Origin of the sequence: Pseudomonas taiwanensis (genome assembly GCF_013393345.1) — a bacterium.
Taxonomy (GTDB): Bacteria; Pseudomonadota; Gammaproteobacteria; order Pseudomonadales; family Pseudomonadaceae; genus Metapseudomonas; species Metapseudomonas resinovorans_C.
Map to the genome: position 1 here is coordinate 57,106 of NZ_QJRF01000067.1, position 55,343 is coordinate 112,448.

The following is a 55,343-nucleotide window of genomic DNA, read 5'->3' on the forward strand; positions in this document are numbered from 1 at the left end:
CGCTGTTGAGCGAGGCCATCGAGCGGCGCGGGGTACGCCAGGTCGTGGAGATTGCCTGCGGTCTGTCGCCCCGGGGACGGCGCTTCTGTTCCCGCTATCCGGAGCTGCGTTACCTGGAGGCCGACCTGCCGCCCATGGCTGCACGCAAGCGGCTGCTGCTCCATGAAGAGGGCTGGCTGGGCGCGCGGCATCAGGTGCGTCCTGTGGATATCCTCGCCGATCAGGGCGCGAACGACTTGCAGGCGCTCTTTTCCGGGCTGGATCACGAAGCGCCAGTGCTGGTGATCACCGAAGGGTTGGTGAACTACTTCGAACTGCCGGTGATAGAAGCCTTCTGGAGCCGGTTGGCGGACCAGCTGAAACAGTTCCCGGCCGCCACCTACCTCACTGATCTCTATCCCGACCTGCACGAGCATCCACGCTATCGCCAGTTGCGCTGGGGCATCGATCTGGTTGGGCGGCTGACCCGAGGCCGCTATTACCTGCATTACCGGGGAGACGACGCCATCGTTTCGGGCTTTGAAGGCTGCGGCTTTGGAGAAGTCCGGGTGCATGACCCGAAGGAACTCGAGTCGGCGCTGGCGGATGCCGGGCCGGCGCTGGTGAGGGTGGTGGAGGGACGAGTGTGATGGCTGGAGGGCGGATTCATTTGAACTCGGGAAACCACGTCCTGAGGGTGTGGTCATGAGTTATCGGGTCTGCCTGTGACGATCGAAATGCTCCGATGGGCAGGTTGAAGTCGCATTTTCTGTAGGAGCGAGCTTGCTCGCGAACAGCCCGGGCGAGATCTTTTCGCGAGCAAGCTCGCTCCTACACGTTACCCGAGCCGGAATATCGGCGTGCAGGCAGGCTGGGGTCGCTCCGCGTCCCATAGCGAATGAATTCGCCCCCACAAGAGCAAGCCAAAGGCGACTTCCCTGTCGTCACGCGTTAACCACCGCGCGCGGCTCGGCCTGCACCATCTGCGCTGCCAGGGCGTCGCTGGCCTGAGCATCGGTGTGGGGGAAGACCAGGGCGAGGCAATCGCCCTCATGGCGCAAGGGCAGGACATCCAGTTCCGGCAGATCGCCGGCCTGCAGGCGCCATCCACGCGAGGGCAGCGCGCTCGGCAGGTTGCCGGCCAGCAGGCCGCCGAAGAAGCCCAGTTCGTTGACTTCCACCGGCCACTCACCTGCTTCGTCGTGAAGCAGCCGGCCGCGCCGGTTCAATGGGGCCAGGCGCGGTTCCTGCCGTCGTTCCAGGCGGTCCAGACGATTGCGGGCAAGGCGCGTGGCGCCAGGGGCGGCAAGGGGCAGGGCGCTACCGAGGAGGAACGGACGGTAGAAGCTGGCGCAGGCCTCACGCTGTTCGAACTGGGCGAGGTGATCGCCATTGTGGATAAGTGCGCAGTCGGCATCGGTGCAGGCAGCGGCGAAGCCCGCATGCTCCCAGGGCTGGGTGAAGTGATCGAACTCGCCGGCCAGCACCAGGGTGGGGCAAGCCGGGTGGCGCGCGAAGCCTTGGAAATCCAGCAGGCGTTGGCTGTTTTGCCGGTATCGTTCGAGTTCCTGCGGGGAAAGACGCTGCATCTGTCGCAAAAGTGCCTTGCGAAAGACCAGTGAGATGCCGGTTTCCTCCAGACGCAGGGGATTGATCAGGCCGGTCAGTGCGCCTTGGACGAAGCGCTGGACCTGGCCTTCGGCTAGCAGGTCCAGGCTTTCTTCCAGCATGCGGCGGGCGCCGGGGCGGCCGAACGCGGTGATTCCAGCGAGCAGCAGGCGTGCGCAATGTCGTGGATGGCGAACCGCGAACAGGGCCGCCAGGGCGGAGCCATAGGACAGGCCGATGGGGATCAACGGTGGTAGCCGGAGTTCTTCGGCAAAAGCGGCGATCAGGTCAGCCAGCTGTTCGAGCGAAAGTTCGGGCGCCAGTTGCAGGTTGCCGCCCTGGCTCGGGAGATCGAGCAGGATCACCGGGTGGCGGGGCAACAGCTCCTGCACCTCGGAGACGAAAGAGCGGAAACTCTGGAAGGCGCCGCCAAGCATCAGGACCGGCTCGCGAGTGTCTTCGGCGTGCTGGGAGAAGGCCTGGTAGTGCAGGGTCCAGGGGCCGACCTGGAGGATGCGGGGCGCATCGTTCAGGTGCTGGGGGGCGAAGTCGGTCTGGTAACGCATGGCGGATTCTCCGGCGCCGGGGGCGCTTCTTGTTCTTCTGCGACGACTGCGATTGGAAGGTAAACAGCGGAGACACTTTTGTTTACCCAACCTTCGGGCGGGCGCGGTGGCCGGGTGTCACCGTCCAGGCCGCGGCCCGCCTGGGCCGAGGTTTGCGTCGTTACCGAAAAAGGCCCGTGGAATGGCCTGTCTACCATCCGCCCGGCGCCGCTGGGCGCGAGCGAGCGCGGCCGCTATAATCAGCCGCTTTCCTTTCGCCAGAACCCGAGACCATGACCGAGTCCGTTCTCGATTACATGACCCGCCTTGGCCGCGCCGCACGCGCCGCCTCGCGTGTGGCCGCCCGTGCCAGCACCGCGCAGAAGAACCGCGCCCTGCTGGCTGCCGCCGATGCCCTGGATGCAGCTCGTGCCGAGCTGTCCACCGCCAATGAGCAGGACCTGGCCAATGGCCGGGCCAATGGCCTCGAGCCAGCCATGCTCGATCGCCTGGCACTCACCCCGGCGCGCATCGACGACATGATCGAGGGCCTGCGTCAGGTCGCCACCCTGCCGGACCCCATCGGCGAGATCCGCGACATGCGCTACCTGCCGTCCGGTATCCAGGTGGGCAAGATGCGCGTGCCGCTGGGTGTGATCGGGATCATCTACGAATCGCGGCCGAACGTGACCATCGATGCCGCCAGCCTTTGCCTGAAGTCCGGCAACGCCACCATCCTGCGCGGCGGTTCCGAGGCCATTCATTCCAACCAGGCCATCGCCCGCTGCATCCAGACGGGCCTGGCCGAAGCCGGTCTGCCGAGCGAGCTGGTGCAAGTGGTGGAAACCACCGACCGTGCCGCCGTAGGCGCGCTGATCAGCATGCCGGAGTTCGTCGACGTGATCGTCCCGCGCGGCGGCAAGGGCCTGATCGAGCGCATCAGCCGCGAGGCCAAGGTGCCGGTGATCAAGCACCTGGACGGCATCTGCCACGTCTACATTGACGTTGCCGCCGACCTGGACAAAGCGATCCGCGTGGCCGACAACGCCAAGACCCAGCGCTATGCGCCGTGCAACACCATGGAAACCCTGCTGGTGCACGAGGCTATCGCCGCCCGCGTATTGCCGCCCCTGGCCGCCATCTATCGCGACAAGGGTGTGGAGTTGCGCGGCGACGCCGCCACCCGCGCCCTGCTGGGCAAGGACGTGTTGGAGGCGACCGAAGAAGATTGGCGCACCGAGTACAACGCGCCGATCCTCTCGATCCGCATCGTCGACGGCCTGGACCAGGCCATCGAGCACATCAATGCCTATGGCTCGCAACACACCGACGCGATCATCACCGAGAACTTCAGTGATGCCCGGCGCTTCATCACCGAAGTGGATTCCGCTTCGGTGATGGTCAACGCCTCGACCCGCTTCGCTGATGGTTTCGAGTACGGCCTGGGCGCGGAGATCGGCATCTCCACCGACAAGCTGCACGCTCGTGGTCCGGTCGGTCTGGAAGGCCTGACCAGCGAGAAGTACGTGGTCTTCGGCGACGGTCACGTACGCACCTGATGGGCAAGCGCATCGGTCTCTTCGGCGGCACGTTCGATCCTGTGCACATCGGTCATCTGCGCAGTGCCGTCGAGGTGGCCGAGCAGTTCGGCTTCGACGAGCTGCGCCTGATTCCAAGTGCACGGCCGCCGCACCGCGACAGCCCGCGAGTGTCCGCTGCGCAGCGTCTGGAAATGGTGCGGCTGGCCGTGGCCGGAGTAGCGCCGCTGGTGGTGGATGACCGTGAGCTCAAGCGCGAGCGGCCGTCCTGGACCATCGAGACGCTGGAGTCCCTGCGTGCCGAATTGGACGCCGATGACCAGTTGTTCCTGCTGGTCGGCTGGGATGCCTTCTGTGGACTGCCGAGCTGGCATCGCTGGAGCGAGCTGCTCGACCACTGCCACATCCTGGTCCTGCAACGTCCGGATGCCGACAGCGAGGCTCCGGAAGACCTGCGTGACCTGTTGGCGGCGCGTAGCGCCGTCGACCCGCAATCCCTACAGGGGCCGGCCGGGCAGATAGCCTTCGTCTGGCAGACCCCCTTGGCAATTTCCGCCACCCAGATTCGCCAATTGCTGGGGGAGGGGCGCTCGGCGCGCTTTCTCGTGCCCGACGCCGTATTGGCCTATATCCATGCGCACGACCTTTACCGTGCGCCGAACTGATTCACTGAGGTAGTTGAACCCGATGCAAAACGAAGAACTCGTCAAGGTCGCCATCGCGGCCCTGGAAGACCTGAAAGGTCAGGAAATCACCACCATCGACGTACGCGGCAAGACCAGCATCACCGACTTCATGGTGATTGCCAGCGGCACCTCCGGCCGTCACGTCAAATCCATGGCCGAGAACGTGCTGGAGAAGGTCAAGGAGCAAGGCGTGCGTCCCCTGGGCAGCGAAGGCCTGGACGGCGGCGAGTGGGCCCTGCTGGACCTGGGCGATGTCGTGGTGCATGTGATGCAAGTCGCCACCCGCCAGTTCTACGATCTGGAGCGCCTGTGGCAGGGCGCTGAGCAGAGCCGCGCGCACCACAGCCACGAGTAAGCGGGGCGTCCCTTGCGTCTACGTCTGATCGCTGTTGGCACGCGGATGCCGCGCTGGGTGGAAGAGGGTTGGCACGAGTACGTCAAGCGCCTGCCTTCCGAGCTCAGCCTGGAACTGGTGGAAATTCCCCTGACCACGCGTGGCAAGAATGCCGACGTGGCGCGGATGATCCGCCAGGAGGGCGAGGCCATGCTGGCCAAGGTCCAGCCGGGGGAACGCATCGTGACCCTGGAAGTCCAAGGTCGGCCGTGGAGCACTGAGCAGCTGGCCGCCGAGCTGGACCGCTGGCGTCTCGATTCGCGCACCGTCAACCTCATGGTCGGCGGCCCGGAAGGGCTGGCGCCGGAGGTTTGCGCGCGCAGCGAGCAGCGTTGGTCGCTGTCGCCGCTGACCTTGCCGCACCCGCTGGTTCGCATCCTCATCGGCGAGCAGATCTACCGCGCCTGGACAGTGCTGTCCGGCCATCCTTATCACAAGTAAGCCCTGTCCATGCCGCAGCCGATTCGCCTGAAAGACCATGAGAAGGACGCCCGCCTGGTGCGTCGGCGCGTGGTCGTGGGCGCGGTGGCGGTGCTGCTGCTGACTTGCGTGCTGATCGCCCGGCTCTATTACCTGCAGGTGATCCAGTACGAGTACCACTCGACGCTGTCCGAGAACAATCGCGTCCATGTGCAGCCGATTCCGCCCACTCGCGGGCTGATCTTCGACCGCAATGGCGTGATCATCGCGGACAACCGGCCCAGCTTCAGCCTCAGCGTCACGCGCGAACGGGCTGCCGACTGGGAGAAAACCCTCGACGTGATAGTCGAGGTGCTGCAACTGACGCCGGATGATCGCGCACTGTTCGAGAAGCGCATGCGGCAAGGGCGTCGGCCCTTCGAGCCGGTTCCCATCCTGTTCGAGCTGACCGAAGAGCAGATCGCCCGCGTGGCGGTGAACCAGTTCCGCCTGCCTGGCGTGGACGTCGTGGCGCAGTTGGTGCGCCACTATCCGCAGGGCGCGCATTTTGCCCATTCCGTGGGTTATGTCGGCCGGATCAACGAGAAAGAGCTCAAGCAGCTCGATCCGGTGAACTACAGCGGCACCCACCACATCGGCAAGACCGGCATCGAGCGTTTCTACGAAGACCAGTTGCACGGCGAAGTGGGTTACGAAGAAGTCGAGACCAACGCCCGTGGCCGCGTGCTGCGCGTGCTCAAGCGGACGGACCCGAAACCCGGCAAAGACCTCGTGCTGACCCTCGATGTCCGTCTGCAGGAAGCAGCCGAGCAGGCACTGGCAGGTCGGCGTGGCGCCATCGTCGCCATCGAACCGTCCTCTGGCGATGTACTGGCGATGGTCAGCCAGCCCAGCTTCGACCCCAACCCCTTCGTCACCGGCATCAGCTTCAAGGCCTACGCCGAGTTGCGTGACTCCATCGATCGGCCGCTCTACAACCGCGTTTTGCGCGGTCTGTACCCGCCAGGCTCGACGATCAAACCGATGGTGGCGGTGTCCGGCCTGGACGCGGGCGTGGTGACGCCCGCCTCGCGCGTGTTCGACCCGGGCTTCTACCAACTGCCGAACTACGACCACAAGTACCGTAACTGGAACCGCAGTGGCGACGGCTGGGTGAACATGGAAACCGCGATCATGCGGTCAAATGACACCTACTTCTACGATCTTGCGCATAAAATGGGCATCGATCGCCTGCATGACTACATGAGCCGCTTCGGCTTCGGGCAACGTGTGGCCCTCGATATGTTCGAAGAGTCCCCCGGCCTGATGCCGTCGCGCGACTGGAAGCGTGCCCGTTATCGCCAGGCGTGGTATCCGGGCGAAACCCTCATTCTCGGCATTGGCCAGGGCTACATGCAGTCCACGCCGCTGCAGCTCGCCCAGGCCGTGGCGCTGATGGCCAACCGCGGCAAATGGATCCGTCCGCACCTGGCCAAGACCATCGAGGGACAGCCGCCGATCGACCCGAACCCGATGCCGGACATCACCCTGCGCGACCCGAAATACTGGGATGCCGGCCGCAATGGCATGGAGCAGGTGGTCCATGGTGCGCGGGGTACGGCGCACAAGGTCGGCGCGTCCTCTGTCTACCGTATCGCCGGCAAATCCGGTACCGCCCAGGTGGTGGCCATCAAGCAGGGCGAGAAGTACGACCGCTCCAAGGTGCAGGAGCGCCACCGTGACCATGCCCTGTTCGTCGCCTTCGCCCCGGCTGAAGATCCGAAGATCGCCGTGGCGGTGATGGTGGAGAACGGCGAATCCGGTTCGGGCGTTGCCGCACCTGTGGTCAAGCAGGTGATGGATGCCTGGCTCCTCGGCGAGGACGGCCAGTTGAAACCCGAGTTCCGGCCACCGCAACCGCTGGCCGAGCAGCAGAGCGCCATTCGATGAACAGCAACTTCGACCGCACCATCTCCCAGGAGGACGTGCTCAAGCGCCGCGCCACACTCCTGCAGCGTCTGCACATCGATGGTTGGCTGCTGCTGATCATCCTGATGCTCGCGGCCGGTAGCCTGTTCGTTCTCTATTCGGCAAGCGGCAAGCATTGGGACCTGTTGATGAAGCAGGCCAGCTCCTTCGGTCTGGGTATTGGCGCGATGATCGTCATCGCCCAGTTCGAGCCGCGCTTCATGGCCCGTTGGGTGCCCCTGGCCTACGTGGTCGGAGTCGCATTGCTGGGGGTTGTGGAAATCATGGGGCACACGGCGATGGGCGCCACCCGCTGGATCAACATCCCCGGCGTGATCCGCTTCCAGCCCTCGGAATTCATGAAGATCATCATGCCGGCGACCATCGCCTGGTACCTGTCGCGGCACAACCTTCCACCCAAGCTCAAGCACATCGCCATCAGCCTGGTGCTGATCCTGATGCCCTTCGTGTTGATCCTGAAGCAGCCCGACCTCGGCACCGCCTTGCTGATCCTGGCGTCCGGCGCCTTCGTGCTGTTCATGGCAGGCCTGCAATGGCGCTGGATCGCCGGCGCGGTGGCTGCGGTGGTGCCGGTGGCGGTGGCCATGTGGTACTTCGTGCTGCACGACTACCAGAAGCAGCGTGTACTGACCTTCCTCGATCCGGAGAGCGATCCGCTGGGCACCGGCTGGAACATCATCCAGTCCAAGGCGGCGATCGGTTCGGGCGGGGTGTTCGGCAAGGGCTGGCTGCTGGGCACTCAGTCGCACCTGGATTTTTTGCCCGAAAGCCACACGGACTTTATCATTGCCGTCCTCGGCGAAGAGTTCGGCCTGGTGGGCGCCTGCCTGCTGCTTCTGGTCTACCTGCTCCTGATCGGCCGTGGCCTGGTGATCACCGCCCAGGCGCAGACGCTGTTCGGCAAGTTGCTGGCAGGCAGTCTGACCATGACCTTCTTCGTATACGTGTTCGTCAACATCGGCATGGTCAGTGGACTGCTGCCGGTCGTGGGGGTGCCCCTGCCCTTCATTAGCTACGGCGGAACCCATCTGGTGACGCTGCTGTCAGGGTTTGGGGTGTTGATGGCGATCCATACCCATCGCAAATGGATCGCCCAGGTTTGAAACGAGTGAATGATTTGAAAGCACTGCGCAAATGGATGCAGTTGGCAGCCTCCGGGGCTGCCCTGGTGGGACTGCTGGGGGCAGCCGCACCTGCATTTTCCGGAGACTACGAGGGATCGCCGCAGGTGGCCGAATTCGTCGCCGAGATGACCCGTGACTACGGTTTCGCTGGCGAGCAGCTGGTGGACCTGTTCCGTGAAGTGGAACGCAAGCAGTCCATCCTCGACGCCATTTCCCGGCCTGCAGAGCGGGTAAAGCCCTGGAAGGACTACCGCCCGATCTTCATCACCCCGGCACGTATCCAGAAGGGTGTCACCTTCTGGAATCAGCACGCCGAGGCTCTGGCCCGTGCCGAGAAGGAATACGGCGTGCCGGCCCAGGTCATCGTCGCAATCATCGGCGTCGAGACCTTCTATGGCGGCAACACCGGCAACTTCCGCGTGATCGACGCGCTGTCCACCCTGGGCTTCGATTACCCGCCGCGCGCCGACTTCTTCCGCAAGCAGCTCAAGGAGTTCCTCCTGCTGGCGCGCGAAGAGCAGGTCGATCCGCTGATGCTCAAAGGTTCCTACGCCGGCGCCATGGGCCTGCCGCAGTTCATGCCGAGCAGCTTCCGCGCCTATGCCGTGGACTTCGACGGCGACGGCCACATCGATATCTGGAACAACCCGGTGGATGCCATCGGCAGCGTCGCCAGCTACTTCAAGCGCCATGGCTGGGTCGCCGGGGCTCCGGTCGTCACCCGTGCCCAGGTTCGGGGCGCTCGAATCGACGAAGGGTTGACCCAGGGACTGGACCCGGTGAAGAACGTCGGCGATCTTAGGACGCTGGGCTGGGCAAGCAGCGACGCACTGCGCGATGATGTGCCGGTTACGGCTTTCAGGCTGGAGGGTGACGAGGGGGCGGAGTACTGGATGGGACTGCCGAACTTCTACGTCATTACCCGCTACAATCGCAGCGCGATGTATGCCATGGCAGTGCATCAGCTATCCGAACTGCTGGTCAACGCAAGGGGCGGGCGTTAACCGATGCCACAAACGATAAGAGTCGCTTTCTACGGCGCCGTAGCATTGTTGCTGGCCAGCTGCTCGAGCAGCCGAGCGCCGGAACCGGTCCAACCGGGCGGGCAGATTTCTGGTCCTGGAGACTATGCGCGTCCCCACAGGGACGGCGCGCCATGGTGGGACGTCGACGTCTCGCGCATTCCCGATGCCGTGCCGATGCCGCATTACGGCTCGATCAAGGCCAATCCCTATACCGTGCTGGGCAAGACCTACTACCCGATGAACGACGCGCGTCGTTATCAGGCGGTGGGCACGGCGTCCTGGTACGGCACCAAGTTCCACGGCCAGGCCACCGCCAATGGCGAGGCCTATGACCTATACGGCATGACCGCTGCACACAAGACCCTGCCGCTGCCGAGCTATGTCCGGGTGACCAACCTCGACAACGGCCGCACCGTGATTCTGCGGGTCAACGACCGTGGCCCGTTCTACTCCGATCGCATCATCGACCTGTCCTTCGCCGCAGCGAAGAAGCTTGGCTACGCCGAGACCGGAACCGCCCGGGTCAAGGTCGAGGGCATCGATCCCCATGAGTGGTGGGCTGCCCAGGGGCGTCCGGTGCCCATGGTCCTCGCCCAGCCGAAGATGGCTGCACAGGCGAAACCTCAAGCTCAACCCCAGCCTGCCGTGCAGGTCGCCAGCGCGCCGATCGAGCAATACACCCCGCCGCCGCAGCAACATGCCGCCGCCGTCCTGCCCGTGCAGATCGACGCAAAAAAAAACGATTCACTCGCAGCGTCTGGCCTGTATCTCCAGGTGGGCGCCTTCGCCAATCCGGACGCTGCGGAACTCCTCAAGGCCAAGCTGAGCGAGACGGTGAGTGCGCCAGTCTTCATCAGCTCGGTCGTGCGCAACCAGCAGATACTGCACCGGGTACGCCTGGGGCCGATCGGAACTCAGGGTGAAGCACAAGAGGTGCAAAACTCCGTGCGCCTGGCCAAGCTCGGCCAGCCCACCCTGGTGAAGCCGGACTGACGGCTTCTTCTTTGCCCGCAAGGGCCTGATAGACCATTAGCTATTTCTCAGAGAGACGGATGAACATCTTCAGCTTTGCCAAACGCGTACTTCTGCCCGCAGCCCTGCTCATCGTCGCGCCGGTCTCCATGGCGGCCCAGCAGATCATTCCGTCGCCGCCGCAACTGGCCGCCAAATCCTATGTTCTGATGGACGCCCAGAGTGGCCAGGTCCTGGTCGAGAACAACGGCGACCAGCGCCTGCCCCCGGCAAGCCTGACCAAGCTGATGACCGCCTACATCGCCACCCTGGAGATCCGCAAGGGCCAGATCGGGGAGAGCGACCCGGTGACCATCAGTGAGCACGCCTGGCGCACCGGCGGTTCGCGCATGTTCGTCCAGGTGAACACCCAGGTGACCCTGAGCGACCTGCTGCACGGCATCATCATCCAGTCGGGCAACGACGCCAGCGTGGCCGTGGCCGAGCACATTGCCGGCAGCGAAGACGCTTTCGCCGACATGATGAACACCACTGCCGAGAAGCTCGGCATGACCAACAGCCACTTCATGAACGCGACCGGCCTGCCCAATCCTGAGCACTACTCCACCGCTCACGATATGGCGACCCTGGCCCGCGGGATCATCTACGAAGACCCGGCTCACTACGCCATCTACTCCCAGAAGGAATTCTTCTGGAACAACATCAAGCAGCCCAACCGCAACCTGCTGCTGTGGCGCGACAAGACCGTCGACGGCCTGAAGACCGGCCACACCGACGAAGCCGGCTACTGCCTGGTGGCGTCCGCCGTACGTGACAACATGCGTCTGATCGCCGTGGTGTTCGGCACCAACAGCGAGCAGGCCCGTGCCGCCGAAACCCAGAAGCTGCTGACCTACGGCTTCCGCTTCTTCGAAACCCAGACCTTCTATCAGAAGGGCGCCGAGCTGGCGAAAGCCCAAGTGTGGAAGGGTGCCGTCCGCGAAGCCAAGGCGGGCCTGGCCCAGGACCTGACGCTGACCCTGCCGAAAGGCCAGGCCAAGAAGCTGCAGGCCAGCATGACCTTGAATCCGCAACTGATCGCCCCCATCAAGCAGGGTGACGTGATCGGCAAGGTGGAGGTCAAGATGGAAGACCAGGTTGTCCACAGCGCCGATCTGATCGCCCTCGAGACCGTTGAGGAAGGTGGTTTCTTCCGCCGCCTGTGGGATAGCATCCGCCTGTTCTTCTACGGCCTGTTCAACTGACCTACTGAGCCGACGCCTCGCACCCAGCACGGGAACGAGGCGTCCGCATCGCGGATCAAGAGTCCGCCGCTGCCATGACCGATACCCCTGACGTACAACCCCCGAAAATCGAGTTTCCCTGCGAGCGCTATCCCATCAAGGTGATCGGCGATTCCTTCGATGGTTTCTCCGACCTGGTGATCGAAATCATCCGGCGCCACGCTCCCGACCTGGATGCCGGCACCCTCGTGGTGCGCGATAGCCGCAATGGTCGTTTCCTCTCGGTGCAGGTACTGATCACCGCTACCGGCGTCGATCAGCTGCAAGCGATCCATGTCGACCTGCGCGCCACTGGCCGCGTGCACATGGTCCTCTAGTGGCGTCCGCCGAACTCATCGTGCGTCATCTGGGGTTGGTGGACTACCTGCCGACCCTGGAAGCGATGCGCCACCTGACCACCGAACGCGATGCGCAGTCGCCCGACGAAATCTGGCTACTGCAGCACCCGCGCGTGTTCACCCAGGGCCAGGCCGGCAAGGCCGAGCATCTGCTGGAGACGGGAGACATCCCGGTCATCCAGGTCGAGCGCGGTGGCCAGGTTACCTACCACGGCCCTGGCCAGTTGGTGGCCTATGTGATGTTGGACTTGCGTCGCCTGGGACTGGGTGTGCGTGAGCTGGTGACCGCCCTGGAGCAGAGCCTGGTCGATGTGCTGGCAGGTTACGGCGTCGAGGCGGCGCCCAAGGCGGACGCTCCCGGCGTCTATGTGAACGGCGACAAGATCGCCTCGCTGGGACTTCGGGTCAGCCGCGGCTGCTCCTTCCACGGCCTGGCGCTCAACGTGGACATGGACCTGTCGCCGTTCTGGCGAATCAATCCTTGTGGTTACGCCGGATTGAAGATGGTGCAGCTCAAGGACCTGATCGACACGCCGCCGCAGCTCGACGAGGTTGCCCAGCGCCTGGAGCAGGCTCTGCGCCGGCGGTTGGGCTACACGCAGTAGACGCAGACTCCCGAAAAACAACGGCCCCCTCTTCCATCGGAAGAGGGGGCCGTTGTGTTTCAGCCTTGCTGCGCTCGCGGGCCCCGCAGTCTCTGCTTAGCCAAGGTTGAGTGCAGGAATGATGCTCGGGTCGAGGGCCTGGCCAGGTACTGGCACCGGCGCCGCCAAGCCCAGGTTGTTCTTCTCGAACACCCGGTCAGCCCGGTAGCTGGAACGCACCAGCGGACCGGCTGCGACTTCCATGAAACCCTTTTCCAGGCCGATATCGCGGAAGCGGTTGAACTCTTCCGGGCTGACCCAGCGCTTCACCGGCAGGTGGTTGCGCGTGGGTTGCAGGTACTGGCCGAGGGTCAGGATGTCTACGCCGATTGCGCGCAGGTCATCCATGGTTTCGATGATTTCTTCGTCCGTCTCGCCCAGTCCGAGCATCAGGCTGGTCTTGGTCAGCACGTCCGGACGGTGGCGCTTGGCGTGCTCCAGCACGCGCAGGGTCTTCTCGTAGCCCGCGCGCGGGTCGCGCACGACATGGGTCAGGCGTTTGACCGTCTCGACGTTTTGCGCGAAGACCTCCAGACCGGAATCCACGACGCGTTCGATGGCCAGGTGGTCGCCATCGAAGTCGGGGGTCAGGGCTTCCACGACCACCTGCGGAGTATTCGCCTTGATGGCGCGTACGCAAGCGGCGTAGTGACTGGCGCCGCCATCGTCCAGGTCGTCGCGATCCACCGAGGTCAGCACGATGTAGCGCAGCGCCATCAGCTCCACCGACTTGGCGGTGTTCTGCGGTTCTTCCAGATCCAGCCAGCCATTGGGGTTGCCGGTGTCCACGGCGCAGAAGCGGCAGGCGCGGGTGCAGACCGAGCCCATCAGCATGATGGTGGCGGTGCCGTTGGACCAGCATTCGCCCATGTTCGGGCAGTGCGATTCCTGGCACACGGTGCTCAGGCGATGCTCGCCGACGTTGCGCTTGACCGCTTCGAAACGGCTGCCGCCCGGTGCCTTTACCCGCAACCACTTGGGTTTGGGCTCGAACACCTGGGGTTCGGCGGAGGCACGGCGCTTCTGGCCATCCTTGATAGCGGTGATGCCCTGGGCAGTACGGAACTTTTCGCCGCTCGCGACGTGTTTGGACGAGTCTGTATCGGACATCGGAAATCGGGCTCCGCTGGTGGCTCCGTGGCTGCCGCAGGGGCAAAAAGGGGTGGCGCAGTTTATCACAAAGGCGTTTGCACGAACTCGCAGCCGTCTGGTGGCGGGCGCGTGCGGCGGCCGCAAAAAGGGCAGGGCGCTTCAGCGCCCCTCACGCAATTGCTTGAGCAGATCCAGGTTGGGATAGCCGTCCGCCGGCCATCCCAGGCGTTGCTGGTAACCACGGATTGCCTTGCGGGTATTGGCGCCGATGATGCCATCCGCCGCGCCGGGGTTGTAGCCGGCACCCGCCAGGGACTCCTGCAACTCCACCCGCTCGGTGCGGCTCAGCGGACGCTCGTCGCGCGGCCAACTGCCGGTGAGTTGTCCACCGCCATCGAAGCGCTCGCCCAGCAGGCTGACCGCCAGGGCGTAGGACGAGGAGTTGTTGTACTTGAGGATGGCGCGGAAGTTGTCCAGCACGAGGAAAGCCGGACCACGATGGCCGGCCGGGAGCAGCAGGGAGGCGCTGTTGTTGCCGAGACTCGCGCCTTGCGGGCCGACTTGTACGCCCATCGCCTGCCATTGCGCCACCGACTTACGGATGTCGCCGTCCGCGTGGGCGTAGTCGAAGCCCTGTGGCAACTGCACCTGCAGTGCAGCGGGTTGGCCCTTGCGCCAGCCCGAGGCCTGCAGATAGTGGGCGGCGGAGGCCAGGGCATCGGCTGAGGAGTTCCAGATGTCGCGGCGACCATCGCCATCGAAGTCCACGGCATGGCTGTTGTAGGTGGTCGGGATGAACTGGGTCTGTCCCATGGCGCCCGCCCAGGACCCGAGCATGCTGTCGGGCTGGATGTCGCCATGCTGGAGGATCTGCAAGGCAGCCAGGAGCTGCGCGTGGGCGAACTCGGGGCGACGGCCTTCGTAGGCCAGGGTCGCCAGGGAACGGATCACCGACTTGTCGCCCATGAACTGGCCGAAGCTGCTCTCCATGCCCCAGATGGCCACCAGCGGCTCGCGGTCCACACCGAAGCGTTGCTCGATGGCATCCAGCGTCGCGGCGTTCTCCGTTATCAGCGCCTGACCCTTGCGTACGCGATAGGGAGAGATGGCGCCTTCCAGGTACTCCCACACCGGCCGGGTGAATTCGGGCTGGCTGCGGTCTGCGGTGATCACGCTCGGATCGGGGGTGATGCCAGCGAAGGCTCGGTCGAAGAGACTGGCGTCTATGCCTTGGGCCAGGGCTTCGCGGCGGAAACCATCGCGCCACGCACTGAAGCTGATGGCGGGCATCTGTACCGGAGTGTCCGCGGGCGTTGCGGCGGGTTTACTGGCGGGCTGGGTCGCCTGAGGCAGGGGAGCAGTAGCGGATTTCTGGGCCGGGGCATCGGCGCAGGAGCTGAGCAGGGTGAGGGCAGAGGCCACGGCCAGGCTGCGGAACATCAGGCCGGGGGCGGGGGCATCGAACATACGCGAGTCTCGAGGCAGACGAATCAAGTCGCGACCTTAACATGTCCGAGCCATTTCAGACCGCTATAAGCGACGAAGCCTCCCAATCGTGGGAGGCTTCGCGGCGGTAACTTCCTTTGCCCTTCATGGGTTTTTCCTGGCGGCAGCGGAAGAGGGGTTGGGCTACCAGGGTTTTGGCGCGGTTGGGTGCGCCTGGCTTGCGTTTCTTGGCCATGGTCGATCCTCGATGGGGCCCGCCTCGGTGCGGGCGGCGCATCATCGGGCGCTGATCAGAAAATGTCCAGTCATTCCGCCGACAGCGGCAGGCGCTGGCCGGCCAGCAGCAGGGCTAGACGAGCGAGTCCGTTCCAGGGATCGCCAGGGGCCTGGCCCTTGATCTGCGCGTCGATCCGCTGGGCATCCTGCAGCAACAGGTTCCAGCGCGACGCCGGGTGACGTTGCAGGGCCCGGGTGACCAGTGGGCGACGCTTGTCCCAGACGGGCGGACGGGCTGCCGCAAAGGCTTTCTCCAGCGGCACACCCTGGCTGTATTGCTGGGCCAGTCCACCCAGCAGGCGCAGCTCCCGGGCCAGCGCCCAGAGGATCACGGGAGGCTCCACCCCTTCGCCGCGCAGGCCTTCCAGCGTCCGCAGGGTGTGGGCGGGCTCGCCATTGAGGGCAGCGTCGATCAGGCCGAAGACATCGAAACGGGCGCTGTCGGCGACTGCGGCCTGTACGGTGGCGGCATCCACCTGGCCGCCCTCCGCGAGCAGTTTGAGCTTCTCGATTTCCTGGGCGGCAGCCAGCAGGTTGCCTTCGACCCGGGCAGCGATCAGGTCGACCGCTTCCTGGCTGGCGGCGAGGCCGGCCTGGGACAGGCGTTGGCGTATCCACTGCGGCAGGTTGTGGGCCTCGATGGGCCAGATCTGGATGAACTGGGCGTCGGCGCCGTCGATCAGGGCCTTGGCCCATTTGGTCTTCTGGGTGCTGCCGTCGAGCTTGGGCAGGCTGAGCAGCAGCACGGTGTCTTCCGGCGGGCGGGAAAGGTATTCCAGCAACGCAGCTGCGCCCTTGTCTCCTGGCTTGCCCGAGGGCAGTCGCACTTCCAGCAGACGTTTCTCGGCGAACAACGACAGACTGGCGCCGGCTTCCAGCAGCAAGCCCCAATCGAAGTTGGCCTCGGCGTTGAATACCTGGCGCTCGCTGAAGTCCCGTGCACGAACGCTGGCGCGGATCGCGTCGCAGGCCTCCTGGCAGAGCAGCGGCTCATCGCCGCTGACGACGTACACAGGCGCCAGTTGGCCCTGCAGGTGTTTGCCCAGTTGTGCGGGATTGAGTTTCATAGGCGCAAATGACAGGGGCCGCTGTGGCGGCCCCTTTTACTCACTGGATGGGCAATTGCAGCGGAGACTGCTGCGGCTGCTGGGCCTTCTCGGCCTGGCGTGCGGCTTCCAGGGCTTCGGCTTCAGCCTTGGCCTTGGCTTCTGCAGTCTGCTGCAGTTGGTCGAGCTGGGCCGGGGTGATGAGCTGCAGGCGCATGAGCATCTGCTGAACCATTTCCTGGCGCATTTCCTGACGCAGCTGGGCCGCTTCCTGGTCGGAGCCGATCAGGTTGTTGCTGTCGAAGACGTAGTACTTCTGCACGGTCAGCTTGTCGTTCATCAGCAGCAGGCCGTTGTTGCCGCGGATCTCGTACTGCAGGGTCTTGGTCAGCTCGTATTCCGCGCTGCGTGCGCCGGAGGTGTAGGAAGCAGTGCGCTGGCTCTCGTCTTCGCGGGCCAGTACCAAGGTGTAAGGAGCGCCGGCATGGACGTTCACCCCGTTGCTTTCCAGCGCCTCGCGCATTTCCTTGATGGTCTGGCCGTACTGGTTGCGAGCGGTTACGTCCAATTCATCCAGGGCGAACTGGGCGTCACCGGTGCCGCGCAGTTGAAAGCCGCACGCACTCAGCAGCACGGTAAGGCCCAGGACCAGCAGATTCCGTTTCTTCATTTCTTGCTTTCCCCTTGCGAGCAGTCCGGCGCCACTCCCGGAGGAGGGCGCCGGCTTCGATCAGTTGGCGACGATATTGACCAGTTTGCCGGGCACCACGATGACCTTGCGGATGGTCAGGCCGTCGGTGAAGCGCAGCACGTTCTCGTTGGCGCGCGCAGCGGCTTCCACCGCTTCGCGGCTGGCGTCTGCCGGCACTTCGATATGGCCACGCAGCTTGCCGTTGACCTGCACGACCAGTTGCAGGCTGTCCTGCACCAGCGCGGCTTCGTCCACGGTGGGCCAGGCAGCGTCGATGGCAGCATCGCTGTGGCCCAGCTCGCGCCAGAGCTCATGGCTGATGTGCGGAGTGATGGGCGCCAGCAGCAGGGCGATGGCTTCCAGGCCTTCCTGCAGCAGGGCGCGGTCTTCGGCGTTGGCTTGCGGGGCCTTTTCCAGGACGTTCATCAGGGTCATCACGGCGGCGATGGCGGTGTTGAACTTGTGGTTCTGGCCAATATCCTGGCTGGCCTGCTTGATGGCCAGGTGGATGGAACGATGCACGGCTTTCTGCTCGTCGTTCAGGGCGCTGCGATCCAGGGTGGACGGCAGGCCGGCAGCGACGTGGGCCTGGGCCAGACGCCAGACGCGACGCAGGAAGCGGCTGGCGCCTTCTACGCCGGAGTCGGACCACTCCAGGCTCATGTCCGGCGGCGAGGCGAACATCATGAACAGGCGGCAGGTGTCGGCGCCGTACTGGTCGATCATCGCCTGCGGGTCCACGCCGTTGTTCTTCGACTTGGACATCTTCTCGGTGCCGCCGATTTCCACCGGCAGGCCGTCGGTCTTCAGGCGGGCGCCGATGACCTTGGCCTTGGCGTCGCGCTCGACTTCGACATCGGCCGGGTTGAACCAGTCCTTGCCGCCATTGGCTGCAACGCGATAGTAGGTGTCCGCGACGACCATGCCCTGGGTGAGCAGGTTCTTGAACGGCTCGTCGGAGCTGACCAGGCCTTCGTCACGCATCAGCTTGTGGAAGAAGCGCGCGTAGAGCAGGTGCAGGATGGCGTGTTCGATGCCGCCGATGTACTGGTCCACGGGCAACCAGTGGTTGGCTGCGGCCGGGTCGACCATGCCCTGGTCGTAGTTCGGCGAGGCATAGCGGGCGAAGTACCAGGAGCTTTCCACGAAGGTGTCCATGGTGTCGGTTTCGCGCTTGGCTGCGGTGCCGCATTTCGGGCAGGTGCAAGCGTAGAACTCGGGCATCTTCGCCAGCGGGCTGCCGGCGCCGTCCGGTACCACGTCTTCGGGAAGGACGACCGGCAACTGGTCTTCCGGCACCGGTACGTCGCCGCAACTCGGGCAATGGATGATCGGGATCGGGCAGCCCCAGTAGCGCTGGCGGCTGATGCCCCAGTCGCGCAGGCGGAATTGGGTGCGGGCCTGGCCCAGGCCTTTCTTCTGCAGGGCGACTTCGATGGCGTCGAAGGCACCCTGGTAGTCCAGGCCGTCGAATTCACCGGAGTTGATCAGTTGGCCGTGGTCGCCGTAGGCGTCCTGCCACGGGGCAGGGGTTTCGTCACCGGTGGAGGTGCGGACCACTGCTTTCATCGGCAGGTCGTACTTGTGGGCGAAGGCGAAGTCGCGCTCGTCGTGGGCCGGCACGGCCATCACGGCACCTTCGCCGTAGTTCATCAGGACGTAGTTGGCGACCCAGACCGGGAGCTTGTCGCCGGTCAGCGGGTGCTCGACGAACAGCGGCGTGGGCAGGCCCTTCTTCTCCTGGGTGGCGATGTCGGCTTCGGCAACGCCGCCGCGCTTGCACTCATCGATGAAGGCTTGCAGTTCAGCGGCCTTGTCAGCCGGCAGCTTCTGCACGGCGAGGGTCGCCAGCGGGTGCTCGGCTGCGACGGCTACGTAGGTGGCGCCCATCAGGGTATCCGGACGGGTGGTGAAGACCTTCATCGCGCCGGCCTGGCCGATGCTGGCCTGGTCGTAGGGGAAGCTGACTTCCATGCCGCGCGACTTGCCGATCCAGTTGCGCTGCATGGTCTTGACCTGCTCGGGCCAGCCGTCCAGGTCGTCGAGGCTGCTCAAGAGTTCATCCGCGTACGCGGTGATCTTGAAGTAGTACATCGGGATTTCGCGTTTCTCCACCAGCGCACCGGAGCGCCAGCCGCGACCGTCGATGACCTGCTCGTTGGCGAGGACCGTCTGGTCCGCCGGGTCCCAGTTGACGGTGCCGTTCTTGCGGTAGATCACGCCCTTTTCGAACAGCTTGGTGAACAGCCACTGCTCCCAGCGGTAGTAATCGGGCTTGCAGGTGGTGACTTCACGGGACCAGTCGATGGCGAGGCCCAGGCTTTTCAGCTGGGTCTTCATGTAGTCGATGTTCTCGTAGGTCCACTTGGCCGGCGCGACGTTGTTCTTCATCGCGGCGTTCTCCGCCGGCATGCCGAACGCGTCCCAGCCCATGGGCTGCAGCACGTTCTTGCCGAGCATGCGCTGATAGCGGGCGATCACGTCGCCGATGGTGTAGTTGCGCACGTGCCCCATGTGTAGCTTGCCGCTCGGGTAGGGGAACATCGACAGGCAATAGAAGGTGTCCTTGCCGGGCTGCTCACTCACTTCAAAGGATTTATGCGCGTCCCAGTGGGCTTGCGCGGCGGCTTCGATTTCGCGGGGCTGATACTGTTCGTGCATGGCTACTGGCGCTGGAGGATGGAGTTCCCTGGGGCCGGTTGCGCTGGCCGTGACCGTGGCGTCGGACCCTGGAGGAAAAGGAAATTCAAGCGACGTAGCATACATGACCCCCGCCGACCGAGGGAAACCCTGAATGCACGGGTGGACGTCCGTCGCCAATACCGGCGCCGTTTGTCGCGGGCACCTTGCAGCAGGGAACCGAACGCTAAGCTTTTCATAAGCAAGGCAAGCGTTTACGTGTTTTCGAGGTGTTGGGATGGGTGAGTTGCGGCGGACGGAAGCAGGGAACGGGCCCTATGAACGGTTGTTGCACCGGCTGGCCCTGGCACTGGATGAGGCCGATACGGCGGTTCGCTTGCGCGACGAGGAACCGCTCGAGTTGGAGCTGAAGGGACTGACGCCTGCCGAGATGGAGCTTATCCGCGCTTACCTGGATCGGGACATGCGCTGGCTGCGCGGCTGGCACGCGGCCGCCGAGGAACTGGCGGCCATCGAGCAATTACCCCGTCGATCCCCGCGTGGCGACAACGGGCCACCCAAGAGTTTCGCGCTCAAGCCCAAACCCCTGTTCAAGCGCCGCCAGCAGCTCTGCTGCGCCATGTGCGGTACGCCTGCCATCTGGCAGCGCGGCCAGGGTGTGCAGGCGTGCATGTCCTGCGGTTCGCAGCTTTTCCGGACATCCAATCCCCGCTAGTCTCCGGGCACCCTGGAGGTGCCCATGCCAATTCGTTACATCATTAAGCAATTCCTGCTGCCGCCTGGCGGCCTACTCCTGTTGCTTCTGCTGGCCTGGTGGCTGCGCCGGCGCATGCCGCGCCTGTCGCTGGCCTGCTTCGTCATGGGGCTTGGCGGGCTCTGGTTGATGAGTCTGCCGATCGTGGTCGAGTGGTCCGCCAGGGCGCTCGAGCGCGATGCGCCACTGCCTGAGTCGGAATGGACGCAGTTGGCCGGGCGGGTGGATGCGATCGTCGTGCTGGGAGGCGGGCGTCAGATTTCCGACCCTGCCTGGGGTAGCGATCAGCCGTCGGCCATGGCCCTGGAGCGTGTGCGTTTCGCGGCACGTCTGGCTCGTACCAGCGGCCTGCCACTGTTGACCAGCGGTGGCCTGCACTTTGGCGCGCCACCCAGCGAGGCGCGGATCATGGCCGATACCCTCAAGCGCGACTATGGCCTGGAGGTGCGTTGGCAAGAGGGGGAGAGCCGTACCACCTGGGAGAACGCCACCTATAGCGCGAAAATGCTCCAGCCCGAGGGAATTCGGCGGGTCCTCCTGGTCACCCAGGCTGCGCATATGCCACGGGCGCGTTGGTGTTTCGAGCGTGCAGGCTTCGAGGTGGTGGCAGCCCCCATGGGCTACCTGGGTGTGCCCAATGGCTGGCCTTTGGGTGGCTGGCTGCCGGAGAGCAAGGCCGTGGCGCAGAACGGAATGCTGTTGAACGAGGCCATTGGACTGCTGGCCTATCCCTTGGCCTACGACTGAGTTCTTCCTGTAGGAGCGAGCTTGCTCGTTCGCGAGCAAGCTCGCTCCTACAGGGGTTTACACCGTCTTGGCGATTCGGCTGGCCATCAGCGCCCAGGCGAAGAGCAGGCCACAGAGAATCACCAGCGGCCAGGCGCGCCACTGCAGATAGGGCGTCAGGCCCTGCATGGGCAGGACTTCACCGTAGAGCACGCCTTGCTGGAATTGCGGGATGCCTTCGGTGACCTGGCCGAAGGGGTCGATCAGCACGGTCACGCCGTTGTTGGTCGCGCGGATCATCCAGCGGCCGGCTTCCAGGGCACGCATCTGCGCCATCTGCAGGTGTTGCAGCGGGCCGATGGAGGTGCCGAACCAGGTGTCGTTGCTGACGGTCAGCAGGATGTCGCTCTGTGCGGCCAGATCGGCGGCGAACTCGGGATAGACCACTTCGTAGCAGATATACGGGGCGATTCGGTATCCCTTGGCCATCAGCGGACCCTGATCGGAGTCACCGCGGGCGAAGTCGGACATCGGCAGGTCGAAGAAGGCGATCAGCCCGCGCAGAACCTCCTGCAGTGGCACGTATTCGCCGAAGGGCACCAGCTTCTGCTTGAGGTAGGTGCCCTCACCCTGGCCGACCACGGTGATCCCGTTGTAGTAGCGCTTCTCGCCGCGTTCGTTGTTCTGGCGGATCGGGACGCCGGTGATCAGCGCGGACTGCCGATCGTTGGCGAAACGGTTCATCACGCCGAGGTAGCCGTCGACGAATTCCTTGAGCACCGGTACCGCGGTTTCCGGCCAGATGATCAGGTCGGCCTTCTGCGAGCTGAAGGTCATGTCGCGATAAAGCGCGAGCTGGGCGTTCAGCTGCTCCGGGTCCCACTTCAGGTTCTGCTCGATGTTGCCCTGCATGGCCGCGATCTTCAGCGGCGCGCCAGCGGGCTGGGTCCAGGCATGGCCCTTGAGCGCCAGACCGACGGCCCAGGGGGCGATCAGCAGGGCGATACCGGCCCCCAGAAATGCAGGACGGCTGCGCAGGCGAGCCAGGTTCACCAGCAGGGCTGCGGTCAGCGCCAGGGCGAAGGACACCAGCCAGACACCGCCGACCGGCGCCAGGCCCGACAGCGGGCCGTCCAGCTGGCTGTAGCCCGCGTAGAGCCAAGGGAAGCCGGTGAGGAACCAGCCACGAAAGGCTTCCTGGACCAGCCACAGCGCGGCGAAGGCCAGGGTATCGGCCAGGGCCGCCTCGCTGCGGCGCAGCCAGCGCGCCCAGATTGCCGCGGGCAGGGCGAAGAACAGTGCCACGCCAGCACTGAAGCCGACGGTGAGGAACGCGGCCAGTGGCACGGACGCCGCGCCGTAGTCGTGGATGCTGACGTAGATCCAGCCGGTGCCGGTCAGGAACAGGCCGAGGCCGTACCACCAGCCGCGCCAGAACGCGGCCTTGGGCGTCAGGTCGCGCAGGCCCAGATAGAAGAGGGCGAGCGACAGTAGTTCCAGAGGCCAGAAATCGAAGGGGGCGAAAGCCAGGGGCGTAAGGGCGCCAGCGGCGAGTGCCAGCAAGTTGCCCGGCCAGCCGGGGCGGGTGATCCAGTTCATGCTCGGTCCTTGGGCGGATGGGGAGCTGGAGAGGTGCAGCGCGAGCCTTTAGTTGCCGGCTCGGGGCGCGATTATCCACGGACGCCCCTCCGCTGTGGAGGGGCGCGCGCGAATCAACGGGACAGCGGGGAGAGGCGCAGCAGATGGATGCGGCGGCTGTCAGCGTTGAGCACGCGGAAGCGGAATTCGCCGATCTCGGTGGTTTCGTTGCGCTTGGGCAGGTGGCCGAAGGCGCCCATCACCAGGCCGCCGACGGTATCGAAATCGTCCTCGGAGAAGTCGGTCTCGAAGAATTCGTTGAAGGCATCCACCGGGGTCAGCGCCTTGACGATGAAGTCGCCGCTGGGCAGTGGCTTGATGTAGCTGTCTTCCTCGACATCGTGCTCGTCTTCGATGTCGCCGACGATCTGCTCCAGCACGTCCTCGATGGTCACCAGGCCCGCCACGCCGCCGTATTCGTCGATGACTACGGCCATGTGGTTGTGATTGGCGCGGAACTCACGCAGCAGCACGTTGAGGCGCTTGGATTCGGGCACGAAGGTGGCCGGACGCAGCAGGTCCTTGATGTTGAAGGCCTGGCCGTTGTCCTGGAGGATCAGTGGCAGCAGGTCCTTGGCCAGGAGGATGCCCATGACGTCATCGAGGCTTTCGCCGATGACCGGGTAGCGGGAGTGGGCGGCGTCGATGATCGCCGGGAGGAACTCCTTCGGCGTCTGGTTGGCCTTGATGCTGATCATCTGCGAGCGCGGCACCATGATGTCGCGCACCTGCAGGTCGGCGACCTGAATGGCCCCTTCGACGATCGACAGCGCTTCGCTATCGAGCAGCTTGTTCTGGTGGGCCTCGCGCAGCAGCTCGAGGAGCTCCTGGCGGCTTTTCGGTTCATGGGCAAAGGCCTGGGTCAGCTTTTCCAGCCAGGACCTGTGCCCGTTACTCGATCGATCTTCGCTCATATGTCCTTTGCTCGGTGCTTCTTATTGGTCTTCGTCGTCTATGTAAGGGTCGGGGTGGCCAAGTTCAGCCAGCAATTCCCGTTCCAATGCTTCCATTTCCTCGGCTTCCTCATCCTCGATGTGGTCGTAGCCGAGCAGGTGCAGGCAACCGTGGATGACCAGGTGCGCCCAGTGCGCTTCCAGGGTCTTGCCCTGTTCCGAGGCTTCCCGGGCGACCACCGGCGCGCAGATCACCAGGTCGCCGAGCAGCGGGATATCCAGCAACTCGTCCGGCACGTCCGCAGGGAAGGAGAGTACGTTGGTAGCGTAGTCCTTGTGGCGCCAGGTGCGATTGAGTTCGCGCCCCTCGGGCTCGTCCACCAGTCGGATGGTCAGTTCGGAATCGGCGCTGCGCTGGCGCAGGGCCAGTTCGCACCAGCGACGGAAGTCCTCCTCGCTCGGCAGGCCCTGGGCCTCGCTGGCGAGTTGCAGGTCGAGTTCAAGCATTGTCGTCTATAGCGCCCGGGTCGTTGTCGGCAGGCTTGGCCTTGGCGGGTTGCTGACGGCTGTCGAAGCGGTCGTAGGCTTCCACGATGCGCTGGACCAGCGGATGGCGAACCACGTCCTGGGACTTGAAGTGGGTGAAGCTGATCCCCGGCACGTCACGCAGCACGTCGATCACGTGGATCAGCCCGGATTTCGTGCCGCGCGGCAGGTCGATCTGGGTGATGTCGCCGGTGATGACCGCTGTGGAACCGAAGCCGATACGGGTCAGGAACATCTTCATCTGCTCGAGGGTGGTGTTCTGACTCTCGTCGAGAATGATGAAGCTGTTGTTAAGGGTGCGGCCGCGCATGTAGGCCAGCGGTGCGACCTCGATCACCTGCTTCTCGATCAGCTTGGCGACGTGGTCGAAGCCGAGCATCTCGTAGAGGGCGTCGTAGAGCGGGCGCAGGTAGGGGTCGATTTTCTGGGACAGGTCGCCGGGGAGGAAGCCGAGCTTCTCGCCCGCCTCGACCGCCGGGCGCACCAGCAGGATGCGGCGGATTTGCTCGCGCTCCAGGGCGTCCACGGCGCAGGCGACTGCCAGATAGGTCTTGCCGGTGCCGGCCGGGCCGATGCCGAAGTTGATGTCGTGATCGAGGATCGACTTCACGTAGCGCTGCTGGTTGGCGCCGCGGGGGCGGATATTGCCCTTGCGGGTGCGCAGGCTCACGGCCTCGGTCTTCGGATTGGCCGCTTCTTCCATGCCGGTTTCGCGCAGGAAGAGATGCACCATGTCGGGCGACAGCTCGATGGCCTCGGTTTCGCGATAGAGGCGGCGCAGGAGGTTTTCCGTTGCACGGGTGAGTTGCGGGTCGCCGACCAGTTCGAACTGGTTGCCGCGGTTGCGGATTTCGATGGCCATGCGTTGCTCGATCAAGCGCAGGTGCTCGTCGAGTTGGCCGCACAGATTGGCGAAGCGGCGGGCTTCAAAGGGTTCCAGGGTGAAGCGGTGTAGATCCAGGGAGGCGTTCAATGTCGTGTGTTCGCCCTTGGGCGGTAGGAATGGGATGTCATGCAGAATAACCCCGGTGGCCCGCCTCGAAAAGCGCGGACCCCGAAGGTCGATCAGTGCGGGCTTTCTTCGAGCAGGCTGCCACGCAGGGAATGGGGCAGTGCATCGTCGATGTGCACATCGACGAACTGGCCGATCAGGCGCGGGTTGGCGCTGCGGAAGTTGACGATGCGGTTGTTCTCCGTGCGGCCCTGGAGCATGCCCGGGTCCTTCTTGGAATAGTCGCTGACGAGGATGCGCTGGACGCTGCCGACCATTCGTCGGCTGATCTCGTAACCCTGCTGGTGGATGCGTGTCTGCAGGATCTGCAGGCGCTGCTTCTTGACCTCTTCCGGCGTGTCATCCAGCAGGTCCGCAGCAGGGGTGCCGGGGCGCGAGCTGTAGATGAAGGAGAAGGAGAAGTCGAAGCCGACTTCTTCCACCAGTTTCATGGTGGCCTCGAAGTCCTTGTCGGTTTCGCCGGGGAAGCCGACGATGAAGTCCGAGCTGATGCAGATGTCTGGCACCGCCGCCTTCAGCTTGCGGATGCGCGACTTGTATTCCAGTGCGGTGTGATTCCGCTTCATGGCCGCGAGGATGCGATCGGAGCCCGCCTGCACGGGCAGGTGGACGAACTTCACCAGTTCCGGCACGTCTGCGTGGGCCTGGATCAGCGCGTCGGAGAACTCCAGCGGGTGCGAAGTGGTGTAGCGAATGCGTTCGATACCATCGACGGCGGCCACCACGCGGATCAGCTCGGCGAAGTCGGCGATGCGGCCGTCATGGGTCAGGCCGCGATAGCCGTTGACATTCTGGCCCAGCAGGGTCACTTCACACACGCCGTTCTCGGCCAGGTGGATGACTTCGGCCAATACGTCGTCGAACGGACGGCTGACTTCCTCGCCGCGGGTGTAGGGCACCACGCAGAAGGTGCAGTACTTGCTGCAGCCTTCCATGACCGAGACGAAGGCGCTGGGGCCATCGACGCGGGGCTCGGGCAGCCGGTCGAACTTCTCGATTTCAGGGAAACTGATGTCCACCTGGGGTTTGCGGGTGACCCGTGCGGCGTCGATCATCTCGGGCAGGCGGTGCAGGGTCTGCGGGCCGAACACGACGTCCACATAAGGGGCGCGTTCGCGGATGGCGGCGCCTTCCTGGCTGGCTACGCAGCCACCCACGCCGATGACCAGCTCCGGGTTCTGCCGCTTGAGCTCGCGCCACTGGCCAAGTTTCGAGAACACCTTCTCCTGCGCCTTCTCGCGGATCGAGCAGGTGTTGAGCAGGATCACGTCCGCTTCTTCAGCGTGTTCGGTGACTTCCAGTGCCTGATGCTCGCCGAGCAGGTCGACCATGCGCGACGAGTCGTACTCGTTCATCTGGCAGCCGTGGGTTTCGATATAGAGCTTCTTGGCCATTCGCTTTTGAATCAGGTGGTTCGAAGAACCGCGCATTATAATCGCCATGCCCTCGGTGTTCCTAGCGCCGGCTGCCTGGCGGCTGTGCTATGATCTGCGCCCCCGAAAATCCCCCGCGACGACCCGCCGACTTCCCATGAGCAAGCCTGCCCCCATCTACAAGGTGATCTTCCTTAACCAGGGCCAGGTGTACGAGATGTACGCCAAGCAGATCTACCAGAGCGATCTCTGGGGCTTCCTGGAGGTGGAGGAGTTCGTCTTTGGCGAGCGCACCCAGGTGGTGGTCGATCCCAGCGAGGAGAAGCTCAAGGCTCAGTTCGAAGGCGTGGTCCGCAGTTTCCTGCCGATGCATTCGATCATCCGCATCGATGAAGTGGAGCGCCTTGGCACGCCGAAGATCAGCGAAGCGCGAGGGGGCGGCAACGTGATGCCATTCCCTATGCCGATGCCGGAGAAGTAGGTCGGATAGTCTGATGGGTGCCTCTGCCCCGGGTTCAGGGCAGAGGCGAGAAGGGCGAGCCGCCGTCGGCAGCCTGTAGTTCCAACAGATAGTTGCGGAAGATCTGCCCGAGTACCTGGGTGGCGATTTCAAGCTCGTCAGAACGCATTTGCGCGGCCACCAGGTCGGCGCTGTCCATCGCCTCGTCCGAACCGTTCACCGCTGCCATCTTGAGCACGATGTAGGCCTGCACGTTATTGGCCGGTACGCCTTCGCCCCTGAAGAACATGTTGCCCAGTCGCAACTGAGCCTGGGCGTGTCCCTTCAGGGAAGCCTGTTCGAACCATTGCAGGGCCTGGGCGAGGTCGCGCGGGGTGCGTTTGCCGTCGTAGTAGAACTCGCCGAGTTCGTACTGGGCTTCAGCGTCGCCTCCCTTGGCCGCTTGTTGGCAAGCGGAAATGGCTTCCGAAAGGTTTTCCGGCAGGCTGTTCAGGTTGCAGCGCCCGGTGGCTGGGATCAGCAGGGAGTTACCGCCGGCATTGGCCAGCAGTGGCTGGAAGAGCAACAGGCAGCCCAGGATAAGGGTGCGGCCGGTGCGGTTCATGGGGATCACAGTGCCTCGGAAGCAGTGCGGGCATCATGCCCGGCCGGCGAGAAACGCGCCGACCGTCACATTATGAAATAAGCGAGGCCGATCTTACAAAGCCTTTACTTTGTTTGCGCTTGGCACTGTGTCGCGAAGTTGCAGGAGCAGCCAGACCATCAGCGGGTAGGCGGGCGTGAGAAGGGCGTGGAACAGATCGACCCGGAGTAAAGGGCCGATAACGCCCTCGGTCCCCACCAGCAATCCGGCCACCAGGAACAAACCCACGATGGCGAAGGCCAGCAGCGCTGGCGAAACCCGCTCCGGCAGCCTGCCAAGGCCTGCCAGCAGGATCAGGGCGAACGCGGTGAGGCTGAGCAGCAGTCGGTACTCGGCGAGCAATCCGGTTCGCCGGGCCAACTCGAAACTCACACACAGGCCGATCACCAGGCACCCCCAGGAGGTTTGGTTCCAAGTGAGGCTGCGGGAGAAGGCGAAGGTCGCCGAGGCGACCAGTGGCAAGGCGAGGAAGGTGCCGGCCTGGCTGAGCAGGCTGTGAGCCTCGCGCCAGGACGGGTCAATAGAAAAGCGCACCACCCCGCACAGGGCTGCAGTCGCCGGGATCAGCAGCCCGAGCAGGGCGCATGACCAGGCCGGCCACTCTTCGTCGGCGAACCCCTTGCCGGCCCGGACCAGCGCAAAGGCGCTGGCCAGGCAGGCGAGGGCGAGGATGCCGTCGGAGAGGGCGGTGCTGTATTGCATCAAGCCTGTTTCAGTTTGGCGAAGGCACGCTCGGCTGCGTCCAGGGTAATCGCCAACTCCCGGTCGCCGTGGGCGATGGAGGTGAAGCCTGCTTCATAGGCGCTCGGTGCCAGGTAGACGCCGCCATCCAGCATCAGGTGGAAGAAGCGCTTGAAGCGATCCGCATCGCTGGCCATTACGTCCTGGAAGGTGACGATGTCGTCAGCGCCGCTGAAGTAGAGGCCGAACATGCCGCCTGCCTGGGTGGTGACGAAGGGGATGCCAGCGGCATCGGCGCGCTGTTGCAGGCCGTCGAGCAAGCGGGTGGTGTAGTCGGTCAGCTCGGCGTGGAAGCCGGGGCGGCTGATCAGTTTCAGGGTGGTCAGGCCGGCGGCCATGGCCAGCGGGTTACCGGACAGGGTGCCGGCCTGGTAGACCGGGCCCAGCGGGGCGATGTGCGACATGATCTCGCGCTTGCCGCCGAAGCAGCCGACCGGCATCCCGCCACCAATGATTTTGCCAAAGGTGGACAGGTCCGGGGTGATGCCGTAGTGGGCTTGGGCGCCGCCGAGGGCGACGCGGAAGCCGGTCATCACTTCGTCGAAGATCAGTACCACGCCGTGCTTGTCGCACAGGGTGCGCAGGCCTTCGAGGAAGCCCGGTGCCGGCGGTACGCAGTTCATGTTGCCGGCCACCGGCTCGACGATGATGCAGGCGACTTCGTTGCCCACGTCGGCGAGGGTCTTTTCAACGGCGTCGATGTCGTTGAAGGGCAGGGTCAGGGTGTGCTGGGCGAAGGCCGCAGGCACGCCGGGCGAGCTCGGTACGCCCAGGGTCAGGGCGCCGGAACCGGCTTTCACCAGCAGGGAGTCGGAGTGGCCGTGGTAGCAGCCTTCGAACTTGATGATGCTGTCGCGACCGGTGAAGCCACGGGCCAGGCGAATGGCACTCATGGTGGCTTCGGTGCCGGAGCTGACCATGCGCACCATCTCCATGGACGGCACCAGGGAGCAGACCAGATCGGCCATTTCCACTTCCAGCGCGGTCGGTGCGCCGTAGGACAGACCGTGGTCCAGCTGCTTGCGCACTGCGTCCAGCACGTCCGGATGGCTGTGACCGAGGATCATCGGACCCCAGGAGCCGACATAGTCCACGTAGCGCTTGTCGTCCTCGTCCGTCACGTAGGCGCCTTCCGCGTGCTTGAAGAACAGGGGCGTGCCGCCGACGCTCTTGAAGGCGCGGACCGGCGAGTTGACGCCGCCGGGGATGTGTTTCTGGGCGTTGGCGAAGAGGGTTTCGGAACGGGACATGGCAGGTCTCTCTTTCAAGCGAATTCGGGGTCAGGCGGCGTCGAACAGGGCGCTGAAGGCACGCGCGCGGCGTTCCACCTCGGCGGCCGAATCGGCGCCGAACAGTGCGTGGATCACCGCCACCATGCTGGCGCCGCGGTTGATCAGCTCGGGGGCGTTTTCCAGGGTTACGCCGCCGATGGCGACGATCGGTGCCTGGAAGCGCTGCTGCGCCTGGTCCAGCAGGTCCAGGGTGGCGGCGGGGGCGCCCGGCTTGGTCTGGGAATTGTAGAAGCGGCCGAAGGCGATGTAGCTGGCGCCTTCCTTGATTGCCGCAGCGGCCAGGTCGAGGCTGGCGTGGCAGGTGCCGCCGATGATGGCCTGGCGGCCGAGCAGGGCGCGTGCCGCAGCAAGGGAACCGTCGCCCTGGCCCAGGTGCAGGCCGACGCCCAGGCGGGCGGCCAGTTCGGCGTCATCATTGATGATCAGGTGCGCGCCGTAACGGGTGCACAACTCGCCAAGGGCTTCGGCTTCGCGCAGGCGTCGAGCCTCGTCGCTGGACTTGTCACGGTACTGCAGCAGCTTGGCGCCGCCCTTCAGGGCCGCTTCGACGTAGGGCAGCAACTTGCCGCCGGCCAGTAACTGGCTGTCGGTGATGGCGTAGAGGCCGCGCAGTTTCATTGGCAGAAGTCCAGCGGCAGGCGGCGCGGCACGTACTGGCCGTGACCGGGTTGTTCGGCGTCGCGCAGGGTGCGCCAGGTGTAGTCGAGGGCGCTGCGTACCGCGCTGGACAGCTCCTCACCCAGGGCCAGGCGGCCGGCGAGGGCGCTGGCCAGGGTGCAGCCCGAGCCGTGGTAGCTGCCGGGCAGGCGCTGGCAGGTATAGGTGAAGCGCTGGCCATCCTGGGTGTACAGGCGGTTGTGCACTTCGTGCTCGTCGCCATGACCGCCGGTGATCAGCAGGTTGCGGCAGAAGGGCAGGAGCTTCTCCGCGCACTCGTCCGGGGTGCCTTCAGGCAGTTCGGCGAGGATGCGCGCTTCCGGCAGATTCGGGGTGGCGATGGCGGCTACCGGGAGCAGGCGTTCGCGGATCGCATAACCCACTTCGTCCTTGCCCAGCGCGCCGCCGCCGCCGGCACGCAGTACCGGGTCGCAGACCAGCGGAACGCCAGGGAGGGATTGCATGATTTCCACGACGGTCTCGACCATCTGCACCGAGCCGAGCATGCCCAGCTTGACGGCGGCTACCGGCAGGTCAGCGATCACGGCATTGGCCTGGGCCAGCACCCATTCGCGGTCGAGGACGCGGAAGTCGGAAACGTTGACGGTATCCTGCACGGTCAGGGCGGTCACGGCCGGGGCGGCGTGGCAGCCTTGTGCGATCAGGGCTTCGATGTCCGCCTGGAGGCCGGCGCCACCACTGGGGTCGTGGCCGGAAAGGCAGAGGACTACGGGGCGAGAGTTGGTCGTTTTCATGGTCGGCGAGCTTACCACTAATCACCTCGCCGGGCCGCACCGGCGGCGCTATGCCTCAGGGGGAGCGCGAAGGGTCCTGCTGGTGCGGCTGAAAGCACCGGAATAGAGCTGTTCCATAGTGATGGCAATGTGCAGCTTTCAGCCGCCTTGCGCTGTGCTAGAGTGCACTTTTCGAACAACCTGGCCCAGGGTGGCGCGTCGGATAAGGAGGTGGGGCTCCCGGACGCGGTCAGTAGGCCACTGCGGGGCTGCATGCGTACCCTCTTTTTCCTCTGCCTTTACCTGCTCGCCGGCCTGGCCAATGCCGTGCAATTCGACGAGCAACTGCGCAGTCTCCCGCTGGGCCAGCACATGGACGTGTTCGAAGACGTTCGTGGTGATGCCGAGATCGACGACATCACGGCCCCGGCCCTGGACAGCAATTTCCGCCGCCATGAAATGCCCGTGCTCAATGCCGGCTATTCGCACTCGGTCTTCTGGTTGCGCATCGACCTGGATTACCAGCCGCATGGTCGGAGCGACCAGCAGAACTGGCTGCTGGAGTTGGCCTACCCACCGCTGGACCGCCTCGATCTCTACCTTCCGGACGACCAGGGGGGTTACCGCCTCGCCCACAGCACCGGCGACGCGCTGCCGTTCGACAGCCGGCAGATCAGGCAGAACAACTATGTCTTCAGCATTCCCCTGCAATCCAACCAGCCCAAGCGTATCTACCTGCGCCTGCAAAGCGAAGGTTCCATCCAGGCGCCGCTGACGCTCTGGTCACCCCAGGCCTTCGTAGAGGAACAGCCGGAACGCATCTATGTACTGGGCATCATCTACGGCGTGCTGCTGGTGATGCTCTTTTACAACCTGTTCATCTACCTCAGCGTTCGCGACACCAGCTACCTCTATTACATCCTTTATATAGGTTCGTTCGGCCTCTACCAGATTTCCGTCAACGGCGCCGGCATCCAGTACTTCTGGCCGGACAACCCCTGGTGGGCCAATGCGGCGACACCCTTCCTGATCGGTTCGGCGGCGCTGTTCGGCTGCCAGTTCGCGCGCAGCTTCCTGCACACGGCCGACCACAGTCCCTGGGTCGACCGTACGCTGCTCGGACTGATGGCGTTCGGCGGGCTGGCGATGGTCCTGGCGCTGACGGCCAGCTACGGCCTGGCCCTGCGGCTGGCCACTTCGCTGGCGCTGATCTTTACCGTGGTGATCTTCGCCGCCGGCGTGTTGGCCTGGCTGCGCGGCATGCGCGTGGCGCGCTATTTCATCATCGCCTGGAGCGCCTTCCTTATCGGCGGCGCCATCAACACCCTGATGGTGCTGGGCTATCTGCCCAACGTCTTCCTCACCATGTACGCCAGCCAGATTGGTTCGGCGCTGGAAGTGGGGTTGCTGTCCCTTGCCCTGGCCGACCGTATCAATGCCATGAAGGAAGAGCGCACGCGTATCCTCCAGGATGCCGGACGCAAGCTGGAGGCGCTCAACCAGGAGTTGGCCAACAGCAACCGCCTGAAGGACGAATTCCTCGCCACGGTCACCCACGAACTGCGAACGCCGATGAATGGTGTCATCGGTTCCCTGGAACTGATGCAGACGCTGCCGTTGCACGATGAGCTGGAGCAGTACCAGCGCACCGCCTCCGGCTCGGCGCGGGACATGATGCGCCTGGTCAACGACATCCTCGCCATGACCGAACTGCAGGCCGGCAAGCTCTACCCGCGACGCGAGCCATTCAGCCTGCGCGGGCTGATGGACAGCCTGCGGGTGCAGTACGGTCTGCGCGCGGTGGAGAAGGGGCTGGTCTTCGAGCTGGACCTCGATCACCGGCTCCCGGATACCCTCGAAGGGGACGCTGGCAAGCTGGCCCAGGCCCTGGGCTATCTGCTGGACAACGCCATCAAGTTCACCAGCCGTGGCAGCGTTGGCTTGCGAGTCAGCGGTCACGAACCGGCCGACGGCGAACTGGCACTGCACATCGACGTCATGGACACCGGCATCGGTTTCTCCACCCCGTCGGATGGCCTGATCTACCGGCGCTTCTACCAGCTCGATGGCTCCATGACCCGCGAATACGGTGGCCTCGGCATCGGGCTCGCCCTCAGCGATCAACTGGTGACGCTCCTCGGCGGCAAGCTCTCCCATCAGTCCCAGCCGGGGCGGGGCAGTACCTTCACCCTGGAGCTCAAGTTGTCATTGCCGGTCCAGAGCCAGGTCCTGCCCGCGCGCCGTCCCGGCGGCCAGCCCCTGCGCCGGCCGGAGCAGTGCACCGTGCTGGTGGTGGAAGACAACGCCATCAACCAGTTGGTGACCCGCGGCATGCTGCTCAAGCTCGGCTATCGCGTGCTCACCGCGGACAACGGCGCCGAAGCGCTGGAACAGATTCGCCGCGAATCCGTCCATGCCGTGCTGATGGACTGCCAGATGCCGGTGATGGACGGCTTCGCCACCTGTCGGGCCCTGCGTGCAATGCCCGGCTGCGCCGATCTGCCGGTGCTGGCCATCACCGCCCACAGCCACAGTGGCGACCGCGAGCGCTGCCTGGCCGCCGGGATGAGCGACTACATGGCCAAACCGGTCAAGTTCGAGGAACTGCGCTCGCTGCTCCATGACTGGCTGCTGTGCAAGCCGGTGGAAGCTGCCAAGTCGCTGGGCTGATTCGGCAAGAACCCGGCATATATGGCATTAAACGCGGCATTTATCCCACTTCCTGCAAGGTCTGAATCCTGATTCACTGAAAGAAGTGAATCAGGATTCAGATCATGGCCTATCGCACCACCACCTCCCGAATCGACCGTGACCAGGCGCTACGCAGCCGCATCCTGGCCTGCGCCCAGGCGCGGGTGGTGGAGGGCGGGTTTGCCGCATTGACCATGCAGGCGCTGGCCGAAGACGTGGGCATTGCCACCGGCAGCCTCTACCGGCACTTCTCCAACAAGGGCGAACTGGCTGCGGAGGTCTTTGCCCAGGCCAGCCAGGTGGAAGTGGACAGTCTCGCAGTGGTGCTGCGCGGCGAAGGTTCGGCCGCAGGCCGGCTGGCGCGTGGGTTGCGTCAGTTCGCTGCACGAGCCTGGCACAGCCGGCGACTGGCTTTCGCCCTGATCGCTGAACCCGTGGACCCTGAAGTGGACGAGCAGCGCCTGCTCTATCGCGAGGCCTACGCCGACCTCTTCTGCCAACTGCTGGAGGAGGGCCGGGCGCGCGGTGAGTTCCAGGTGCCCTCGATTCCCCTGACTGCAGCCTGCCTGGTCGGCGCCATCGCCGAATCCCTGGTCGGCCCGCTGTCGCCCCCGGGCCGCGCAATGTGCGACGCCGAGCATGATTCGGACGACCTCGAGAGCGTCTGCGCCAACCTCGTTACCTTCTGCCTGCGCGCCCTGGGCGCCAGCCAACCTGTTAAGGAGAACCTGCGATGAGCCTGCACGAATTCGCCGAAACCCACGAAGTCTTCAACCAGGTACCGCCGCTGGATGGCGCCAACCTCTATCGCGTCGACCTGCCGCTGCAGGAGTGGGTCCGCCGCTATCAGGGCGGTTGGGCCGATGAGCGCCTGGAGGCCTACGGGGCCCTGGCCGGCGGTCCGCTGATGAGCGCGGGCTTCCTCGCCAACGAGAACAAACCGGTGTTCAAGAGCCATGATCGCTACGGTCATCGCATCGACCTGGTGGAATTCCACCCGGCCTACCACGAGCTGATGCGCGCCTCCATCGAGCACGGCATTCCTTCGATGCCCTGGACCGATCCGCGCGCCGGCGCCCAGGTTGCCCGGGCCGGTCTGAGCTACCTGCACAGCCAGGCCGAAGCCGGCACCGGCTGCCCGCTGACCATGACCTTCGCCAGTGTGCCTGCCTTGCGCCTGCAGCCGGAGATCGCCGAGAAGTGGCTGCCGAAGATCCTTTCGACCGAGTACGACCCTCGCAACCTGCCCATGGAGCAGAAGTCCGGTGTCACCATCGGCATGGCCATGACTGAGAAGCAGGGTGGCACCGATGTTCGCGCCAATACCACTCGCGCCCATCCCGTCGGCATCCCGGGGCCAGGCCAGGCCTACGAGCTGGTGGGCCACAAATGGTTCTGCTCGGCGCCGATGTGCGATGCCTTCCTGACCCTGGCCTACACCGACAAGGGTCTGTCCTGCTTCCTGCTGCCCCGCCACCGGCCGGACGGCAGCCGCAACGAGTTCTATATCCAGCGCCTGAAGAACAAGCTGGGCAACTGGTCCAACGCCTCCAGCGAAGTGGAGTACCGCGGCGCCCTGGCCTGGATGGTAGGAGAAGAGGGCCGTGGCGTACCGACCATCATCGAGATGGTGTCCCTGACCCGCTTCGATTGCATGATCGGCTCCAGCGCGCTGATGCGTCAGGCCCTGACCCAGGCCGCGCACCATTGCGCCTACCGCAAGGTCGGCGGTCGCGTGCTGGCGGAGCAACCGCTGATGCAGAACGTCCTGGCCGACCTCGCCCTGGAAAGTGAAGCCGCGCTCGCCCTGACCATGCGCATGGGACGTGCCCTGGACAATGCCCACGACGAGCAGGAAGACAAGTTCGCTCGCCTGGTGACCGCCGTGGGCAAGTACTGGATCTGCAAGCGCGCGCCCGCGATGATCAACGAGGCCGCCGAGTGCCTGGGCGGTGCGGGCTACGTGGAGGACACCATCCTGCCGCGCCTTTACCGCGAAGCCCCGGTGAACTCCACCTGGGAAGGCTCCGGCAACGTGCAGTGCCTGGATGTGCTGCGCGCGCTGTCGAAGGAGCCCGGTGTGCTCGATGCGCTCTTCGCCGAACTGGGCGACGGCCATGGCGACGCCCGCCTGGCGTCGTTCATCGGCAATCTGAAGAAGGGCTTCGCCGACACTGCCGACATCCAGTATCGCGCCCGCCAGCTCACCGAAGAGGTGGCCGTGGCATTGCAGGCCAAGCTGCTGCTGGAGGCCGGCAACGCGACGGTCGCCGATGCCTTCATCGCAAGCCGCCTGGGCGATCACGGGCGTGTCTATGGAACCTTGCCACGCGGGGCCGATGTCGAGGCCCTGGTAGCCCGTTCGACGCCACACCTGGCCTGATTTCCAGTTCTGCCACCCGCCCTTGCGACGGGTGGCGCCAGGGGCGCGGCGTCCTGCCGAATCGTTCTATGCCTTTACCTGTCCAAGCAGGCAAGATAGGTCCAGAGCGAACAGACAGGATGCCGACCGTGAGCCTCGAACCGAATGATTTTGTGATTGCCGAAACCGCCGAGGAAGCCGTTGATCGCCTCGCCGAGCTGCACAGGCAGGCCACTGGTGCCCTCAGTCAGGCGTTGAAACACTACATCAAGGAACGCATCGAGCCGAGCGCCGCCCAGCGCGCCTCATTCCGCTACCCGCTGCTGCGCATCACCTACCGTTGCCAGGGCGAGGTTCCTTCCACGACCCGGGCCTTCGCCAAGATTCAGGTGCCGGGTAACTACAGTGTCACCGTCACCCACCCGGACGCCTTCCGCACCTATCTCCTGGAGCAGTTGCGCCCGTTGATGCACGACTTCACCGTGCAGGTCGAAGTGGGGACCAGCCAGCAGAACATTCCGTACCCCTACGTGGTGGAACATGGCGAGGAGTTGGCGGGGTCCGGGGTGACCGCCGCCGAGCTGGCGCGGGTCTTCCCCAGTACGGACCTTTCCGCCGCCACCGATGGCGTAGCCGACGGCCTCTACGATTGGGAAAACGCCGACCCGCTGCCCCTGGCCCTTTTCGACGCCGCGCGGGTGGACTTCTCCCTGCGCCGCCTGGTGCATTACACCGGCAGCGACTGGCGCTACGTCCAGCCGTGGATCCTGCTGACCAACTATCACCGCTACGTCGACCAGTTCATTCGCCACGGCATCGATCAACTGCGAGAAGACCCGCGCTTCGTGCGCATGGTCCTCCCGGGCAATGTGATCGTGGAGCGCGGCATGGACGAGGGCGAGATGCAGGCCATCGTCGACGGCGTGATCTGGCACCGCTACCAGATGCCGGCCTACCACCTCATCGCCGCCGACGGCCACGGCGTAACCCTGGTGAACATCGGCGTCGGCCCGTCCAACGCGAAGAACATCACCGACCACCTGGCCGTACTGCGTCCGCACTGCTGGCTGATGATCGGCCACTGTGGCGGGCTGCGGCAGTCGCAGACCATCGGCGACTACGTGCTGGCCCACGCCTACATGCGTCGCGACGGCATTCTCGACCGGGTGCTGCCGCCTCACATTCCGTTACCGGCGCTGGCCGAAGTGCAGCAGGCACTGCAGGAGGCCGCGGCGCAGGTCACCGGCGAGCGCGGCGAAGACCTCAAGCGGCGCTTGCGTACCGGCACCGTGCTCACCTACGACGACCGCAACTGGGAGCTGCGTTGGGCCCAGGAACGGCCGTTGATCAACTTGTCGCGGGCCGTGGCGGTGGACATGGAGAGCGGTACGGTGGCGGCCCAGGGCTACCGCCTGCGGGTGCCTTACGGGACCTTGCTGTGCGTATCCGACAAGCCCCTGCACAGCGAAATCAAGCTGCCCGGCTCGGCCAGTGCTTTCTACCAGCGGGCCGTCAGCCAGCACCTGCGCATCGGCATCGCCGCCCTGGACCTGCTGCGTAACCAGCTCAATTCGCTGCACTCGCGCAAGCTGCGCAGCTTCGACGAACCGCCGTTCCGCTAACGTTCAACAAGAAAAAGGGCCGCATTTTGCGGCCCTTTTCATTTGAGCGGAGTAGGAGCGTGCGGCATGGGCGGAATCAGCCACTGATAGCCCGGCGTCGGTACGCGGAACACCTCCGCTTCCACCTTCCAGTCGGCCAAAGCCTTGTCGAGGTCGCGGAGCGGGGCGAACTGGCCTTCGTCGGTCAGGTTGAAGGTGCCGAAGTGGATGGCCAGGCTGTGGTGGGATTCCAGTTGCTGGTGCGCCTGCACCGCATCGTCCGGGTTCATGTGGTTGTCGCGCATGAACCAGCGTGGCGCGTAGGCTCCGATGGGCAGTGCGGCGAAGCGCATCGGCCCGAAGCGCTCGCGAATGAGGCGAAACTCCGGTCCCAGGCCGGTATCCCCGGGGAACAGGAACGGGCCGTCGGGCGACTCGATGACAAAGCCCATCCACAGCGTTTCATTGGTGTCGCTGCGGGTCCGCGCCGACCAGTGCTGAACCGGCACCGAATGGAGCTTCAGTCCACCGGCCAAAGGCAGCTCCTGCCACCAGTCCAGTTCGACAGCCCGCTTGAAACCGGCCTCGCGGATCAGCATCCCATTGCCCAGGCCGCTGACGACCGTCGCCTGCGGGAAGCGCTCCACCAGTCCGCGCAGGCTTTCCAGATCGAGGTGGTCGTAGTGGTTATGGCTGACGAGGATCAGGTTGATGGGGGGCAACTGATCCAATTGCAGGCCAGGCGGGTGATGGCGCTTCGGGCCCACGAAGCTGAACGGGCTGACCCGCTGCGACCACACGGGGTCGGTCAGGATGTTCAGCCCACGATGCTGGATCAGCAGCGTCGCGTGGTTGATATAGGTGACGCGGAGTTCGTCGCCTTCCACGCGTGCGGGAACATCGGGCGGCACGGCAGGGCCCGGCTGGTCGAGCCAATCTGCCTGCTTCTCACGGCTGAACTGCCAGCGCAGGAAGGAACGCAGGTCCTTGTGCGGCTTGGGCTCAAGGTTACGAAAGCGGCGGCCGTCGAAATTGTTCGATGCCGGCCCTCGGTAGGGCGAACGGTGATAACCGGCGAGAGTCATCAGGTTGATCAGCCAGGTGGGGCGCAGCGCACGCGGCATGGCGTTCTCTCTTGCGGCGGGAAGGCAGTCAACCTAGCATGCCTCTCCCATTTCCAGACCGCCAACCCGTTTCCAGGCATGTCGCGCCCAACTCGCCCCTCCCGCCCCGTTTCCCGCCCCGCTGCGCCTCGTCGTGTGGCCAAGGCGCCGCCGGTCGAGCCGCGCCTGGTGCTGTTCAACAAGCCCTTCGACGTGCTGACCCAGTTCAGCGACGGCGAGGGCCGCGCGACCCTCAAGGACTACATCCCCATCCCCGGCATCTACCCAGCCGGCCGCCTCGACCGTGACAGCGAAGGCCTCCTGCTGCTGACCAACGATGGCCAGCTGCAGGCGCGCATCGCCGATCCCAAGCACAAACTGGCCAAGACCTATTGGGTGCAGGTGGAAGGGGAACCCAGTGAGGAGCAGCTGAAACGGCTGCGTGAAGGTGTGGAGCTTAACGATGGCCCGACACTGCCCGCCGAAGCCCGTCAGATCGAAGAGCCCGCGCTCTGGGAGCGCAACCCGCCGGTGCGTTTTCGCAAGAGCGTGCCCACGGCCTGGCTGGAACTGGTGATTCGCGAGGGGCGCAACCGTCAGGTGCGGCGCATGACTGCTGCAGTGGGCTTGCCGACGCTGCGTCTGGTGCGAGTGCGCATCGGGCCCTGGAGCCTCGAAGGGCTGGGGTTGGGAGAGTATCGCGAAGTGCCGGCCAAGCTCTGAGCCGCGTTGCTGCGCGTCGGCGACACGGCGTTGCTCACAACCTCAGAATGCTCATTTACAGTCGTAAACTCCGCTTTCTCGAATGTGAGCGCCTTGTCTCGCGCTAGCTCGCGAACGCGGTAGTACCGTCCTCAAAGGCCTTCGATACTGCCGATCACCAGCGTCTTGATGACGAAGCCCAGCACGCCCAGTCCGAGGGCCAGGAACAGGATCATGGTGCCGAAGCGGCCGGCCTTGGACTTCTTGGCCAGGTCCCAGACGATGAAGGCCATGAAGGCCACCAGCACGGCGATCATCGCCGTCATCATCAACTCTTCGAACTTCTCCGGACTCATCTCGCACCTCTTGGACTGAATACAGGCTGCACCCGCCGGGCCGAGGGCCGGGCGGAAAGCGAGGCGGTGCGCTTGTGATTCCGTGAGCCGGAAGGCTCTTGTGAGGCGGGGCCACGCGAGGGGTGCAGCAAAGCGCGGCGATTATACGCCAAGCCGCCTGCCGCGCGAGGCCCGTTCAGCCACGCAGATGACCCAGGGGCAGTTCGGTGCTGCTCAGCACCTGATTGAGCACGAAGCTCGACCGCACGCTGGTTACCCCTTCGATCCGGGTCAACTGGCCCAGCAGGAACTGTTGGTAGTGGTCCATGTCCGGTACCACCACTTTCAATTGGTAATCCGCCTCCATGCCGGTCACCAGGCTGCACTCCAGTACCTCGGGGCACTGGCGGATCACTTCCTGGAAGTGCTCGAAACGTTCCGGTGTGTGCCGGTCCATGCCGATCAGCACGTAGGCAGTGAGGCTGAGGCCGAGCTTCTTGCGGTCCAGCAAGGCGACCTGGCGGACGATGTAACCGTCGTCCTCCAGTTGCTTGACGCGCCGCGAACAGGGCGAAGGTGAAAGTCCGATCCGTTCTGCCAGCTCTTGATTGGAGATGCGCGCGTCGCGCTGCAATTCGGCGAGGATCTTGAGGTCGTATCGATCGAGCTTTTCCATTGAGTGGGGCGTCGCGTTTATTTGGTTGCGGTAAATATTGCTACTTTAGTGATTAATTGCGCAAGTGATGCTTGTATGAGCAATCTTCGCAATCATTCGTCGCGCTTGTCGCCGTAATATTTCTCTCAGTTTCAAGGCCCGGACAGCAAGTCCACCCGACCCGCCCAATCAGGTGCGTCGGCGCCGCCGATCCAACCGGTTCGAGCAGGCACCCGGGTCCGCACTGCCCAATCAGGCAGGCGATGAAAGCGGCGACACAATCGCCAGCACAGGACGAATTTCCCGAAGGGGGCCCGCTGTATGGGGCTCCCTTTTTTATTGGTTGCTCGGACGTCAGGCAAACCCGGCCAGCTTCAGCAACCACCAGGCCATGATTGCCAACTGCACGAAGAAACCGGCGAATCTCAGCCAGACGAACAGCGCGCTGGTGCTGATGAGATGCGCGACGGTCTGGAACAGGCGAGCGCCCAGCAGCAGGCCGGCAAGTGGGTCGGTGATGACGGTCTGTTCGGTGGTGATCGCGTAGAGCAGCAGCGCAGCCTGCAGCGGCAGGTTTTCCACGGTGTTTGCGTGGGCGCGGACCAGGCGTTGGCCGAAAGCGCTGGGCGTATTGCTGCCATCGGCGGCGAAGGCGTTGACCTTCATCCGCCCGGCCAGCACCAGCAGGCCGCGCTGGTTCACCATCAGGAAAACCAGCAGCAGACTCCAGGCCACCAGGCCGAGCAGGGTGACGGCAGAAAGCGACAGGGGCATTACGGACTCCTCGTTCTTGTTATGAAGCGAGCGAGTCTAGAAGTTTTAGAGCAATTGCTCTAGTCGTGTTTCACCACTTCGCTGGGGTCGGCGTGCACCAGCACTTCGGCGCGTGGGTACTGGGCGGTGATGGCTTCCGCCGCCGCCTCGCACAGTGCGTGGGCGCGGGATAGCGTCAGTTCACCCGGCAATTCCAGATGCAGTTGCACGTACCAGTGATTGCCGGAAATGCGCGTGCGCAGGTCATGCGCGCCAAGCACGCCGGGAACCCCACAGGCGAGCCGGTGCATGTCGGCGCTGATGGCCGGGGTCAGCTCCTCGTCCATCAGGACCGAGATCGATTCCCGGGCAATACCGATCGCGCTCCAGAGGATGTATCCGGCAATGCCGATGCCGAACAACCCATCGGCCTGCTGCCAGCCGAAGCTCGCCAGCACGAGGGCGAGGAGGATGCCGCCATTGAGCAGCAGGTCGGAGCGATAGTGCAGCGCATCGGCGCGGATCGCGGTGGAGCCGGTGGCGCGGATCACCCGCCGTTGCAGCATCAGCAAGCCGGCGGTGAGCGCCAGCGACAGGATCATCACGCCGATGCCGAGCGCTTGCGCGCCGAGCGGTTCCGGGTCTTTCAATCGCTCGTAGGCCTGCACGGCCACCAGCACGGCACTGACGCCGATGAACAGCGCCTGGGCCAGGCCTGCCAGGGCCTCGGCCTTGCCATGTCCGTAACGGTGGTCGTCGTCGGCCGGCTTCAGCGCGTAGCGCACCGCCAGCAGGTTGAGCAGTGACGCCGCGCTGTCCATCAGCGAGTCGGTAAGGCCGGCCAGCAGGCTGACCGAGCCGCTCATGGCCCAGGCAATGGCCTTGGCGATGACCAGCGTAATGGCAACGGCGAGCGAGGCGCGGGTGGCCAGGCGCAGCAAGTGCGCGTGCTGGCGGGATGAAGTCATGCCGGCTCCGGCTTGAAATGGATGAAGTCCTTGGCCAGCGTCTCCAGACTCACGGCGGAGATTGCGGCCTCCGATGATTCAAGGTGCCGTGCGGGCCGCCGAAGAACAGCCCGCACGAGGCGCCTGCATATCAGGCAGCCGGGCGCAGACCGTACGCCGCCAGTTGCTGGAGGTTGCCGCTGCGCTGGAGCAGCTGCGGGTTGTCCAGCGGCAGGTCGTGGCCGGTTTCACGGGCGATGATCGACTTCAGGCGGACCGGGTCGACCTTGCCGTCGGCGCCGATGGCTTCGCGCAGGGTTTCGGGGGCGACCTGTGCGGTCTGGCCATCGGGCAGGTAGATCGCGCCGGTGGCGAAGTCCACGGCGAAGGCGATCAGGCCGGGAATCACATAGAAAAGAATGCCGATAGCATCCAGCGCCGCGACCACGGGGTCGATCTTGCCTTCGATCTGGCCACGACGATCCGGATAGAAGAGCGTGCCGCAGGCGGTGAGCTGGGTGAGCAGAGCAGCGGCGACGGCGCCGCCGATCCAACGGGAAGCAATGCGCATATGCATCTCCTGGTCGAAAGATCGCAACTATACCAAGGCGTTCGTTGCAAAACTGCCTGGTTCATTTAAGACCCCGGCAAGGAACTGGCGGTTCGCCGGTATACTTCGTGCCTGCCTGGAGTACCCATGAATCCCCTACCCATCGATGCCGTCCTGCCCGACCTGCGGGCCGCCCTGCAATCTCGCCACGAAGCCGTGCTCGAGGCGCCGCCCGGCGCCGGCAAGACCACCCGCGTTCCCCTGGCGTTGCTGGACGAATCCTGGCTCGCCGGACAACGCATCCTGATGCTGGAACCGCGTCGCCTGGCCGCCCGTGCTGCCGCCGAGCGCCTGGCCAGCGAACTGGGCGAATCGGTGGGCGAAACAGTCGGCTACCGCATCCGCCTGGAATCGAAGGTCGGCCCGCGCACGCGCGTTGAAGTGGTGACCGAGGGCATCCTCGCTCGTCGCCTGCAGGAGGACCCGGCGCTCGAGGGAGTGGGTCTGGTGATCTTCGACGAGTTCCACGAGCGGAGCCTGGATGCCGACCTCGCCCTGGCCCTCTGCCTGAACGGCCGCGCTTTGCTGCGCGACGAGCCACCGCTGAAAGTGCTGCTGATGTCCGCCACGCTGGAGGGCGAACGCCTGTCGCGCCTGCTGGACGAGGCGCCGGTGGTGCGCAGCGAAGGGCGCATGTTCCCGGTGGAGCAGCGCTGGGGGCGCGCTAGCCAGCCGGGCGAGGCGCTCGAACCCAGGATTGTGCAGACCGTGCTCCAGGCGCTGGCCGACGAACCCGGCAGCCTGCTGGTGTTCCTCCCCGGGCAGGCGGAGATACGCCGCGTGGCCGACCAGTTGGGCGAGCGGCTCGACGGCCGCGCCGACATCCTGCTCTGTCCGCTCCATGGCGAACTGGACCTGGCCGCCCAGCGCGCGGCCATCGAGCCGGCTCCCGCGGGTAAGCGCAAGGTCGTGCTGGCCACCAACATCGCCGAGACCAGCCTGACCATCGACGGCGTGCGCGTGGTGGTGGATGCCGGGCTGGAGCGGGTGCCGCGCTTCGACCCGGCCAGCGGCATGACCCGGCTGGATACCCAGCGCATTTCCCGCGCCTCGGCGACCCAGCGCGCGGGACGGGCCGGCCGCCTGCAAGCGGGCGCCTGCTACCGGCTCTGGTCCGAGTCCCAACATGAGCAACTGGCGGCTCACGGCAGCGCGGAAATCCTCCAGGCCGATCTCGCTGGCCTGGCCCTGCAACTGGCTCGCTGGGGCATCGCCGATCCCAACGAACTGGCCTGGCTCGACCCGCCTCCTGCCGCCGCCTACGCCCAGGGGCGCGATCTGCTGCAACGCCTGGGTGCCCTTGGCGAAGACGGCGGCCTGACCCGGCACGGCCAGGCCATGGCTGAGCTGCCTGCCCATCCGCGCATCGCCCATTTGCTCTTGCGTGGCCAGGCGTTGGGGCTCGGTTCCCTGGCCTGCGACCTCGCGGCCCTGCTGGGCGAGCGCGACATCCTGCGCGGCGGCGGTGCCGACCTGCATAGTCGCCTCGCGCTGCTGGCGGGCGATGATCGCGCGGCACGGGGCGCCCGTGGCGGCGTACAGCGCGCCCGTCAGCTGGCGCGGCAATTCCGCTCCTACCTGCGTGGCCCGGCCAGTGAGCTGGTGGCCGACCCGGAGCACCCGCGCTGGCTCGGCTGCCTGCTGGCCTTCGCCTACCCGGACCGGGTCGCCCAGCAACGCCGTGCCGGGGGCGCGGACTATCGCCTCGCCAATGGACGTGCTGCCACCTTCGGCGAGCCGGATGCGTTGATGAAGGAGCCCTGGCTGGTGATCGCCGATCTCGGCAGTCGCCAGGGCCAGCGCGAGGAACGCATTTACCTGGCGGCCGACCTCGATCCGACGCTGTTCGACAGTGCCCTGAGCGAACAGGTAAGCCGCCAGGACCTGCTGGACTGGGACGAGCGCGAAGGTGTGCTGCGTGCCGAGCGCCAGGTCAGGATCGGCGAGTTGGTGCTGGCCCGCGAAGCGCTCTCTGAACTGGACGACGCGGCGCGTTCGCGGGCCCTGCTCGGGCTGGTGCGGCGCAAGGGACTGGAGCTCCTGCCGTGGACGCCCGAGCTGCGCCAGTGGCAGGCGCGGGTGAACCTGCTGCGTCGGCTCGACCTGGAAGGCAAGGGTGAGAGCGAGTGGCCGGATGTCAGCGATGCGGCGCTGCTGGCGTCGCTGGAAAACTGGCTGCTGCCCTATCTGGGCAAGGTTTCGCGACTGTCGCATTTCGCCAGCCTGGAGCTCTCCGGCATCCTCCAGGGGCAGCTGCCGTGGCCGCTGCCACAACGTCTGGATGAGCTGGCGCCGCGCACCCTGCAAGTGCCTTCGCAGTCGAATATCCGCCTGGACTACCACGAGTTCCCGCCCGTTCTGGCGGTACGCCTGCAGGAGCTGTTCGGCCTGGCCGACACCCCGCGCATCGCCGGTGGCCGCCTGGCGGTGAAGCTGCATCTGCTCTCGCCCGCACAGCGCCCGGTACAGGTGACCCAGGACCTGGGCAGCTTTTGGCGCAATACCTATGCGGATGTGAAAAAAGATCTGAAGGGCAGGTACCCGAAACACTATTGGCCCGATGACCCGCTGGTGGCAGAGCCGACCGCGCGGGCCAAGCCGAGGAAGTCGTAGCGCTATGCCGAGGGGAAGGGCGGCAGTAAACCGCCCTTCAGCATCCGGGCCTCAAACGAGCGGAAGGTTCTTGGTGACGCAATGGATGCCGCCGCCGCCAGCGGCGATCGGGTCGATGTTGATCTGCTCCACCACGCGGCCCGGATAGAGTTTGGTCAGCAGGTCCTTGCAGTACTTGTCCGCCGCCGCGTCGCCGAACTGCGGGGCGATCACCGCGCCGTTGATGGGCAGGAAATTAATGTAGCCCGGCGCGAAATCCGGATTGTTACTGGTGTACTGGTTGCTGCGCACCTTCAGGGGCGGCGGCAGGGTGTGGACCACCAGCTTGCGGCCGTCGGCATCGGTGGCTGCGTTGAGGATTTCCAGGTGCTTGCGGGTCACCGCGTAGTCGTAGGACTTCGGGTCGTTGTCGAGGTTGGCGATCACCACGCCAGGTTTGACGAAGCGCGCATAGAAGTCGACGTGGGCGTCGGTGATGTCCTTGTCCTTGATACCCGGCAGCCAGATGATCTTGCGCAGGCCGAGGTTGGCCTTCAGTTCGGCTTCGACCTGCCCACGGGTCATCCCGGGGTTGCGGTTGCTGTTGACCCAGCAGCTCTCGGTCATGATGGCCGTGCCATGGCCGTCGACTTCGATGCCGCCGCCTTCACCGACCAGCGCGCTGCGAATGTAGCTGGCTTCCATCTTATAGCTGAGGGTGTCCGCGACGCGGGTGTCGTTGGACGCGGTCTGCTTGTTCCCCCACCCGTTGAAGTTGAAGTCCACCAGGCCCAGGCCGCCGGCCCCGTCGACCACGAAGCAGCCGCCGTAGTCGCGTACCCAGACGTCATCCAGCGCAATGGTCAGGAACTCGATGTTGGTGGTGCCGCATTTGCTCTTGGCCTGCGACAACTGACTGGCCCGGCACAGCACCGTCACCGGCTGGTACTTGGCGATGGTCTTGGCCAGTAGGGCAATGGTGTTGTTGACCGCGGACTCCCAGCCCTCCCAGACGCGGGAGGAGGCGGCGAACGCGAGGATGACCCGTTCCTGCGGACCGTGTTCGTCGGGCATGTACCAGCTACCGGCCAGCGCCGCGGGTACGCGGGCCGCCCCGAATCCGAGGCCAAGGGAGGCGACTGCGCCGATTCCGCTGGCAGCCATCAGCTGCTTGATGAAGTCACGACGTGTAGACATGGATGTTCCTCTGTTGAGTGGGGCGGGCCGGTGTACTCGGGGGATGCTTTGGCGGATCAGTCGTGAATGGACGTCTTGAAGGTGGTCCATGCGCGCATCCGTGCGCGCATGTCGCGCTGCGGGATGTCCTTGCCGGGGATCAGTCGGGCGTAGGTGGCTTCGTCGACATAGATGTCCGGGTTGTTGCGCATGTCGTCAGCGACCATCGGCCGGGCCTTGGCGCTGGAGGTCGGGTAGCCGGTGGCATTGCTGATCGCCGCCATGTTCTCGGGACGCATGATGAAGTTGATCAGTGCGTAGGCGTATTCCGGGTGGCGGGCATCGGCCGGGATCGCCATGGTGTCCATCCACACCGTGGTGCCCTCCTGCGGGATGCGGTACTGGAAGTGCGTCGCCTTGCCGGCCTCATCCGCGGTGCGCTGGGCCTGGGTCATGTCGCCGCTGTAGCCGAGCGACAGGCAGATATCGCCGTTGACCAGCTGCGTGACCGGCTGCGACTGGAACTTGCGGATGTAAGGCTTGATGCCCTTGAGCAGTGCGACCGCCTCGGCCAGCTCGGCGGGCTTCGCGCTGCGGGGATTGTGGCCGAGGTAGTTGAGCACCACGGCCAGCACCTCATCCGGCGAGTCGATCATCGAGATGCCGCAGTCGGCGAACTTCGCCGCAAACTCGGGCTTGAAGATCAGGTCCAGGCTGTTGACCGGTGCACCGGCCAGGCGCTTGTCGATCATTTCCTGGTTGTAGGTGATGCCGATGGTGCCCCAGGTGTAGGGCACGGTCGCCTGGCGCGAGTACGGGTAGCGGGTCTGCAGCGTGCGCAGGCCGGGCTCGATGTCATCCAGGTGTTCGAGCTTGGCCTTGTCCAGCTTCTGCAGGGCACCTGCGCGCATCAGCCGCTCGGCCACGGTGTCGCCGGGGAAGATCAGGTCGTAGCCGCTGTTGCCGGACATCATCTTGGCTTCCAGCGTCTCGCTGCTGTCCATCACGTCGTAGATGACCTGGATGCCGGTCTCCCGGGTGAAGGCACTGAGGGTTTCCGGAGCGAAGTAGTCCGCCCAGTTGTACAGGCGCAGGACCTTGTCCTCGGCCTGGGCGGCAAGATGTGCGCCGCCCAGGCCGAGGGTCAGCGAGACGATCAACAGCTTCTTGGAGGTGTTCATCTTCAGGCTCCCTGGCGCTGCCAGTGTTGGTGGATTTGGCGGCCATCCAGCCCCAGCAGCGGGCCGTACATTTCCGGGCGGCGATCACGGTAGATGCCCCAGTTAAGGCGCTCTTCGCGCATGGCTGCGAGGTCGAGCTGCTGCACCAGCACACCGGTGCTGTCGCGGTCGGCCTCCGCCAGCAACTTGCCCTTGTGATCTGTAATGAAGGACGAGCCGTAGAAGCGCATCCGCAGTTCTGGATCAGTGGTCGCCACTTCCTCGCCGACGCGGTTGGCGGCGATCACCGGGAGGATGTTGGCGGCGGCATGGCCACGCTGGGCCACTTGCCAATGGTCGCGGGAATCCAGCCCGGCAGCGCCTGGCTCGGAGCCGATGGCCGTGGGATAGAGCAGCACTTCGGCGCCCATCAATGCCAGGCAGCGGGCGGTTTCAGGGAACCACTGGTCCCAGCAGATACCCACGCCAATGCGGCCGAAGGCGGTATCCCAGATGCGGAAACCGGTATCGCCGGGGCTGAAGTACTCCTTCTCCTGGTAGCCGATGGCATTGGGGATGTGGGTCTTGCGGTACACACCGAGCAGATGGCCGTCGGCATCGGCCACCGCCAGGGAATTGAAGTAAGCGTTGCCGGAGCGCTCGAACCAGCTCAGCGGCAGCACCACGCCCAGTTCCCGGGCCAGGTCGGCAAAGCGCTTGAGTATGGGGCTGCGGCCATATTCCTGGGCCAGTGCGAGGTGCTTGTGGTCCTGTTCGATGCAGAAGTATGGGGTGGCGAACAGCTCCTGCAGGAGGATCAGCTGCGCGCCCTTGGCGGCGGCCTCCCGCACCAGTTTTTCGGCCTGGTCGAGGTTGCTTTCCAGGTCCCAGCTGCAGGCGAACTGGGTGGTTGCGACGGTGAGCATGGTCATCGCATCACCCCTTCAGCGGCCAGGCCGGCTGTTGCTGGGTGATGCAATGCACGCCGCCGCCGCCATGGGCCAGCTGGTTGATCTGCACCGGCACCACTTCGCGGCCGGGGAACGCCAGGCGCAGGGTCGCGGCTGCTTCTTCGTCGGCGGCAATGCCATAGGCCGGCATGATGATCGCGCCATTGGCGATGTAGAAGTTGGTGTAGGAGGCGCAGAACACCTCGGCGTCCTGGTCCACCGCCTCGCTGGCTTCATAGAGCTCGAGCATTTCGAAGCGGCGCCCCTGGGCATCGGTGGAAAGCTCCAGGGCACGACGGTTCTCGCGGGCCACCCGGGCGTAGTCCGAGGACTGGTCGCGGGTCGCATCGATCAGCAGCGCACCCGGACGCGCGAAGGCGCACACGCCATCGACGTGTCCGTCGGTCATGTCACCGGTGATGTACTCGGGGTCGCCCGGCAGCCAGATGGTTTTCTTCACGCCCAGCAGGCGAGCGAAGATTTCCTCCATCTCCACCTTGCTCATGCCCGGGTTGCGGTTGCCGTTGAGCAGCACGGACTCGGTGGTGATCAGGGTGCCCTGGCCGTCGACATGAATGGCGCCGCCCTCGTTGGTCAGGACGGTGTCGAAGCATTCCAGGCCCAGGTGGCCGAGGATGCGCCGGGCCAGGCTTTCGTCCAGGTCGAAGGCTGACTTGCCTCCCCAGGCGTTGAAGCGCCAGTTGACGCCGGCGGTGCCCAGGCGCGGATGGCAGACGAAGCTCGGGCCGGAGTCGCGGCACCAGCTGTCGTTGATCGCCAGCTCGATCAACTCGACGTTCGGCCCGCACAGCTCTTTCGCCCGCGCCACGGCGGAAGGGTCCACTACCATCTTCACCGGTTCGAAGCGGGCGATCGCGTTGGCCACTCGGGCGAAGTCGACCTGAACATCAGCCAGGGTCACGCCCCAGCCGTTTTCCCACAGTGCCTGGTTATGGGGAAAAGCCATCCAGGTGGCAGCGTGCGGAACCCATTCGGCGGGCATGACCCAGCCGTTCTGCGAATCGGAGAATTGCATACAAGAGCCTTCAGTTAAGATTTTGTTATCACTGATGAACCGCAGATGCGGTGATGGCTTGCATGCTAGGCCTGTAAAAACGGTCGAACAAACGATAGATTTTGCAGATTACTGATTAGTAGGACTTATCGATGATGCTGAAGCACTGGCCACCTCTGAATGCTCTGCGTGGCTTTGAAGCGGCTGCGCGCCTGGGCAGCTTTCACAAGGCCGCCGAAGAGCTGCACCTCACCCAGTCCGCCATCAGCCAGCAGATTCGCAGCCTGGAAAGCTTCCTCGAACAGCCCCTGTTCTTCCGCAGCGGCCGTAGCGTGGCGCTGACCGACGCTGGCTTCGACCTGCTCAGTACCACCCAGTCGCTGCTGCAGCAATTGGCCGTGGGTATCCGTCGACTGGACCAGTACCGCAAGCCCAACCAGTTGGTGGTCAACACCACGCCGGCCTTTGCCCGCCATTGGCTGGTGCCGAACCTGGCGGACTTCCACAAGCAGCATCCACAGGTTGACCTCTGGCTGCTGACCACCGATGAAACGCCGGACATGGCCACCCAGACCATCGACATCGCCGTGCGTGACGACCTCACCGCGCAGGCCGAATGCAGTTACCGCGTGCTGTTGGAGGATCGTCTCTATCCCGCCTGCCATCCCAGCCTGCTGGACGTGGCAGAGGCGGCGCGCACCACCCTGCATGGTGAGCGCGAAATGGACTGGAGCCACTGGGAAGTGCAGGGCGGCGCCGATATCGGCCAGCACAGCCAGGGCCTGAACTTCTCCGATCCCGGCCTGCTGCTGGATGCTGCCTGCCAGGGGCTGGGGATTGCCCTGGTCAGCCAGCTGCTGGCCGGACGCGCGCGCGATCAGGCGCTGCTGGTCCCACTGGCGGAGCAGACAGTACGTGGGCCGAACTGGAGCTGGCTGGTGCACCGCGACAGCGAAGGCGACCCGCTTACCCGCAGTTTCTGCGAGTGGCTGCTAGGCGCGCTCGAGGCCGATATGAAGCACGGCTCTGTGCACGTGGGGCTGGCTGGTCGCTGTTAGGCCTGCTCGAAGCCGATACGAAGCACGGCTCTGTGTAGGAGCGAGCTTGCTCGCGAAGGTTGGCACAGGAGGTTCGCGAGCAAGCTCGCTCCTACAAGTGCGCCACGCACCTCAATGCCCCGATGGCAGGAAGAACCTCGCCGTCAGCGGCAGATGGTCGGAGATGCGCAGGGTGTCCTGCTGGCGCACGCGGGCTTCGATGCGGGTCAGACTGGGGCTGTGGAAAACGTAGTCCAGTGTGCGGTCCGGGCCTTTCACCCGTGGATCGTTCGGGAAGTGTGTGAACCACTGCGTCTGCTGTGCGCCGCTGGCTTCCGTGATGCTGGGAATCATCGGGTAGCGGCTCCACAGCGCTTTCAGCTCGCTGTCACGGAGATAACGGCTGCGTTGGGCTTCGGATAGTCGCTCGTACTGGCCGGGTGGCAGCTGGTTGAAGTCGCCGGCCAGCACCCAGGGCACGCCTTCGCTCTGCAATTGGTCGAGCAGGCCGCGGGTCATGGCCACCTGGCGCTTGAGGGTTTCCTGGTCGGCGGCCAGGGCATCCAGGTGGGTGTTGATCGCGGCCAGGCGTCCACCGCCGCGAATCGGCAGGTAGCTCACCAGCAGCGCGCGTTTCTTGTCGAACTGGCGACTGATCGGGTCGTTCTCTTCCAGCGGCAATTGCAGGCGTTCGGCACTCTCGATGCGGAAGCGGCTGAGGGTAGCCAGCTTCATGCCGACGCTGCCGAGGATGTGCGGATGCGGCACGAAAGCGGCCTTCCAGTAGAAGGCCTGGCTGGCGCACGGGTAGAGATCGGCCAGGCGTTCCTGGAGCAGGGCCAACTGATCCTGGTAGTCGGTGGCGCGGGCGCCTTCGTGCAGTTCCTGGAGATTGACGATATCCGGCTGCTCTTCACGAATCACCCGGACGACCTCGTCGAGGCTGTAGGCCAGGTCCTCCGCGGTAGGGCGCTCGTCCGGGCCATTGCCCTCGGGCAGGTCGTAATAGAAGACGTAGCGCTTGCCGGCCAGGTACTGCAGGTTCCAGGTCATCACCTTGAGCGCCTGGCCGGGTTGCAATTGCGGGGCCTCGGCCTGACAGGCCAGGATGGCCGGCTCGCGGGCTGCGGGATGCCAGGTCAGCGCATAGATCAGGGCGATCACGCCGATCGCGAGAATCGACAGGCAGAGCAGAGCGAAACGCAGGACTCGGGGCATCGTCTGGGGCTGGCATCTATGCTGGAAGAGGGCGAGCATAACCGAGCCGCCGCCGCGGCCCAAGCCGAGGCGCGCCCGGGAGGAACGCCATGAACAGCGAAGCCTGGATCGCGCAGAAGGGCCCCTATGAAGTCGAGGTGGTGGCAGGCAAGGACTACTTCTGGTGTCGCTGTGGCCGGAGCCAGCAGCAACCATTCTGTGATGGCTCTCACAAGGGCACGGGCCTGGCGCCACTCAAATTCCATGCAGATGTCAGCGAAACCCTGTATTTCTGTGGGTGCAAACATAGCCACTCGCCACCTTGCTGTGATGGCACCCATAACGAACTACAAGACTGATCCGGGAGCCGGCATGCAGCTGGGCGTAGCCCTCTGGTCATTCCTGGCCTTGATGTCCAAAACGGTGCGTCTCCGGCTTGCAAGCCTGTTGTTGTTGCCTGCCCTGGCCGTTGCCGACAACCCGCCTCCGCTGCGCGTGATGACTGACGTTTGGCCGCCTTTTCGCATCGCCAGCGAAGCGGGGCAGCTGCGCGGCCTGGACATGGACCTGCTGGCCGAGCTTGAGCGCCGCACCGGGCTGCGCTTCGAGGTGCAGCGCGCACCCTGGTCGCGGGGGTTGGCCGCGCTGGAGAAGGGCTCGGCGGACCTGATGACCGGGCTTGCCCGTACGGCGGAGCGCGAGCGCTATATCGACTATCTTGAGCGGCCCTATTTCACCTGTGCGCCGCGCTTCTACAGCCTCCCCGAGCTGGCCCAGCGCGTTTCCGGTTACCCACAGCTGGGTCAGTACGACATCGGTTTCGTAAGGGGCTCGGCCTATTTCGAACCCTTCGACTCCGACCAGGCGCTGCGCAAGGTCGGGGTCGGTAACGAAGGGCAATTGCTCGACATGCTGCGCCACAAGCGGTTGCAGCTGGTGATCGGTACCGACTGCCAGGTGGACTACGAACTGCTGGGCGATCCGGCGTTGGCCGGGCGCATCGTCAAGCTCGCCTACCGGCCGCCGGCCCGCACCGAACTCTTCCTCGGCTTCTCGCGCCAGCGGCCGCTGCAGGCCCAGCGCGCAGCCATTGCCCAGGCGCTTGGGCAGATGATCGACGAGGGCTGGGTGCTGGACGCCGCGCGGCGCTACCGTCCTGGCGCTCAGTGAGCGTGGGGCTCGACGTACAGTTCGTAGCCCGAATCCAGTTCCATGTCCCAGAACGCTGCTTCGATTTTGTGCCCGTCCAGGTCGCGGACAAAGCAGCCGTAGTAGGGCTCGCCATACTCCGGACGCGGTCCGGGCTCGCCATCACCCTGGGCGCCGGCGTCCAGTGCCGCTTCGAAGAAGGCCCGTACCGCTTCCTTGCTGGGGGCGAAGAAGCCGATGTGGGTGCCGTTGCCGACGCTGGCCGGTTTCCCGTCGATGGGAGATTGCACCCAGAACTCCGGATACTCGCGGCCGTACGCCACGGCTCCGGGGTGCTCCATGATGCGCTTGCAGCCCAGGGTGGGCAGGACTTTGTCGTAGAACGCGACGGCGCGGGAGAAGTCGTTGGTGCCCACCGAGATGTGGGACAGGATGCTGGGGTTCTCGGCCACGGGAAATCCTCCTTGAGTGGACTGAAAAGCCTAGCAGCCTGCTGAAAAACTATGCGGTTCGACGCTCACTGTTCGACCGGGCGTTCCGTCACCAGGGTGAACATCCGGTACAGCGCAATGCTGACGAACAGCTGGAAGAAGCTGTTGAAGCTTTCCAGGATCACCGTGCCCACCGGATCGGGGTTCTCCCCGAGCTCACGATAGGCGAACCAGTCCACCACCCAGATCGGCCCCATCACCAGCAGCACGCAGGCGAGGATGGTCCAGAAGTGTCCAGCGGTCAGGGTGAAGCTTTCCTTGATGGCATCCAGCGGGGACCTGCCCTCCAGCACCAGCAGGTACTCGGCGAAGGCCAGTTTGATCATCACGTAGAGCCCGGGAATGATCAGCATCCAGGCCCCGACCATGATCAGCAGGGTGCTGATGGCCGCCAGCACGGCGAAGGACGGCCAGCGGAACAGGGCCATCTCCAGCACTTGCCGGGGCTTGAGGCGGATGCGGTGGCTGCGGCTGTCGACAAAGATGATCAGCGCACCGACGTAGAGCGGGTAGAACAGCATGCTGACGATGATCGACGCACCCTGGGATTTGTCGGGGCCGAGCCAGGCGACCAGGCCCTGCTGGGCTATGGCTTCGGTGAGGATCGCCGGCAGGCAGAGCAGGGCGATTTCCCCGGCGTTGCGGGAGAAGAAATACCAGGAGGCGCGCAGCAGCTCGAACGGATTCATCAGCGGGCATTCACATCTTGCGGCAGTGGGTCTTGGGCACTTTAGCCCAAGCCTGCGCAGCCTCCAAAGGGCGCTTCACTCGGAACGGTAGTGCAGGACGCGGTTGGGTAATTGCGGCAACAGACGGGCGAGGTCGGCGGTTGCCACTTCCAGGGTGTACTCCGGCGGGCCGGGGGAATAGATCAGGAAGTCGTGGCGGAAGATCGCCTCGTCGAATACCAGCGCGATTTCCTCTGCATGACCCAGGGGACAGGCGCACTGGGGGACGCAACCGGTCAGCGCTACCAGCTCTTCGTCGCTGGCAATGCTGGGCCGAGCGCCCAGCAGTGCCTTGAGCTGGGCCCAGTCGGCGCGCGCGCCTTCCAGGGTCACCAGCATCGCGTAGCCGCCGTTCTTCAGGCGCAGGAACAGGCTCTTGCTTTCCACTCCGCGCAGGCCGAAGCGCTCGCGCACCGCATGCGCGGTGGGATAGTCGAGCACGGGTTCGTGGCTGACTTCCCGGTAGCGGATAGCGTGTTCGTCGAGCAGGGTCAGGTTGCGGGCGTGGAGCGACATCGGATATCCGGGGGACGAGAATCGGGAGCGCCATCATAGTCGCTCACGGAGGGCTGAGATCATCCAGTCCTGCCTCATGCAGGACCTGGCGCTCGATTTCCTGCAGACGACCCTTCTGCGCCATGTGCCGCAGCACCTCCTCCAGGCGCGGCGCCAGGTCGCGATGGCGCGGGTTCAGGTAGTGGTGCATGGAGAAGCGCTCCAGTACCGGATGCAGTGGCTGGATACCGCGCATGCCGCTCTGACGCAGGATGCACATGCCCGAGTAGTAATCCTCCACATGCACGTCGACGCGGCCACCGGCGAGCTTGCGCATGCCGTTCTCGGCCCCGTTGGACGGCGACATCCGCACCCCCTTGAGTCGCAGTTCCAGGGCCGCCTTGCCGCGC

56 protein-coding genes (2 of these 56 only partly in view) are annotated in these 55,343 nt (G+C 64.9%); 24 read left to right on the forward strand and 32 right to left on the reverse strand.

Annotated features, from left to right (window positions below):
• On the forward strand, positions 1–629 hold the 3' portion of the coding sequence (locus tag DM872_RS19695) for a class I SAM-dependent methyltransferase (RefSeq protein WP_179061052.1). It extends 217 nt beyond the left edge of the window; the window shows 629 of its 846 coding nt (coding positions 218–846); its start codon lies off the left edge, out of view; it ends in the stop codon at positions 627–629.
• 294 nt (positions 630–923) lie between these two features.
• On the opposite strand, the gene DM872_RS19700 is transcribed toward DM872_RS19695, so the two are convergent.
• The gene (locus DM872_RS19700) at positions 924–2,153 is read right to left on the reverse strand and encodes an alpha/beta fold hydrolase (RefSeq protein ID WP_179061053.1); all 1,230 of its coding nucleotides are present in this window, start codon (positions 2,151–2,153) and stop codon (positions 924–926) included.
• A gap of 272 nt (positions 2,154–2,425) precedes the next feature.
• Between DM872_RS19700 and DM872_RS19705 the strand changes: the two genes are divergently transcribed.
• The 11 genes from DM872_RS19705 to lipB all read left to right on the forward strand — a co-directional run bounded on the left by DM872_RS19705 (position 2,426) and on the right by lipB (position 12,485).
• The gene (locus tag DM872_RS19705) at positions 2,426–3,691 is read left to right on the forward strand and encodes a glutamate-5-semialdehyde dehydrogenase (RefSeq protein WP_179061054.1); all 1,266 of its coding nucleotides are present in this window, start codon (positions 2,426–2,428) and stop codon (positions 3,689–3,691) included.
• On the forward strand, positions 3,691–4,335 hold the full coding sequence (nadD, locus tag DM872_RS19710; RefSeq protein ID WP_077525216.1) for a nicotinate-nucleotide adenylyltransferase: 645 nt from the start codon (positions 3,691–3,693) through the stop codon (positions 4,333–4,335). The genes DM872_RS19705 and nadD overlap by 1 nt, the downstream gene beginning before the upstream one ends.
• A 22-nt stretch (positions 4,336–4,357) precedes the next feature.
• The gene (gene rsfS / locus DM872_RS19715; RefSeq protein ID WP_077525215.1) at positions 4,358–4,711 is read left to right on the forward strand and encodes a ribosome silencing factor; all 354 of its coding nucleotides are present in this window, start codon (positions 4,358–4,360) and stop codon (positions 4,709–4,711) included.
• A gap of 12 nt (positions 4,712–4,723) precedes the next feature.
• Positions 4,724–5,191, forward strand: a complete 468-nt coding sequence (gene rlmH / locus DM872_RS19720) for a 23S rRNA (pseudouridine(1915)-N(3))-methyltransferase RlmH (protein WP_044872302.1) — start codon at positions 4,724–4,726, stop codon at positions 5,189–5,191.
• A gap of 9 nt (positions 5,192–5,200) precedes the next feature.
• Positions 5,201–7,099 (forward strand): penicillin-binding protein 2, encoded by a 1,899-nt coding sequence (gene mrdA, locus DM872_RS19725; RefSeq protein WP_179061055.1) that lies wholly within the window; start codon positions 5,201–5,203, stop codon positions 7,097–7,099.
• The gene (rodA, locus tag DM872_RS19730) at positions 7,096–8,241 is read left to right on the forward strand and encodes a rod shape-determining protein RodA (RefSeq protein WP_179061056.1); all 1,146 of its coding nucleotides are present in this window, start codon (positions 7,096–7,098) and stop codon (positions 8,239–8,241) included. The genes mrdA and rodA overlap by 4 nt, the downstream gene beginning before the upstream one ends.
• Positions 8,242–8,276: 35 nt before the next feature.
• Positions 8,277–9,266: a lytic murein transglycosylase B gene (mltB, locus tag DM872_RS19735; RefSeq protein ID WP_179061212.1), complete on the forward strand. Its 990-nt coding sequence runs from the start codon at positions 8,277–8,279 to the stop codon at positions 9,264–9,266.
• Between the two features lie 3 nt (positions 9,267–9,269).
• Positions 9,270–10,280 (forward strand): septal ring lytic transglycosylase RlpA family protein, encoded by a 1,011-nt coding sequence (locus tag DM872_RS19740; RefSeq protein WP_179061057.1) that lies wholly within the window; start codon positions 9,270–9,272, stop codon positions 10,278–10,280.
• 59 nt (positions 10,281–10,339) lie between these two features.
• Positions 10,340–11,503 carry a D-alanyl-D-alanine carboxypeptidase family protein gene (locus DM872_RS19745; RefSeq protein WP_179061058.1) on the forward strand — a complete coding sequence of 388 codons (1,164 nt, stop codon included), beginning with the start codon at positions 10,340–10,342 and terminating at the stop codon, positions 11,501–11,503.
• A 74-nt stretch (positions 11,504–11,577) separates the two neighbouring features.
• Positions 11,578–11,859: a DUF493 domain-containing protein gene (locus DM872_RS19750; protein WP_077525210.1), complete on the forward strand. Its 282-nt coding sequence runs from the start codon at positions 11,578–11,580 to the stop codon at positions 11,857–11,859.
• Positions 11,859–12,485, forward strand: coding sequence for a lipoyl(octanoyl) transferase LipB (gene lipB, locus DM872_RS19755; protein WP_077525209.1), 627 nt, complete (start codon positions 11,859–11,861; stop codon positions 12,483–12,485). Before DM872_RS19750 ends, lipB begins: the two co-directional genes overlap by 1 nt.
• A 96-nt stretch (positions 12,486–12,581) precedes the next feature.
• On the opposite strand, the gene lipA is transcribed toward lipB, so the two are convergent.
• The 6 genes from lipA to leuS all read right to left on the reverse strand — a co-directional run bounded on the left by lipA (position 12,582) and on the right by leuS (position 19,736).
• Positions 12,582–13,634, reverse strand: coding sequence for a lipoyl synthase (gene lipA, locus DM872_RS19760; protein ID WP_179061059.1), 1,053 nt, complete (start codon positions 13,632–13,634; stop codon positions 12,582–12,584).
• A 141-nt stretch (positions 13,635–13,775) separates the two neighbouring features.
• On the reverse strand, positions 13,776–15,083 hold the full coding sequence (locus DM872_RS19765; RefSeq protein WP_179061060.1) for a lytic murein transglycosylase: 1,308 nt from the start codon (positions 15,081–15,083) through the stop codon (positions 13,776–13,778).
• Between the two features lie 55 nt (positions 15,084–15,138).
• The gene (gene arfA / locus DM872_RS19770; protein ID WP_077525206.1) at positions 15,139–15,297 is read right to left on the reverse strand and encodes an alternative ribosome rescue factor ArfA; all 159 of its coding nucleotides are present in this window, start codon (positions 15,295–15,297) and stop codon (positions 15,139–15,141) included.
• A gap of 70 nt (positions 15,298–15,367) precedes the next feature.
• Entirely contained in the window at positions 15,368–16,405 is a 1,038-nt protein-coding gene (gene holA / locus DM872_RS19775) for a DNA polymerase III subunit delta (protein ID WP_179061061.1), read from the reverse strand.
• 40 nt (positions 16,406–16,445) lie between these two features.
• On the reverse strand, positions 16,446–17,054 hold the full coding sequence (locus tag DM872_RS19780; RefSeq protein WP_179061062.1) for an LPS-assembly lipoprotein LptE: 609 nt from the start codon (positions 17,052–17,054) through the stop codon (positions 16,446–16,448).
• Between the two features lie 60 nt (positions 17,055–17,114).
• Positions 17,115–19,736, reverse strand: a complete 2,622-nt coding sequence (gene leuS, locus DM872_RS19785; protein ID WP_179061063.1) for a leucine--tRNA ligase — start codon at positions 19,734–19,736, stop codon at positions 17,115–17,117.
• A 256-nt stretch (positions 19,737–19,992) separates the two neighbouring features.
• On the opposite strand from leuS, the gene DM872_RS19790 reads away from it, so the two are divergent.
• Complete coding sequence (locus DM872_RS19790) at positions 19,993–20,430, forward strand: hypothetical protein (RefSeq protein WP_179061064.1); 438 nt, start codon at positions 19,993–19,995, stop codon at positions 20,428–20,430.
• 24 nt (positions 20,431–20,454) lie between these two features.
• The gene (locus DM872_RS19795) at positions 20,455–21,216 is read left to right on the forward strand and encodes a YdcF family protein (RefSeq protein WP_179061065.1); all 762 of its coding nucleotides are present in this window, start codon (positions 20,455–20,457) and stop codon (positions 21,214–21,216) included.
• Between the two features lie 57 nt (positions 21,217–21,273).
• Here DM872_RS19795 and lnt read toward each other — a convergent pair whose 3' ends face one another.
• From lnt to miaB, 5 genes are all read right to left on the reverse strand, one after another.
• Positions 21,274–22,794 carry an apolipoprotein N-acyltransferase gene (gene lnt / locus DM872_RS19800; protein ID WP_179061066.1) on the reverse strand — a complete coding sequence of 507 codons (1,521 nt, stop codon included), beginning with the start codon at positions 22,792–22,794 and terminating at the stop codon, positions 21,274–21,276.
• A 113-nt stretch (positions 22,795–22,907) separates the two neighbouring features.
• Positions 22,908–23,747 (reverse strand): HlyC/CorC family transporter, encoded by an 840-nt coding sequence (locus DM872_RS19805; RefSeq protein WP_179061067.1) that lies wholly within the window; start codon positions 23,745–23,747, stop codon positions 22,908–22,910.
• A 21-nt stretch (positions 23,748–23,768) separates the two neighbouring features.
• Positions 23,769–24,233: an rRNA maturation RNase YbeY gene (gene ybeY, locus DM872_RS19810; RefSeq protein ID WP_179061068.1), complete on the reverse strand. Its 465-nt coding sequence runs from the start codon at positions 24,231–24,233 to the stop codon at positions 23,769–23,771.
• Entirely contained in the window at positions 24,226–25,245 is a 1,020-nt protein-coding gene (locus DM872_RS19815) for a PhoH family protein (RefSeq protein WP_179061069.1), read from the reverse strand. The genes ybeY and DM872_RS19815 overlap by 8 nt, the downstream gene beginning before the upstream one ends.
• 92 nt (positions 25,246–25,337) lie before the next feature.
• Positions 25,338–26,678, reverse strand: coding sequence for a tRNA (N6-isopentenyl adenosine(37)-C2)-methylthiotransferase MiaB (miaB, locus tag DM872_RS19820; protein ID WP_179061070.1), 1,341 nt, complete (start codon positions 26,676–26,678; stop codon positions 25,338–25,340).
• Positions 26,679–26,814: 136 nt separating this feature from the next.
• On the opposite strand from miaB, the gene DM872_RS19825 reads away from it, so the two are divergent.
• Positions 26,815–27,138, forward strand: a complete 324-nt coding sequence (locus DM872_RS19825; protein WP_077525196.1) for a DUF1820 family protein — start codon at positions 26,815–26,817, stop codon at positions 27,136–27,138.
• A 34-nt stretch (positions 27,139–27,172) separates the two neighbouring features.
• Here the strand turns inward: DM872_RS19825 and DM872_RS19830 are convergent, their stop codons facing one another.
• From DM872_RS19830 to DM872_RS19850, 5 genes are all read right to left on the reverse strand, one after another.
• Positions 27,173–27,721 (reverse strand): tetratricopeptide repeat protein, encoded by a 549-nt coding sequence (locus DM872_RS19830; protein ID WP_179061071.1) that lies wholly within the window; start codon positions 27,719–27,721, stop codon positions 27,173–27,175.
• A gap of 93 nt (positions 27,722–27,814) precedes the next feature.
• Entirely contained in the window at positions 27,815–28,462 is a 648-nt protein-coding gene (locus DM872_RS19835; protein ID WP_179061072.1) for a hypothetical protein, read from the reverse strand.
• Positions 28,462–29,751 (reverse strand): glutamate-1-semialdehyde 2,1-aminomutase, encoded by a 1,290-nt coding sequence (gene hemL / locus DM872_RS19840; protein WP_179061073.1) that lies wholly within the window; start codon positions 29,749–29,751, stop codon positions 28,462–28,464. Before hemL ends, DM872_RS19835 begins: the two co-directional genes overlap by 1 nt.
• 30 nt (positions 29,752–29,781) lie before the next feature.
• The gene (thiE, locus tag DM872_RS19845; protein ID WP_179061074.1) at positions 29,782–30,411 is read right to left on the reverse strand and encodes a thiamine phosphate synthase; all 630 of its coding nucleotides are present in this window, start codon (positions 30,409–30,411) and stop codon (positions 29,782–29,784) included.
• Positions 30,408–31,205 (reverse strand): hydroxymethylpyrimidine/phosphomethylpyrimidine kinase, encoded by a 798-nt coding sequence (locus tag DM872_RS19850; RefSeq protein WP_179061075.1) that lies wholly within the window; start codon positions 31,203–31,205, stop codon positions 30,408–30,410. The genes thiE and DM872_RS19850 overlap by 4 nt, the downstream gene beginning before the upstream one ends.
• A gap of 252 nt (positions 31,206–31,457) precedes the next feature.
• Between DM872_RS19850 and DM872_RS19855 the strand changes: the two genes are divergently transcribed.
• From DM872_RS19855 to amn, 4 genes are all read left to right on the forward strand, one after another.
• Positions 31,458–33,854, forward strand: coding sequence for a hybrid sensor histidine kinase/response regulator (locus DM872_RS19855; protein WP_179061076.1), 2,397 nt, complete (start codon positions 31,458–31,460; stop codon positions 33,852–33,854).
• A gap of 104 nt (positions 33,855–33,958) precedes the next feature.
• Entirely contained in the window at positions 33,959–34,612 is a 654-nt protein-coding gene (locus tag DM872_RS19860) for a TetR/AcrR family transcriptional regulator (protein WP_179061077.1), read from the forward strand.
• Positions 34,609–36,258 carry an acyl-CoA dehydrogenase family protein gene (locus DM872_RS19865; protein ID WP_179061078.1) on the forward strand — a complete coding sequence of 550 codons (1,650 nt, stop codon included), beginning with the start codon at positions 34,609–34,611 and terminating at the stop codon, positions 36,256–36,258. Before DM872_RS19860 ends, DM872_RS19865 begins: the two co-directional genes overlap by 4 nt.
• Before the next feature lie 119 nt (positions 36,259–36,377).
• Entirely contained in the window at positions 36,378–37,859 is a 1,482-nt protein-coding gene (amn, locus tag DM872_RS19870; protein ID WP_179061079.1) for an AMP nucleosidase, read from the forward strand.
• Between the two features lie 38 nt (positions 37,860–37,897).
• Here amn and DM872_RS19875 read toward each other — a convergent pair whose 3' ends face one another.
• Complete coding sequence (locus DM872_RS19875) at positions 37,898–38,962, reverse strand: MBL fold metallo-hydrolase (RefSeq protein WP_179061080.1); 1,065 nt, start codon at positions 38,960–38,962, stop codon at positions 37,898–37,900.
• Between the two features lie 135 nt (positions 38,963–39,097).
• Here DM872_RS19875 and DM872_RS19880 point away from each other — a divergent pair, with 135 nt between their 5' ends.
• A complete protein-coding gene (locus DM872_RS19880) occupies positions 39,098–39,664 on the forward strand; it encodes a pseudouridine synthase (protein WP_179061213.1) in 567 nt (188 codons plus the stop codon).
• A 131-nt stretch (positions 39,665–39,795) separates the two neighbouring features.
• Here DM872_RS19880 and DM872_RS19885 read toward each other — a convergent pair whose 3' ends face one another.
• The 5 genes from DM872_RS19885 to DM872_RS19905 all read right to left on the reverse strand — a co-directional run bounded on the left by DM872_RS19885 (position 39,796) and on the right by DM872_RS19905 (position 42,904).
• A complete protein-coding gene (locus tag DM872_RS19885) occupies positions 39,796–39,999 on the reverse strand; it encodes a DUF2788 domain-containing protein (RefSeq protein ID WP_077525185.1) in 204 nt (67 codons plus the stop codon).
• Positions 40,000–40,174: 175 nt separating this feature from the next.
• A complete protein-coding gene (locus DM872_RS19890; protein WP_016490763.1) occupies positions 40,175–40,654 on the reverse strand; it encodes an Lrp/AsnC family transcriptional regulator in 480 nt (159 codons plus the stop codon).
• A 333-nt stretch (positions 40,655–40,987) separates the two neighbouring features.
• On the reverse strand, positions 40,988–41,407 hold the full coding sequence (locus DM872_RS19895; protein WP_179061081.1) for an MAPEG family protein: 420 nt from the start codon (positions 41,405–41,407) through the stop codon (positions 40,988–40,990).
• A gap of 59 nt (positions 41,408–41,466) precedes the next feature.
• A complete protein-coding gene (locus DM872_RS19900) occupies positions 41,467–42,354 on the reverse strand; it encodes a cation diffusion facilitator family transporter (RefSeq protein ID WP_179061082.1) in 888 nt (295 codons plus the stop codon).
• Positions 42,355–42,484: 130 nt separating this feature from the next.
• Positions 42,485–42,904 carry a polyribonucleotide nucleotidyltransferase gene (locus tag DM872_RS19905; RefSeq protein ID WP_179061083.1) on the reverse strand — a complete coding sequence of 140 codons (420 nt, stop codon included), beginning with the start codon at positions 42,902–42,904 and terminating at the stop codon, positions 42,485–42,487.
• 126 nt (positions 42,905–43,030) lie between these two features.
• Between DM872_RS19905 and hrpB the strand changes: the two genes are divergently transcribed.
• Entirely contained in the window at positions 43,031–45,556 is a 2,526-nt protein-coding gene (hrpB, locus tag DM872_RS19910; protein ID WP_179061084.1) for an ATP-dependent helicase HrpB, read from the forward strand.
• A gap of 51 nt (positions 45,557–45,607) precedes the next feature.
• On the opposite strand, the gene DM872_RS19915 is transcribed toward hrpB, so the two are convergent.
• The 4 genes from DM872_RS19915 to DM872_RS19930 are packed head-to-tail and all read right to left on the reverse strand — an operon-like array spanning position 45,608 to position 49,857.
• A complete protein-coding gene (locus DM872_RS19915) occupies positions 45,608–46,732 on the reverse strand; it encodes an agmatine deiminase family protein (RefSeq protein WP_179061085.1) in 1,125 nt (374 codons plus the stop codon).
• A gap of 56 nt (positions 46,733–46,788) precedes the next feature.
• On the reverse strand, positions 46,789–47,892 hold the full coding sequence (locus DM872_RS19920) for an extracellular solute-binding protein (protein WP_179061086.1): 1,104 nt from the start codon (positions 47,890–47,892) through the stop codon (positions 46,789–46,791).
• A gap of 2 nt (positions 47,893–47,894) precedes the next feature.
• Positions 47,895–48,803, reverse strand: a complete 909-nt coding sequence (gene aguB, locus DM872_RS19925; RefSeq protein WP_179061087.1) for an N-carbamoylputrescine amidase — start codon at positions 48,801–48,803, stop codon at positions 47,895–47,897.
• A 4-nt stretch (positions 48,804–48,807) separates the two neighbouring features.
• Positions 48,808–49,857 (reverse strand): agmatine deiminase family protein, encoded by a 1,050-nt coding sequence (locus DM872_RS19930; protein ID WP_077525177.1) that lies wholly within the window; start codon positions 49,855–49,857, stop codon positions 48,808–48,810.
• Positions 49,858–49,991: 134 nt separating this feature from the next.
• Here DM872_RS19930 and DM872_RS19935 point away from each other — a divergent pair, with 134 nt between their 5' ends.
• The gene (locus DM872_RS19935; RefSeq protein WP_179061214.1) at positions 49,992–50,894 is read left to right on the forward strand and encodes a LysR substrate-binding domain-containing protein; all 903 of its coding nucleotides are present in this window, start codon (positions 49,992–49,994) and stop codon (positions 50,892–50,894) included.
• Positions 50,895–51,005: 111 nt separating this feature from the next.
• On the opposite strand, the gene DM872_RS19940 is transcribed toward DM872_RS19935, so the two are convergent.
• Positions 51,006–52,091 (reverse strand): endonuclease/exonuclease/phosphatase family protein, encoded by a 1,086-nt coding sequence (locus DM872_RS19940; protein WP_179061088.1) that lies wholly within the window; start codon positions 52,089–52,091, stop codon positions 51,006–51,008.
• A gap of 89 nt (positions 52,092–52,180) precedes the next feature.
• Between DM872_RS19940 and DM872_RS19945 the strand changes: the two genes are divergently transcribed.
• Together DM872_RS19945 and DM872_RS19950 are read left to right on the forward strand one after the other, a co-directional pair.
• A complete protein-coding gene (locus DM872_RS19945) occupies positions 52,181–52,429 on the forward strand; it encodes a CDGSH iron-sulfur domain-containing protein (RefSeq protein ID WP_179061089.1) in 249 nt (82 codons plus the stop codon).
• Between the two features lie 13 nt (positions 52,430–52,442).
• Entirely contained in the window at positions 52,443–53,240 is a 798-nt protein-coding gene (locus DM872_RS19950; RefSeq protein WP_179061090.1) for a substrate-binding periplasmic protein, read from the forward strand.
• Here DM872_RS19950 and DM872_RS19955 read toward each other — a convergent pair.
• From DM872_RS19955 to DM872_RS19970, 4 genes are all read right to left on the reverse strand, one after another.
• The gene (locus DM872_RS19955; protein ID WP_179061091.1) at positions 53,234–53,671 is read right to left on the reverse strand and encodes a VOC family protein; all 438 of its coding nucleotides are present in this window, start codon (positions 53,669–53,671) and stop codon (positions 53,234–53,236) included. The two genes, DM872_RS19950 and DM872_RS19955, sit on opposite strands and share 7 nt — an antisense overlap.
• Positions 53,672–53,736: 65 nt before the next feature.
• Positions 53,737–54,399, reverse strand: a complete 663-nt coding sequence (locus DM872_RS19960) for a YciC family protein (protein ID WP_179061092.1) — start codon at positions 54,397–54,399, stop codon at positions 53,737–53,739.
• A gap of 75 nt (positions 54,400–54,474) precedes the next feature.
• Positions 54,475–54,954: a YbaK/EbsC family protein gene (locus DM872_RS19965; RefSeq protein WP_179061093.1), complete on the reverse strand. Its 480-nt coding sequence runs from the start codon at positions 54,952–54,954 to the stop codon at positions 54,475–54,477.
• Between the two features lie 43 nt (positions 54,955–54,997).
• Positions 54,998–55,343, reverse strand: partial view of a substrate-binding periplasmic protein gene (locus DM872_RS19970; RefSeq protein WP_256873440.1) — the 3' portion only. The gene runs 443 nt beyond the window's last position; the window shows 346 of its 789 coding nt (coding positions 444–789); its start codon lies off the right edge, out of view — the gene reads right to left on this strand; its stop codon occupies positions 54,998–55,000.

Coding starts and splice junctions, on each gene's coding strand:
- DM872_RS19830 (WP_179061071.1), bottom strand. CDS start 27,721: ATGAACCGCACCGGCCGCACCCTTATCCTGGGCTGCCTGTTGCTCTTC.
- DM872_RS19740 (WP_179061057.1), top strand. CDS start 9,270: ATGCCACAAACGATAAGAGTCGCTTTCTACGGCGCCGTAGCATTGTTG.
- DM872_RS19850 (WP_179061075.1), bottom strand. CDS start 31,205: ATGAAAACGACCAACTCTCGCCCCGTAGTCCTCTGCCTTTCCGGCCAC.
- DM872_RS19825 (WP_077525196.1), top strand. CDS start 26,815: ATGAGCAAGCCTGCCCCCATCTACAAGGTGATCTTCCTTAACCAGGGC.
- DM872_RS19885 (WP_077525185.1), bottom strand. CDS start 39,999: ATGAGTCCGGAGAAGTTCGAAGAGTTGATGATGACGGCGATGATCGCC.
- ybeY (WP_179061068.1), bottom strand. CDS start 24,233: ATGCTTGAACTCGACCTGCAACTCGCCAGCGAGGCCCAGGGCCTGCCG.
- DM872_RS19865 (WP_179061078.1), top strand. CDS start 34,609: ATGAGCCTGCACGAATTCGCCGAAACCCACGAAGTCTTCAACCAGGTA.
- DM872_RS19945 (WP_179061089.1), top strand. CDS start 52,181: ATGAACAGCGAAGCCTGGATCGCGCAGAAGGGCCCCTATGAAGTCGAG.
- DM872_RS19950 (WP_179061090.1), top strand. CDS start 52,443: ATGCAGCTGGGCGTAGCCCTCTGGTCATTCCTGGCCTTGATGTCCAAA.
- mltB (WP_179061212.1), top strand. CDS start 8,277: ATGCAGTTGGCAGCCTCCGGGGCTGCCCTGGTGGGACTGCTGGGGGCA.
- hemL (WP_179061073.1), bottom strand. CDS start 29,751: ATGTCCCGTTCCGAAACCCTCTTCGCCAACGCCCAGAAACACATCCCC.
- rsfS (WP_077525215.1), top strand. CDS start 4,358: ATGCAAAACGAAGAACTCGTCAAGGTCGCCATCGCGGCCCTGGAAGAC.
- rodA (WP_179061056.1), top strand. CDS start 7,096: ATGAACAGCAACTTCGACCGCACCATCTCCCAGGAGGACGTGCTCAAG.
- hrpB (WP_179061084.1), top strand. CDS start 43,031: ATGAATCCCCTACCCATCGATGCCGTCCTGCCCGACCTGCGGGCCGCC.
- DM872_RS19765 (WP_179061060.1), bottom strand. CDS start 15,083: ATGTTCGATGCCCCCGCCCCCGGCCTGATGTTCCGCAGCCTGGCCGTG.
- DM872_RS19900 (WP_179061082.1), bottom strand. CDS start 42,354: ATGACTTCATCCCGCCAGCACGCGCACTTGCTGCGCCTGGCCACCCGC.
- DM872_RS19745 (WP_179061058.1), top strand. CDS start 10,340: ATGAACATCTTCAGCTTTGCCAAACGCGTACTTCTGCCCGCAGCCCTG.
- DM872_RS19875 (WP_179061080.1), bottom strand. CDS start 38,962: ATGCCGCGTGCGCTGCGCCCCACCTGGCTGATCAACCTGATGACTCTC.
- DM872_RS19930 (WP_077525177.1), bottom strand. CDS start 49,857: ATGCAATTCTCCGATTCGCAGAACGGCTGGGTCATGCCCGCCGAATGG.
- nadD (WP_077525216.1), top strand. CDS start 3,691: ATGGGCAAGCGCATCGGTCTCTTCGGCGGCACGTTCGATCCTGTGCAC.
- aguB (WP_179061087.1), bottom strand. CDS start 48,803: ATGACCATGCTCACCGTCGCAACCACCCAGTTCGCCTGCAGCTGGGAC.
- DM872_RS19750 (WP_077525210.1), top strand. CDS start 11,578: ATGACCGATACCCCTGACGTACAACCCCCGAAAATCGAGTTTCCCTGC.
- DM872_RS19940 (WP_179061088.1), bottom strand. CDS start 52,091: ATGCCCCGAGTCCTGCGTTTCGCTCTGCTCTGCCTGTCGATTCTCGCG.
- DM872_RS19915 (WP_179061085.1), bottom strand. CDS start 46,732: ATGTCTACACGTCGTGACTTCATCAAGCAGCTGATGGCTGCCAGCGGA.
- thiE (WP_179061074.1), bottom strand. CDS start 30,411: ATGAAACTGCGCGGCCTCTACGCCATCACCGACAGCCAGTTACTGGCC.
- DM872_RS19855 (WP_179061076.1), top strand. CDS start 31,458: ATGCGTACCCTCTTTTTCCTCTGCCTTTACCTGCTCGCCGGCCTGGCC.
- DM872_RS19795 (WP_179061065.1), top strand. CDS start 20,455: ATGCCAATTCGTTACATCATTAAGCAATTCCTGCTGCCGCCTGGCGGC.
- DM872_RS19960 (WP_179061092.1), bottom strand. CDS start 54,399: ATGAATCCGTTCGAGCTGCTGCGCGCCTCCTGGTATTTCTTCTCCCGC.
- leuS (WP_179061063.1), bottom strand. CDS start 19,736: ATGCACGAACAGTATCAGCCCCGCGAAATCGAAGCCGCCGCGCAAGCC.
- amn (WP_179061079.1), top strand. CDS start 36,378: ATGCCGACCGTGAGCCTCGAACCGAATGATTTTGTGATTGCCGAAACC.
- DM872_RS19935 (WP_179061214.1), top strand. CDS start 49,992: ATGCTGAAGCACTGGCCACCTCTGAATGCTCTGCGTGGCTTTGAAGCG.
- DM872_RS19780 (WP_179061062.1), bottom strand. CDS start 17,054: ATGAAGAAACGGAATCTGCTGGTCCTGGGCCTTACCGTGCTGCTGAGT.
- DM872_RS19790 (WP_179061064.1), top strand. CDS start 19,993: ATGGGTGAGTTGCGGCGGACGGAAGCAGGGAACGGGCCCTATGAACGG.
- DM872_RS19700 (WP_179061053.1), bottom strand. CDS start 2,153: ATGCGTTACCAGACCGACTTCGCCCCCCAGCACCTGAACGATGCGCCC.
- arfA (WP_077525206.1), bottom strand. CDS start 15,297: ATGGCCAAGAAACGCAAGCCAGGCGCACCCAACCGCGCCAAAACCCTG.
- miaB (WP_179061070.1), bottom strand. CDS start 26,678: ATGGCCAAGAAGCTCTATATCGAAACCCACGGCTGCCAGATGAACGAG.
- lipA (WP_179061059.1), bottom strand. CDS start 13,634: ATGTCCGATACAGACTCGTCCAAACACGTCGCGAGCGGCGAAAAGTTC.
- DM872_RS19805 (WP_179061067.1), bottom strand. CDS start 23,747: ATGAGCGAAGATCGATCGAGTAACGGGCACAGGTCCTGGCTGGAAAAG.
- DM872_RS19895 (WP_179061081.1), bottom strand. CDS start 41,407: ATGCCCCTGTCGCTTTCTGCCGTCACCCTGCTCGGCCTGGTGGCCTGG.
- DM872_RS19860 (WP_179061077.1), top strand. CDS start 33,959: ATGGCCTATCGCACCACCACCTCCCGAATCGACCGTGACCAGGCGCTA.
- DM872_RS19965 (WP_179061093.1), bottom strand. CDS start 54,954: ATGTCGCTCCACGCCCGCAACCTGACCCTGCTCGACGAACACGCTATC.
- DM872_RS19705 (WP_179061054.1), top strand. CDS start 2,426: ATGACCGAGTCCGTTCTCGATTACATGACCCGCCTTGGCCGCGCCGCA.
- DM872_RS19890 (WP_016490763.1), bottom strand. CDS start 40,654: ATGGAAAAGCTCGATCGATACGACCTCAAGATCCTCGCCGAATTGCAG.
- DM872_RS19835 (WP_179061072.1), bottom strand. CDS start 28,462: ATGCAATACAGCACCGCCCTCTCCGACGGCATCCTCGCCCTCGCCTGC.
- mrdA (WP_179061055.1), top strand. CDS start 5,201: ATGCCGCAGCCGATTCGCCTGAAAGACCATGAGAAGGACGCCCGCCTG.
- DM872_RS19920 (WP_179061086.1), bottom strand. CDS start 47,892: ATGAACACCTCCAAGAAGCTGTTGATCGTCTCGCTGACCCTCGGCCTG.
- lnt (WP_179061066.1), bottom strand. CDS start 22,794: ATGAACTGGATCACCCGCCCCGGCTGGCCGGGCAACTTGCTGGCACTC.
- DM872_RS19905 (WP_179061083.1), bottom strand. CDS start 42,904: ATGCGCATTGCTTCCCGTTGGATCGGCGGCGCCGTCGCCGCTGCTCTG.
- holA (WP_179061061.1), bottom strand. CDS start 16,405: ATGAAACTCAATCCCGCACAACTGGGCAAACACCTGCAGGGCCAACTG.